This window comes from Oculatella sp. FACHB-28, from assembly GCF_014696015.1.
Classification (GTDB): domain Bacteria; phylum Cyanobacteriota; class Cyanobacteriia; order Elainellales; family Elainellaceae; genus JAAUTN01.
Genome location: NZ_JACJPJ010000065.1, coordinates 57,672 through 115,342, shown reverse-complemented (window position 1 = coordinate 115,342; position 57,671 = coordinate 57,672). Strand labels below are relative to the sequence as shown.

Sequence of the window (57,671 nt, the reverse complement as noted above, 5' to 3'; positions counted from 1 at the left end):
ATAATCCGATTGCGATCGCCCAAATTCAGCAGCAGGTTGAGGCGGTACGCGATCTGGGATTTGACGGCATTTCTTTCTTCTACTGGGAAAGCCTCTGGGGTTACATCACACCAGAACCACCTAGAGAGCGACGAAAGGGATTCCAGTCTCTCTTTTTGCCAACCGCTTAGGTCAGGGGCTACAAATCTTAAATTTCGCTCCTAATCTAGTTCTGATCGGCTATCAAACCTTTAAGGTTTTGCAAAACCTCAAAAAACCATCCCATCAACCTATTGGCAGAAGAAACAATTAGCGCTAAGAATAGCATTCATGTAGCAATTTCCGGCGGGCTGTGGCTCACACTCACAATTTACCTATCAGAAGTTGCTTCGTTCTCTTTCAACTTGAAACCGCTGATTGAACTGGCAATATCTACCAAATTTTTTCAGGCGATCGCTTTTAGGGTGTGGTTACCCCTACATCGAAGGAATTCACGTAGACAAGAAGTGGGTGGAAACTGGTACAAGTAATGCTGCGATCGCCGCCGCATTCGCTAAAATCTATATCCAAACATTCGACCCACTTTTAACAAGCGTAGAACTGTAAGTAGTGAGCGCTTATTTGCAAAGAATCCTGAATCTCTGTCCTCTATTCTTGTTTTATCGCAGACTATACTCTTCACCACCTGATTGAAATATTTCTCTAATGACTGCTGCTCCAATCCCACGACAGCCATCTCAACCTTCTGAACGCTCTGGCGGCACTGCTTCGCCAGACATTACGCCTGTTTTTGCGTTGAAAGAACTGGTGGCTCGCTTGCATCGGGAGCAAAACAAGATTCAGGATTTGCTCAGTTCTTTAGGATTTGCGCTACGTAGCTTCAACAATCTCAATCAGTTTTTAGAACTCACACCCCTGATTGCTAGCCGTGTCACCGATGCTGATGGGGGCGCTCTGGTGCTGTTCAAGCCCAATGGTCAAATGCGCTTGGAGCGGTTGCACTGTCAAGATACAAACCAGTGCCAGGATATTCGTAAGGCGTTAGAGGCAGCTACTCGTCAAATGACCGCTTCTGCACCTACGTCTGGAAAAACAGTTGCTCCGGCTCAAAGTCTAACGACTGCTTTAGATCATCAAGTCAGTCAATCTCTTGGCGCAAACGTGCAGCTTTTTGGTACGGCAATTCTGGTTAAGAATGCCGAACGAGGCAGGCTGTATGTGTTCAGTCGAGATCCAGAATATAGCTGGACGGAGACGCGCCAGAAGCTAGTCCGGCTGGTAGCTGACCAGACTGCCGTGGCGATCGAAAACGATGAACTGACTGTAGAACTACGGAAGAAAGAACGCCTGGATCGCGAGTTAGAAATTGGCGCAGAGATTCAGCTTCAGCTTCTGCCTCGGAGTTGTCCTAACATTGAGGGAATCGAGCTAGCAGCACGATGCCAAACGGCCAGTCGGGTCGGTGGTGACTACTACGACTTCATCCCAACGAACTACGACCAGATCCGTCCTCGCAAGACCGGGCGTAACGAAGCAGGACGATGGAGCCTGACAATTGGCGATGTCATGGGTAAGGGAGTTCCCGCAGGGTTGATCATGACTATGCTGCGGGGAATGTTGCGGGCTGAAGTGCTAAATGGTCACTCTCCTGCCCAGATTCTTCAGCACTTAAACCATGTGATGTATAGCGATTTAGAAAACTCAAATCGCTTCGTCACTCTGTTTTACTCGGAATACGATGTCACGACCCGAACGCTGTCTTACAGCAACGCGGCCCACAATCCGCCTTTGCTCTGGCAAGCCGCGACAGGCTCTATTAAGCGGTTAGACACGTTGGGAATGCTGATTGGGCTGGATATGGATACGCAATATCACGATGCTCAGGTGCAGCTTCATCCAGGGGACACCATTATTTACTACACGGATGGATTTACGGATGCAGCCAATCAGGGCGGCGATCGCTTTGATGAGGAGAATCTAACCCGTGTGTTTGACTGGGCTTGCCAAAATCACTATACGCCCCAGCAAATTCAAGATCATTTATTTGAGCAAGTGCAGCAGTTCGTGGGGGCAGACCACCGAACTGATGATGACATGACGCTGATCGTGATGCAGATTAAGCCCGATGGGGCGATCGCCAACTAGCCAAAGCAGTATCTTGAAGCTATATTTCTCCAGATTAAGCAGATTTAATTGAACTTGAGGCTTTACAACGGCTAAAAATCTGCGACGCTTATTGATGAGCAACTTTTGCTGCATCAATACAAGTTCTGTGTGAGGTTAGAGGGAGAATGTTACTAGTTCATTTAGCGCAGGATGCAACGACCTGGTTGGCTAGCGTGAGCGATTGGAGTGAGGTCTGGCAGGGCTACTGGCAGTCTCCAATTGACTGGAGCTTATTGGCTCAGCAGTTTGAAACGGACGTGTTTGCTGATTTTCGCAGTGCTTTCAACAACTTTATTGAATCTGGACAGGCTTGGGCGCTGGTCATTGGGCTAGTTCTGGGCTATCTTATCCGCAGTCTTACCTCTTACGGCTAAACAAAGCCTAAATGCCTATATTTAGAGCTAAATTCGGGAATAGGGTTTGATTGCTCACTGTCATCAAAAGTAGGACAGCTATTAACGGTAGGACAGCTAACTTGAGTAACGAATCTCAGCCACAGACCTGGAGTCAACGGTTTGAATCGGTGCTGCATCCGGCGATCGCCCGGTTTAATGCCAGCATCGAGTTTGATATTGCGCTGATCGAGTACGACATCACAGGCTCACAGGCTCATGCCACGATGCTGGCCCAGACTGGAATCATTTCCTCAGAAGAGGGAAGCCAGTTAGTTGCGGGTCTGGAGCAAATTCGGCAGGAATATCGCCAAGGGTTCTTTCACCCAGGCATTGACGCAGAAGATATTCACTTTGCCGTGGAGCGCAGGCTAACCGACATCCTGGGCGAGGTTGGCAAAAAGCTGCATACGGGGCGATCGCGCAATGACCAGGTTGGCACTGACACGCGACTTTATCTGCGCGACCAGATTCACCTCATTTGTCAACGGTTACGCCAGTTTCAGGGTGTGTTGCTAAACCTGGCAGAGCAACACATTGAAACCTTGATTCCTGGCTATACTCATCTCCAACGGGCCCAGCCTCTAAGTTTGGCACATCACTTGCTCGCCTATGTAGAGATGGCCGAGCGAGATTGTGAACGCTTGGGTGACGTATATAAGCGCACCAACATCTCGCCTCTGGGTAGCGGAGCGCTGGCAGGCACAACCTTTCCCATCGACCGCCATTACACTGCCGAACTGTTGGGCTTCGAGCGCGTCTATGCCAATAGTTTGGATGGGGTTAGCGATCGCGATTTTGCCGTCGAATTTCTCTGTGCCACTAGCCTGATCATGGTTCACCTCTCGCGCCTGTCAGAAGAGGTAATCTTATGGGCATCAGAAGAGTTTGGCTTTATCACCCTCAAAGATAGCTGCTCTACTGGCTCTAGCATCATGCCCCAAAAGAAAAACCCTGACGTGCCAGAATTGGTGCGAGGGAAGACAGGGCGAGTATTTGGACACCTTCAGGCAATGCTGGTGTTGATGAAAGGACTGCCGCTGGCTTACAACAAAGACTTGCAAGAAGACAAGGAAGCCTTGTTTGACGGCGTTAAGACCATACAGACTTGTCTGGAAGCTATGACAATTTTGTTTCAGGAAGGGCTAGAATTTCGGGTGCCTCGCCTGGCAGCAGCAGTTGCGGAAGACTTTTCTAATGCAACAGACGTGGCAGACTATTTGGCAACTAAAGGTGTACCTTTCCGAGAGGCCTATAATCTAGTTGGCAAGGTGGTCAAAACCAGTCTTGCTGCTGGAAAGCTGCTCAAAGACCTGACGATCGAGGAATGGCAGACGCTTCATCCGGCATTTGAGCCTGATATTTATGAGGCGATCGCCCCTCGTCAAGTTGTCGCTGCCCGCAACAGTTACGGCGGCACCGGCTTTGATCAGGTAAGGCAGGCAATTGCAGCAGCGCGATCGCGCTTAAGTGTCGAGTAACCAGATGCTCAGCCTATTGACAAGTCAGCGCTGTTGGTTCACCAACCAACAGCACTGAGTCTTATTGCTATCTCCAACTCTGGTTCTACCTAATTCCACGTAGAACGAAAGTTGGTGGCAGAGAAAATTTAAGCGATCGCCTCTATTTGCTTTTTCTTGATCTAAATTAAATTGAATTTACAACTTAGCTAAAGGGGGTTGCTTACAGTTCCCAGAGATTAACCCACCGCTCAACGTGTTCCTCGATACCAAAATTCTCTCAGTAAGTATCTTGCTTACGAAAGATTGTATAAGTAATCGTTAGGGTTAAAATCTGGTTAAGATTGGGTTAATAAAATACCCTCCCTTTAGTCGTGCATGAAGTTACATCCTTCAAGGTATGTCTCAGGCATTCTAGAAATGCGGTTTTAAGGCATACCCCTATAATGAAAAACCAATCGAAAAGCCTGAAAACTTTAATTTATGGGAGCAAATTGCAGCAATGGACGAACTTTCCAACTTTCTCTACCCCCACAGTCGCTACCACGGTGAAGTCAAGCCAGAAAACCTGGTCTTTAATGCCAACCTACAGGAATTTGCTCAGCGTGTAAGCCTCATTTCTAATCTTGAAACTGGCGGAAAACTCACCCCTATCGAGTCTTTTCAACAGATCGAGTTGCTCTGGAAAAAGCTTAAAGACTCCAAGAAACAGCTTGGTATCGGCAGGCAGAGAGACGAGCACGGCTAGAATGCTGAGGATGTCTTTACGCCGCAGGAGACATCCTCTTACAACCTTGTGATTTGTAATCCAATAAATAAAAATTTGAGCGTGAGAATTATGGTTCTCACGCTCAAATTTTTATGGTTTTTATCGCAATGCCTATGAGACGCTATCAGCCGGGATTAGACTGAGAGCTATTGTCTCGGCGCTTAATCGGTTTGGCGAGTGGTTCCCGACGTTGAGGGGGGGCTCCGACTGGCTTGTCTCCGCGTGAGGGACGCTGCCCTTCACGGCTACCTTCCCACCGCTTTTTGCCGTAGCCACCGGCCATCGGTCGTCCACCTTTGCGCCCCCCACCGCCTTTACTGTCCTGGCGTTTTTTGGGCGGGACTAAACCGATCATAGTGCCGTCTTGCACAACCAGCAGGTTCTCTTGCCGCTGTACCTGTAAATCCCAGAAATAGCCTACTGCTTTACCGGTTAGAACGCCCTCCAAGTTTAGCTTAAAGGCTCTGCCCTGACTGTCTCCGCGGCGGGGAGACTGCTGAATTTTGACGATTAGCCGCTGATCTTCCTGAGACTGAAACAGCACCTCACCACGAATGGAGAAGTAGCCATCTTCATGCCCCGGAGAATCGATCGCTGATGCATCCGCTTCAACTTGAGCGCTACCCGACAGAGCAGTTTCCTCAGTATTCGCAGGTTGCTCAGAACCTTCAACTTCAGAGCCTTCCACTTTATTCAATTTTTCAGGTTCCCAAACGCCCACAATCTGCACGTGTAGATTGGTATTTTTTTCTCGCGTCCGAGGATACACTACCCACAGATGAGGCTGCTCTAGGTCAACATGTTTTTTGACCAGGCTCATCACACGCCCTAACAGAACGGCATCAATTGCAGTCCCGTCCTCTGTATGCAAGAAGCCTCGGGTAAACTGCTCGTCCGAAGGTTCGTATCTTCCCCGCACCAGTCCGATCGCCCGATATTGCATCGGTTCGCTAGCAGGCGGAATCGGCTGCTGTCGCATGGATGCGATCTGGCTATCAACGTCTTCCGCATCATCGCCCTCAGAACTGATCTCAGATGCCTCGATCGGCAAGAGGTCTGGGGTTGGTGCTGACGCTGGTTTGGACACGGTTGAATCAGCCGCCGCAACTGAAGGTGCTGGCGCTGGCGCTGGCTTTGGAGGCATTAGCGGGGGAATTGCCTTGGGTTTTTCCTCTGATTCCAGATTTTCCTCTGACATTGCTTCTGAAGCATCTAAAACAGTAGGGGGAGCGCTTTCAAGGGTTGCGTTGGGCTGCTGATCCATATTATTCGTACTGGTTTCTGCTGAATTTGCAGGTTCAGGTGAAGGACTAGAAGCAGCCTGATTTTCAGGCTGCTCAGGGGAGGAAGCCGATTGAGATGAATTAGGGAACTGGTTCTGAGAAGGACTCACTAAAACCTCCTTGCGGTGGAAACCTGCCCGTCCACCATTAACCACTAAAGCAAGATACCAGTGCAGATTAAACACTAGGTTAGCATCCACACTAAACCTACCTTGCTAAAGAAATGAGGCTAGTGTTCGGTGACACCCAATTTGTTTATACGGGCGCGATCGCCATCGTCAGGGATTTTTATCGAGCAAGGTAGATGTAGTTAATCATGGCAGAATGACAGTAGAGTTTGGGAAAGTTGTGTGTTTGATAAACGCAATCGCTGGATCATCAATCTAATCATGGGTTTTGCAGTACTCTGCTTTGTCGGGCTAGCGATTTTGCCGCTCGTTGGGCTACTGCGAACCACCCCTACCACAGCTAATGCCCCAGCTAATGCCCCAACATCAGACTTGGAGGCGCAGGCACGGGGTTATGAACTGGTATTAGAGGATGAACCCGACAACCAAACCGCACTTCGCAATCTATTGAGGGTTCGGCGGGAGTTAGGTGATGTTGAGGGAACGATCGCCCCGCTGGAGAAACTTGCAGAACTCAACCCAACTCAACCCGAATATACGATTTTGCTGGCACAGGCAAAGCAGCAGGTTGGCGATCGCGAAGGAGCTGCCCAAGCCTATCGCAGCATTTTGACAACCCAACCCGGAAATATCTATGCCCTCCAGGGGCTTGCCGCTCTACTGATTGAACAAGAGCGCCCGGAGGCAGCAATTGGTTTGTTGCAGGACACCCTGCGGAATGCAAATCAGGCGAATCAAATTCAAGCCGGTAGCGTTGACTTGACCTCAGTGCGGCTATTGTTGGGGCAGGTCTATGCAGAGAGCGATCGCTACAATGAAGCGATCGCGGTCTACGAACAGGCAATTCAGAGCGATCGCCAGGACTTTCGCCCAGTATTAGCAAAAGCATTGGTGCTGCAAGCTCAAGGCAAAGATACCGAAGCCCAACCCCTGTTTACCACCGCTGCCTCTCTAGCTCCCGCCCAATACAAAGACCAGATTAACCAACTTGCGACTGGAGGAGTAGAAGAGCTTCCTCCACCCCTTACTGAAGATTCTCCGAGTCAGTCCTCACCCGCTCCCGCTCCCGCTCCCTCGCCCGAACAGACTCCAGCCTCCACACCTGAGTAATCTGCAATGGCTGTCTAGACTTAGGTTACAGCCAGATCTCTTCACTCATGCTTCATACGTAAGAGAGCTAAAACGGGTGAGACGTAAAGAGTAAGTAAATATACATTTTTGTCCCTAGCAATAGTGCGTATGCATTGGCTACCTTAAAACTCGACATCCGTGTGGAGTTACGTAATGCCAAGCTAAATTTTCTTTTTTTATACGAAACCCACAGTGATTTCACTGGTAACTCAGTGATTTTGAAAAGGGCAGAAAATTCTTCACTTTACGTCATACTCTGCTCAACAAAATTCGCTGTAAGTTCGGTGTAGGTCTTCTATTAACGGTTTCAGGGGCATCATCTCCCGTGTCACTTTTGCTGACTTAAAAGTTGGCATTTCAGCATTTTTCCACCTGAGTTAAGCAAGTTATCTCGTCTTCTCCTACAGTGCCTCAGTTGTAAAAGCACTAACCAGGAGCTAGGCGGAATATTGCTATGCAAAAGCTTACAGGTGAATTTAGTCTCCAAGAACTTGTATAACTTGCAAAGGTAGGTTCCCAGTACATGGCATCCGATATTCGATCTTCCATTGAAAAAGCAACTGCAAGCAGCTACAGCAATACAGAGCGCGCTAGCAGCCTCAGTTCCTCAACCACGACCAATCTGCATCGCTCCAGTGCTGCCAGAGCTAACACAGGTCCTCTAGCACGTGTTTCGGTGACTAATATTGAGAGAGCAACTGGCGCAACCAAAACGTTTTCTGTAACCTACGCTGACAGTAGCGGTATTAACCTTAGAAGTATTGGATCTAGGAACATTCTCGTTACTGCTGGAAATAAGTTTAGACAATTTGCTCGACTGGTGAGTCCAGCAAAATTTGTTGCAGGAAGCAAGAATACACGGGCGATCGCAACCTACAGCATTACTGCGCGGGACAGAGCTTGGAGCGCAAATGAGAATGGTCGATACTCAATTTCTCTACAGGGACGACAGGTTAAAGATACACTTGGAGCTTTTGCCGCCCCACGCAAGCTAAAGGACTTCCTGGTTGATGTTCCAACTGTATCTTTTGTTAGTGGAGCCATCACTGCCCCTGGAGAGTACACCCTACGCGTCAACTATAGAGATAGAAACAATATCAGCTTGCCTAGGATCGATTCAGCTGATCTTGCTGTCTCTGGCGGACCAACTCCGCTCAACGTGCAGTTTGTCAGCGCTGAGCAGGGGCGCACTGGCACCCTGGCGACTTACCGCATTAGCGCTCCAGACAGTCGCTTTGATCCAGATGACTATGGCACCTACAGCATCAGCCTACGCGCCAACCAGGTCAGCGACATCGCCCGTAATTTTGTCCAACCAGGATTAATACGCTCATTTACAGTGAATGAAGCGGCGCTACCGCCGATTGGACTTTTAGGTAGTGAGAGAACAATCGAAAGCGGCGCACAAAATCACTTGTTCACCGTAACGTATCAGGACAATGGTTCTGTTGATGCCACAACCCTTGGAATGGACGATGTCCGGGTAACTGGACCCAACGGCTACAACCAACTTGCAGAATACGTTGGATCTCAAACTGGTGCTAATGGACTCACAGCCACCTACCGCATTTCTGCTCCAGGTGGAAGCAGTTGGGGAGCAGATGAGACGGGCGCTTACCAAGTGTCACTGGTTGCAAATCAGATCGCGGATAACAATGGAAACACCAATGTAGCGGCTACCTTGGGGAGTATTCAGGTTAACCCTCAAAGCTTGAGGTTTGAAGCAGAAACCTTCACTTCAGACGGGTCCTACTTTGTTGAAAGAAGTGTTACCACTGCCTCGGGTGGAAGAGTGCTTCGAGTGAGACAGCAAAGCACTCCAGGTCAAGCTTCTCGACTATTCACAGGTCCATCTGGTACATACAACATTGTGGTTGGCTACTTTGATGAGAATGATGGAGTAGCTAAGCTTTCAGTCAAGATTAACAATACCTTGATCGACAGCTGGAATTTTGACCAGAACTTGGGTAGCACTACTGCGACTTCTCAGACGTTTGTAGAACGACAAATCGCCAGCGGTATTAGTGTTTCCCGCAACTCGACAATTAACCTTGAAGGAATTTTTGCGGGCGGAGAGGCCGCGCGGGTCGATTACATTGAATTTATTCGGGTTTAATTCGTCCAGGTAGTATGGTGCTGGTTGCTTGAGTCAGGCATAATACCGTTTCTCTGAGAAGTGGTAACAGATGGAAAAGGTCTCCTCACACTGGAAGTGCCCTTCCGTCTGTCGCTCTGTCTCGAAGTTGGTTTAGGCCAGAACGTAAAGGAGGATAGAGCTTAGCTCTATCCTCCTTTACGTTCTGTTTAGATGTAAAACTGGTGGCTCAATCATGGGTACGAAAATTGCTTCTATACCTATGATTTAGCCTTAACTCGCAAAGCTAAATATTTAGCCGCTGGTAAATGGTGTCTAGATGTTTTAGATGCTGTTGAGGGTCGAAGCAAGCTTCGATTTCTTCAGCCGATAGGTGGGCGGTGACGGTCGGGTTTTGTGTAATCAACGCATGAAAATCGCCGCTTGGGGTGTTCCAAGCAGTATGGGCACAAGATTGAACGACCGCATAAGCTTCTTCTCGGCTCAGTCCTTTATCGACCAGAGCAAGCAAAACCTTTTGACTGAAAACTACACCGCCGTACCGGTTCATGTTGCGCTGCATATTTTCCGGGTAGACCAGCAGATTTTTCACCAGATCGGTGATTTCTACCAGCATGTAGTGGGTCAAAATGCAGGCATCTGGCAAGATGACTCGCTCAACAGAGCTATGGGAAATGTCTCGCTCGTGCCACAGGGCTACATTCTCGATTGCAGCAACCGCGTGTCCTCGAACAATTCTCGCCATTCCAGTTAAGCGCTCAGAGCGGATGGGGTTACGCTTGTGAGGCATGGCTGAGGAGCCTTTTTGCCCTTTGGCAAAAAATTCTTCCACCTCCAGGACATCGGTACGTTGTAAGTTGCGGATTTCGACTGAAAATCGCTCTATCGAGGCGGTTACTAACGCCAGCGTTTGCACAAAGTCGGCATGGCGATCGCGCGAAACGACCTGGGTTGAAGCGGTGTCAGGTTCTAGCCCTAAATTTTGACAGGCGATCGCTTCAACCTGCGGGTCAATATTGGCATAGGTACCCACCGCTCCCGAAATTTTGCCCACTGCAATTTGGCTGTGCAGACGACAGAGGCGGTCGCGATGGCGTAGCACCTCTGCCAGCCAACCAGCCAGCTTAAACCCAAAGGTAATTGGCTCAGCGTGAATGCCGTGCGATCGCCCAATCATCACCGTATCCCGATGCTGCTGCGCCTGATAGCGAATCGCCTGAATCAATGCCTCCAGTTGACCCAGCAACACATCCAGGCTAGCGACTAATTGCAGCGCCAACGCGGTGTCCAGCACATCAGAACTGGTCAGCCCCAGGTGAATGTAGCGCCCAACGTCTCCGACATACTCATTCACGTTGGTCAGAAACGCGATCATGTCATGGCGAACTTCGGCTTCAATTTCTAACACCCGTTGGGGGTCAAAATCCGCCTTCGCCTTGATCGTTTCTACTGCCTCAGCCGGAATGTAGCCCAATTCTGCTTGGGCCTCACAGACCGCAATCTCGACCTGTAGCCAGGTTTTCAATTTATACGTTTCAGTCCACAAGTTGCCCATCTCAGGCAGGGTATAACGCTCAATCAAGGCTCGTGTCGCAGAATACAACCGTCCTATTGTACAACTCTAAGGATTGAATAGAAGTTTGCGGGCACCCGCAAGTTTTTGTCCAGTCTGGTGAAGCTGAAAAGTTGTTTGAGCCTTAATCTGTATCCAAAGACGTAAAAAAATAGGAACCAAATTTCGGTTTTCCTTCGTCACCAATAAAAAATAGACAGTTTGCTCCTTAAAAGACTAGTAAACGAGTTGAGTTAGGTTGAGGCATTCAGAAGCTAAAAGCGTGATTTGTTGACCGCCATCAGATACGAAATTGTGATAGGTGTGAGTGGAGTGTGAGTATTTTTAGAATGGCTTAAAGCCTGTCCTGCTAGGCATTTCAAGACACTGCTTTGGTTGTTTGATGTAGGTCTCACCCAAATTAGTGAGTCCAATCGTTAAACTGCCACAGCTAAAGAAATTTGGTGCGGAAACCTCTCAAAGCTCTCTGTATAGCCTCGATAGGAAGCTCAATTTGGACGTTGAGAGTTTGATTATGCCGCCCTCACACACCCCCCAGTCCAACTTAATCAGTCGGTTGCATTGCCCTACGGTTTCGATTGGTTTAATCCAGCCTGAACCCGCTCAACCCCTGCAACTTGGACGTGTTGAACTCGACTTTGAAGATTTATCAGCCTTTGAGCAAGTCCGAGACCAGTATTCAGGATTAGGGATCAAGTTTGCTGGAGCGATCGCCCTTCAGCCTTCTAACCCCGCCTTTCTGCCTCGTTCTGGCTCAGTCGTACTCATGCCTATGACCAACGGGCTGAGTTTTGATATTTATCTCTATCGCGCAACCCAAACCGTTGGCGCTTTTGTTACAGGTACCAAACAAGTTAGGCTCACGGCGTTTGACGCTGATGGTAAAGTGATTGCCCAAAGCGATACCGGCGTACGTCAATATGTACAGGAACAGCGACAAACCGTTGATCCCCTGCCTCAGCACAAGCTGGAATTAACGGCTGTAGGAATTGCCAGAGTCAAATTTGCCTCGGATACCCCTTTTACACTAGATGATTTCTTTTGCGGTTAGCGATCGCCACCCTTAAATCAGGTTCTAATAAATCTGCTCTAATGAATCTATAGCCCTTTGCCAAAATATCCATGATCTACTCCTGTGAATTAGCTGCGGGTCAGAGCCTTTACCTGGATGACCAGGGAATGCAAGTTGTCCTGACGCTAACTAGCAGCAGTCCGGGGCAGCAGCAACAATCTAGCAGCAGTTTTCAGGGCAGCTTGACGGCTCCGCCTCAAGTGTTTCGGACGGCTCAAGGCATTGTGGTCAAGTTGGTTATGAGCGATGGCGATCGCCTGATTCACCTCCAAGGGAGCCACGTTAGCCCGCTCAGCCATAGCCCTGATCTGAGTAACGCCGAACAAATCCAGGTACAGCAAACTGCTAGTCAGCCATCCGCACCAGCAATGAAGCCGATGCCGCCAATGGAATCCATGCAACCAATGCCACCCATGAACTTGAATATGGGTGATATGCAGATGAGCATGAATCCAATGCAAATGCGGATGAGAGACATGGAGCTGAAAATGGGTTCAGCTGCTGCATCCGCGTCTGCTCCTGAAACTGCTTCTCAGACTGCTCAAACTCAGCGCTTTTGCAGCCAATGCGGAGCCATAGTTGATAGAAGCGATCGCTTTTGTTCTAGCTGTGGATATCAACTTTCCGTCAAGGTTTGATGCTAAAAAATTAAATTTTAGATTTCTCCCCTGTTTCCCCCCAAAAGTACGGGTCACAGTATCAGATATCAGTGTCACAATGGATCAAAAGTAAACCTGACATTTACGGTCTCCATGGTTTTTAACCCTGACAACGCCAATTTTTTCAGTGGCAGTGCCGAAGAGAGCCAAGCGAATCAACTTCTGAAGTATCTCCAGCATCAGTCGCCTGAAGTTTTGGCAAGAGTTGCAAAGTCCGTCAGCCCTGAGATTAAGCAGATTATTTCTCAGAACGTCCAGGGACTAGTAGGAGTTTTGCCATCAGAAACATTCAACGTCCAAATTACTACTGACCGCGAAAACTTAGCCGGACTACTAGCATCTGCAATGATGACAGGCTATTTCCTGCGCCGCATGGAGCAGCGTATGGAGCTAGAAGACAGCATCAGCAGCTCGCTCTCGCTACATCGTGAATCTGGCAATGGGGAATCTTCCTCTGATTCTCTGTTCTAAGCGAAGCTAGCGAGATTGAAGCATATCTAAGATTTTGTTCTGGGAGCCTATCGGAGTCACGCACGCGGCTCTACGATAGCTTTTGTTCGCTTATGCGATGTGCAGTCTCCGTTGAAGATTCAACAACAAGGAAAGCGGGGAAATTTACTTTTCTCCCCGCTTTTTTGTTCTAGCCTGTACAGCTACAGCGATCCATAAATCTCAGCGTTCTACCCGTCCTAGCCAAGCTGGTCAGCCGGAAACGCACTTGGACGCACTTGAATGGTTTGAACTTGACCATTCCGATTGATTTCTAGCTCCAGAACTTCTCCAACGCTGCTAGTCTCAACCTGGTCTTGAACATCTACAGCCGTTTCTACAGACGTATCGTTCACCTTCAAAATCACGTCTCCTTGCTGTAAACCTGCCTGGGCGGCTGGAGTATCCTGCATCACCTCGATGATGAGTACCCCCTTTTCAAGATTGGCATCTAAAGCAAGCCCTTCTTCCTGGCTGATCCGTTCTTTCAGCTCTGGGGTCAAGTCCACCATTTGAATGCCCAGGTAGGGATGCTGAACTTCACCATTGGCGAAGAGCTGGTCTGCAATTCTTTGGGCTGTCTCGATCGGGATGGCGAACCCTAACCCTTGAGCATTGGCGCGAATGGCAGTGTTAACCCCAATTACTTCACCCTGGTCATTGAGCAAGGGACCACCAGAGTTACCAGGATTAATTGCTGCATCGGTCTGGATAAACCTGACTCGCTTGTCAACGCCAACCTGAGAGCTAGACCGCTCTGTAGCGCTGATGATGCCAGCAGTGACGGTATTGTCTAAGCCGAGAGGGTTGCCGATGGCGATCGCCCACTGCCCCGGCACCAGGTTCTGAGAGCTGCCAATTCTCACTGTCGGCAGCTCGGTTGCTTCAATTTTAATCACCGCGACATCAGTCACCGGGTCAACCCCAACGACTTCCCCGTCAAAGGTGCGTCCATCCTTCAGCGTGACAGTGACCGTGTCTGCCCCCTCTACTACGTGAGCGTTGGTCATCAACCGGCCGTCTGGGGTCAAAATGAAGCCTGATCCAGTGCCTTGCTCAGTCCGTTCTTGCGGCATGGATGGGGCTTCGTCTCCAAAAAAGCGGCGCAAGAGAGGATTTTGGAACGCATCGGGAACGCGGCTAGCGATCGTGCGAGAAGAATCGATTCGTACGACAGCAGGGCCAACTTGCTCAACCGCATCAGCAATAAAGTTAGGGTTATTTCGCTCAACAATGCGAACGGTCGGCTGGGAACTTTCTTGAGCTGGAGACTCCAGCGCCGCCGGAACTGCTTCTGGGCGATCGGAGCGATTTTCTGAATTGAGATAGTAGCCGCCCGCCCAGCCTGCACTTCCTCCGACAATCAGAAAAGCTGCGTAAATGCCCAATTGCTTTAGTGAGAAGCCCATACTCTTAGTTCCCGCTGTTGATTCCCGCGATGGCAGTATTTTGCTGACTCCAATCTAACCAAATTGAAACTCGCAATTCACACTACATAACCCCATAACCAAAAAGTTTTGTCAAAATTTTATGAGGAACTTCTGTCTGCTAAATGCAGTGAAGTGATTTAGACCTCTCAACCCGCACTCGTAAGAGATGCATTTTGAGCGAGGCAAATGCTTTGTCGTTTTCATTTGGGTTTCGAGTATGAATTTGTCGCGCTGCCTCACTTTTCCCGCACTGCTCTGGATTTTGACTCTGGTCGGGGCAGGACAGGCTACCTCATCTCTCGCCGCATCAAACCCTTATCAGCTCGAAGTAGGCGAACCCGCCGCCTCGTTCAGGCAATCCTTTGCCGTGGGCAAGCTTGATCGCTCAACGCTTGGCATTCCTTATCCTACCTCTGCCATTCAGAATTCTCTAGAACTTGAAGAGATTTATCAGACCCATCAGAATGCTGCTCGGTTAACTCACTCGTCAAGCAAACAAGCTGAGCCGCAAACTGCTTCTCCAACTAGCTCTGAGGCTGAAGGCGATACGCTCTGTCCTGAACCAGCTTTGTCTCGTGTGACCCGCCATCGCATCGCTGCGGGCGAAACTTTGACCAGCTTGTCGCAGCGCTATAACTTGATTCCAGCAACGCTAATGGGAATGAATCCTGTGCTGCGGGATGGGAATGCTCCTGTGGGGTCTGAGATTTTGGTTCCACCGTATAACGGTATCCGAGTGGAAGTGCCAGCAGGAAGCACCTGGCAAGATTTGGCAGAACTGTACGGCACGCGAGCCGATGTTTTGTTTGAGGTGAATGGCTGTCAGGAGGCTCCCCGTGTTGTCTTTGTGCCCGGTGTCAACTGGTCGCCCAACCAAACTGCAACGGGTACGCCCGCACGAGTGGATGGCGTGTTAAGGGAATATCCTTTGCCTGCAACTGCCTTTATTTCAACAGGTTATGGCTGGCAGCTCAACTCTGATAACGGCAATGTTGCCTTTCATGGTGGAGTAGACTTGACTGCTGACCGAGGAACACCCGTGCTAGCAGCAGGTGAAGGCACCGTTGCCTTTGCGTCAAACCAAGGTAATTACGGCAATCTAGTTGTGATTAACCATAGTCAGGGTTTACAAACTCGCTACGCCCAACTCGACAGTATCGACGTGGAAGTGGGTCAAACCGTTAGAGCAGGCGATCGCATTGGCACGGTTGGCAACACAGGAGTCGCGACCAACCCTCACCTGCATTTTGAAATTCGCTCCAATTCTGACTTAGGCTGGGTTGCTCAAGATCCCGGAGCTTATTTTCAAGATATGAGACTCGCAGAGCAATAAAATTGCCTTACGCACATTCGAGCTTGTCTAAATGCAGTTTCACAACCCGTTCCAGGCTTGTTGAGCAAGCAGACGTAACCAGAATGGAAGGATAAACCGCACTGCCCCAAATTGGATGCTCAATCGTTCGGCAACCCCCTCGATTTAGCACGGAGTAGCCCAACGTTGAGCGAATCACTGCCACATCATCCAACCGGAGCTGCCCTGAAACTGAAAACATGGGCAGCCCTGTTCGCGGATCAAACAAATCTGCAAAATACCCATCCTGCTGAAGCTGAGTGACGATTTTGTCGCCGAGTTCAGTAACCTTTTGCCGCAGTTGAAATTTATGAATTTCGGTTTCAACCGTTCGATCCACCAACGCCAGCTCACAAGGTTGAATAACAATTAATACTGACGAAACTGGGGCAGACCAACTTGGTAAAAGCTGGTCTAAATGAGTTTTAATAAATTTGCTGGGTGGATGAATTGAATACTGCAACGAGTAACGGGTTAAGTTGGAATTTCTCATTCTATAGCGATTCTGAATCTTAGTGAATTCAAGGTTTATTTTCAGGTAAACCCTTAATCAGTCACAAAAAGCGCACCCTGGAAGAGTGCGCTTTTCATTAAGTTGCTTTTCTGAATCCTAAGTTAGGGTCAGCTTTTTGGCTCGAACTTTAAAGCCGCTGAGTTCATGCAGTAACGCTGTCCTGTAGGTTGAGGTCCATCATCAAAGACGTGACCCAGGTGGGCATCACACTGAGCACAAAGAACTTCAGTTCGACGCATGAACAAAGCGCGATCGTCTTCGTAGCCGATATTGTCTTCCTTCGAAGGTGCCCAAAAACTTGGCCAACCCGTGCCAGAGTCATATTTTGCGTCTGAACTAAACAATTCAGCGTCACAGCAAACACAGCGATAAATTCCTGGCTTTTTGTTGTCGTGATATTCCCCTGTGAAGGCTCTTTCCGTCCCTTTTTTGCGGGTTACTTTAAACTGCTCAGGGGTTAACTGCTGCTGCCATTCCTGGTCAGTTTTTTGCACCTTATTCACCATGAATTATGCTCCTAGGTCGCTTAAAAATTGCTATGCAGTTCACTACTGATAGGAAAGTCCTCAAGTCTACATTCCTCAATACCTGAAATGCATTCTGCCTGAGCGAAGCCGTTGATCTGATTCTAAATCAACACCTCGGCTATAGCAGGTGAGGATTTCTCGCTTGAATTGGTGTAGTACTAATAATCTTTCTCTGAAAAGAGGCTACAGATGGAGGGGCGAAGCATCTGTCAGGCAGACTCTAAAGTGAGTCGGGAATTGCTGCCCAAATGCTTCGCCCTCAAGGAAACTCTAGTTCTTCTGGTTTCTATTACTGCGCGTTCAGTGCAGTTGTTAGCTGCTGACGGATTTGAGGGGGCAGCAACACTCGGTTAACGGCATGAACTACGCCATTACTAGCCTGAATATCTGCCCGAATCACACTACCGTCATTCACTACGATGCGTTCAGGAGTAACGCGGACAGCAATGCCACCGTTGAGGGTGGAGATTGCTCCAGTCTGAAGCTGGCTGGAAGTAAATTCACCCGGAACGACGTGATAAGCCAAAACTTGTCTCAGCAAGTTGCGGTTTTCGGGACGCAGCAGAAACTCAAGGGCACCATCGGGCAATGCTGCAAAGGCAGTATCAGTGGGCGCAAAGATAGTAACGGGGCCACCAGCATTTTGCAGTAGAGGCGCTACATCTGCGGCTGCTACAGCTTGTGCCAGGGTGTTAAAGGAATTGCCGCTGGGAGCTTGTTGGGTAGAAACGTGTTGCAGCAACTCGGTAAGGCTAGCATTGCTAGAAGTTGGAGGCGTTGCAGCGTCGGGAGTTGGTGCTGGCTGAGCAGCAGGCGGCTCTGTTGCAGGTGTGTTTGCGTCGGGGCTGGGGGTTGTGGTTGGTGGTGTTGTACTCGGTTCCGTTGTGCCAGGGGTGCCCGCTCCAGGGGTGGTCGTACCCGGTGCAGTAGGAGCAGGTGCGGGTTGGGTTTGTGCGAGTAGAGGAGCGCTGGCTGCGGCTGCGATTCCGGCAGCACCAAGCAGAATGGCGATCGCCCTCACGCTTCGAGAATAAAAAGTAACTTGCATCAGCTTAAAACTTTGTTACAACAACGCCTTTAGGCTAAAACAAACTGCCTTTTATGCGATCGCACAAAAGGCGTAGCCGAAAAACTAACTACAGACGGCTGACAAACTGATTGTGGGCCAATTTTGGTAGTCCCTCATCAAGAACCAGAATTTATAACGCTTCTCTAAGCAGATGGAAGAGCACCCCGCGCCACGGGGTGCTCTTCCATCTGTAGCCCTAATTTTTGAAATTGGTATTACTCTAGCGATCGCAGCAAATCTCGGATTTTAGTGCGCTGCTGTTGATTGAGAGATTCTGGAAAAGATAGTTCTATTGCAATTCGTAAAGGTGGGGTGTCATAGTCTGAGCTAATTTCTGAGTCAGCACCAGGTGGTTGAAATGCGACAACGGGTACAAGATTCAGAATTTCAACAGATTGCACTTGGGCTAACAGACTTTGGGGTGCAAAATCGTTAGTGTCGCTGCTGATCAGCAATCCAATCATCGGTTTGGTTTGCTCCATCGTTTCCAGATGTAGCAGGTCTCCTTCTAGCTCCAGCCGAATGTCTCGCGTACCCATTTCGGTGACTTTGGCAGTGTAGGATGTGCCTTCCCAGTCCTCCCAGAAAAGCTGAGCGTCAGCCCGGACTTGCTTGCGTACCTTCATCCCAACTTCGGGGCGAAACTCACGGTATACCCGCTGTATGCTGGTGGCAATGAATTTGAGCGACTGAATTGGGTTGTCTGCCTCATTTCGCTTCTGGGAATACCATTCTTTTACGTCTGAGTAGATGACGACTGAGAGGTCATCCAGTTGAGTTTGGCTGACGTTGACAAAGTCGAGGGCGAGTAGAGTTTGCAGTTTGTCAGTGGCGATCGCTCGAATAATATGGGCATCTAGCAGCACCCGCGCCCCATAATCCCCAATCAGCTCGATCCGAATTTCATCAGGGACGTTGGGCCAAACATCTAACAGCACTTGCGCTCCAGTTTCACTTACGTTTACCGTTTCGCCGACCCAACTTTGGTTATCGCCGTGAATCACGACGGCTAATCGGCGGGGTAGACGGTGAGCGCGGCGCAGTTGGGGTTGCTCAAAGGCAACCAGGCAGGCTGCCATCACCAGCAGCAGGTTAAATACACACCAGAGCGTGTTGATCAGCACAGCTTGCGTATCTTGCGGACTCAGCACCAGCCAAAACGGAACGGCGACCAGCGACGCAGCGGTAATTGCGCCTAGAATCACCAGGTAACGCACAGAATCCAGGTCAAAGCTGCGCTCCTCAACAGTTAGCCCTTTGTCGGTCACGTTGAATTTGCCCAGCTTGGGGTTGATTAGCGCCAGCAGGGTAACGATGCCTGCCTGAAAAGACATGGCAAACTCGTAAATCTCGTTCCAGAAGGAAAAGCGAACGTGTTTGTAGGGAATGTGGTTTGCCTGCATCGACAAAACGATGTGGGGCAAAGCATAGAACAGCGTTTCCAATCCCAAACCTTTAACAGAATTGATGCCGAAGAGGAGGAACAGGTTGGGGGCGATCGCGTACATCAAACGCGGAAAGCCAAAAAAGAAGTGTGATGTAGCGCTGAAATAGCACACCCGCTGCGCTAGCCGCAGATTTAACTTGCGGTTGACCATTGGATTCTCGATTCGCAAAATCTGCGCCATTCCCCGCGCCCAGCGCACCTGCTGACCGACGTAGGAGGAGAATTTTTCAGGTGCGAGTCCTGCCACCATGATCTTGTCGTAATAGACCGTTTCATAGCCCTGGGAGTGCAGCCGCAGGGAAGTGTGGCAGTCTTCGGTAACGGTTTCGGTAGCGATGCCGCCGATGCCGAGCACGTATTCCCGCCGAATCACGGCTGCTGAACCGCAAAAGAAAGCCGCATTCCAAAAATCGTTACCTTTTTGCAGCACTTTATAGAACAGTTCGTTGCCGACGGGTACTCGTCCCTCGGTCATCAGGTTGCGCTCAAATGGGTCAGGGTTGTAGAACCAGTGCGGCGTCTGCACCATCGCCACTTTGGGGTCAACGATGAAGAAGCCGACGGTTTCTTGCAAAAAGCTGCGAACCGGAATGTGGTCACAGTCCAAAATCAGTACCAGATCCCCATCGGTTCTCGGCAAGGCGGTGTTGATGTTTCCGGCTTTGGCGTGGTCGTTGTTATCGCGTGTGAGCAGGGTGCAGCCCAGTTCATCGCACATTTGGCGAAGCTGTTCGCGGCGATCGCGATACTTTTCTGCCCGACCGTCATCCAGAATGTAAACGTGCTTTTTGTCGTAAGGATAATCAGTTGCCAGTGCGCCTAAAGCCGTTTTGCGGACAATCTCAACTTCTTCGTTGTAAGTAGGGATGTATATATCAACCTTGAGCCAATCATCGTGGGGTAAGGTCGATAGATCGATGGGTTGGCGCTCACGAATTTTCAAAGTCTGAAAATAGGCCAGCATGAGAGTGGCGATCGCATACATTTCTGCCGCATACAGCAACAGACAAAATATGCCATTCACTACACCATCAAAGTTGAGCGTATAGCTGGTGCGGTAATAGAAATACCGCATCGTCGTCACCACGCTCAGCACAATTAGAAATAGGTGCAGATACTCGCTGCTGTGAGTGTCACTGCGCTGGTCTTCCATTCGCAGTACCGATCGCCCCACAAAAATTAGCAGCACTGCAATTAAGCCCTGCTGCCAAATGCTGGGACGCACCGTTATCAGCGGCAGACACATCATCAACAGTGACCCTAGCAGGATCACCAACTGCCGTCGGTTTAGCCACTTCAGCACGTGGTCAAACGTGTGCGGCAGGCGATCGACCAGCAGCGTTGCCAGCCATTCTGAGTTAGAAGGCACTCCTTCGCGAATCCACCGTCGCTGCGTTCGAGTCTTAGAAGGACTAACCATTTATTCCTGCCCCGTGAGCCGCTTTAAGTAGAGTTGAATCACCCCATACAGCACCAGTGACGCTGCCACGATGCCGGGAGCCAATACAAACCAGTTGCCGCGCAGCACCGCTGCAATTCGGCTAGAAAGGTTAGCCGATGCAAGCTGCCGTTGAGAAGACTGCTGCAAAAATTCCAGCGAGTAAGCGTTGGGGTCGTAGGGTGAAGGGTCAGGTTCGTTTGCCGCAATCAGCACTGTGTCACCCTCTAGCTGAAAGAACAGATTGTCCTGGCTGATCAGGTCGCGCACCTGCTGCAAGCCTTCATCAGTTTGGGCACTCAGCGCCAGCATGACCCGCTCTTGATTCCAGGGTGAAATGATTTGCTTGACCAATCCTTCCTGGTCGGGCAGGGTTTGAATCTGCTTTTGCCCCCAGTGACGGGAAAACAGATCTCGCAGGGCAAAGCCATCTCCTTGCTCAAACGCTTCGGGCAATGGAAACTGTGCTTCGGTGCCGATCGCAATAATGTGGCGGCTGTCTCGCTGCTCGACTGGCAACTTGCTAGCGCGGTAGACATCGAGCTTCACCGATTCGGCACGGCTGAGTCTGCCTAGACGCTCACTCACTTCTAGCAGCAGCAGTAGGTCGGACTGAGCTGGGTTTTCGGGCATGGCGATCGCCGTACTCGACAAATCCTGCGGCGCTGCAAACGGGTAACCTGCCCGCAACAGTTCCAGGTCAGGCAGCCGCACCACCTGTTCGCGATTCAGCTTAAATTCGGTGTCGGAGTGAATCGTACTCCAAAGCTGCTGGTCAGTCACACGGCTACAGGAACGGCGTTCTCGCGGATCGAGCCGAAAATTCACTTGGATTCGCGAATTTGGCTTAATTCGGTCTTCGGGTAGCGTTACTTTCAGCGTTTCGCGATCGCCACCACTCACTGAAGTGAGGCGTTTTCCAGTGATCACAACGTTGTCAAGTTCCACTTCCACCAGGGAGGTCAGCGGATTGATCTGCGGCCCGTAGCTATAGCGCAGCGTCATCGTGTTGCCCGGCGAAAACTGGTCATCGGGCAGTGCCCGAAAGTCCAATTCCAGGCTGGGGGAATGGGAACCCCGCACCGTTACATCACCATACGCCTGCTCGTCAAAGGTACGCAGGTCGCTCAGCTTAAAGGAATTTTCTAGTGGCAAATAGCCTTGCCATGCACGCGGATCAGGTGTTTCGACCTGATCGATTTGATCAACGATCACAAGATTACCCGTGCCGATCTGCCGATCTCCTGGCTGCACCAGGAATTGAACTGCCTTGGCGACTCCTTCAGCCCCGTTGCCCGTCACAACCAGCACGGGAGCTGCCCCATCAGGAGTCGTGGTCAGCATCAGTAAACCAACATCGCCCGGAAAAGGCTGCTGTTCTGCATCTAAAAATCGACCACTGCCCAAAGACAACGGCAAATCCAGAAATGACAGATCAGGCTGAATGGCAGGAGTTCCAATCACGATTAGCCGTTCACGTCCTGCCACTTGATCGATCGCTTCAACAATCCGCGTGTCTAGCGGACGAAATTCTGCTAGCCGCCCCAGAGAGGTGTGCAGGCGACTGGTGGCGGTCAACCAGGTTTCATCAATCTCGTTGGGCTGAAGGTAGGTGACCTGATTGGGTTCCAGGCTGAGGTCGTCAAATACCGGATAGGGATAGCGGTGAAAGTCGAGGGCGATCGCCTTCGGCTGGAAGTTAAACACCAGCTTGGAATCGGGCAGAATCTCCGTCCACAGCGACGGGTCAAATGGGTCTTGGGTACAAGTTGGTGAATTGTTTTGCAGCGCTGCCAGCACCACCTCGTTGTAATCCTTAATGGCTCCTGGCGGCACATCAAACACGACATTGCCAATCTCGCCCTGAGGTTTGTTCAGCGGCACGCTGCCAATGCTCGTACCGTTGACCAGCACCGTCAGATTTGAGCGAGTGGCATAGAGCGCTGCCGAGTGCCGAAACCGCAGCGAAATCTGCACGGATTTGGGTTCCCAGTTACGCGGACGGGTAAACCGCAGCCGCCGCTCATCGTAAATGCCCTCCATCCGTAACCGATTTCCCACGATGGGGCTGCGGTTAAACTCCAGTACATATTGTCCAGCCGCTTCAGGGGCAACGGTAGGCGGAGCAGCGGGAGGATCAGGCAGGGCAAATTCAGAGCGGGACAGATCCGGCTGGGGCGCTCCTGACTCCTCTGTAGGAATTGGAGCCTCAGTCTGAGCGGGTGCCGGGAGAATAGCCCACCCCAAAAGCAAGCCGCAACTGAGCAGCAGCATTCCAGCAAAAGCCCAGAGGGGGCGATCGCGTCGATGGGAAGAGGAGCGCGATCGCCGTCGAGAAGATTGACGGTTAGGGGTTGGTGAATGTAGGTCGTGTTTCATGAACTAGATGCTTGCATCAACTGTGCAGAAGGAGAGACAGGAGGTAGTAACCCAAACCAGGCAAGATTTTGCGTGTAATAGGCGGAACTGTTGTCCCAAAAGCCTTGCCGATATTGCGGCACTAACTTTTGCTGGTAGATTTGCTCAGCGATTTGCGGTTCCGTTAAAGCAAACGCTGGGTAAAGCGTGGCGTACTGGGCTGTCGCTTCGTAGTCGGCGATCGCCCTTCCCTGCATGTCAAATCGGGCAGGAATCTGCTGTCCGTCCTGCCAAAACCGTTCTAAGTACGCCAAATGTTGGCGCAGAAATTGCTCTGCCTGCGGTTCTTGGAACCAGGCTGCATCTAGCGCCACTCGCCACCACACCCGATAAGCATCAAAGCCGTACTGACTTTGCAGGTTAGAATCGCTGACTGGGGAAAGTTCTGCCGTTTGCGGATTGAGCGAAATCCAGTCACTCGGCAACCCAACCGCCGAAACATCAGACGACGCTTCTAAAAGCTGGTAGCTGCTGTCTACCAGGCTCATCCAGTCATGTTCTGGGTCAACCTGAGCAAACAGGCGAAAGGCATAAGGTGCAAAGTAAGAAGGGTTGAGAATCAGCGTATCTGGCTGACTCCAAAATGCCTCAGCGGGTCCGGGCAGCAAAACCCGATCGTCAGCCAACTCGGCAGTTGAATAGTTCCAAATGTCGGTTAGTTTGACTTTTGCTAACTCCAAATATTCTGGGCAACTCCAGCGACGAGCCGCAAAAATCAGGGCGGTAGCGGCATCAATATCGGCATCGCTGGCAAAGTTGGCATCGATCGTCGTCCATTGCCCAGTGGAATTGCGACCCCATTTCCAGGCCCAAAGCTGATCGAGGCGATCGCTCTCCCCCTTGCGAATCAAATTTTGCTCTGCCCAGTTCAGCGTTTTCACAAAGGTGCCAGGGTCGTTGATCAGCACCGCTCGCAGCATCGCGTAGGCTTGTCCCTCAGAGGTGGAGCGATCGCCATCTTCTCGGTCAATCACTCGCCCATCTTCCTGAATAAATCGCTGGCGGTAAGCAATCCAGCTTTCCTGCAGCAGCGGCAAATTTTCAGCCCGAAACGGTAACGATAGTGTATTTGGCGTACTTGCCTGAATGTCAGAAGGCTGTTGCCCTACTACATCCTGCAAACACACGGGTACTTCTGCCTGAGACGGCTTCCAGCAGCCTGCTGTCAGACTCAAGAGCAGCGCCATTAGACCGAGGAGCGATCGCCGCGCAGCTTTAGTGCGCCACCGTCCTGTTAGCCCCAACAACACTTGAGAGACAGTTGACAAAATTCGCAGCGCAGCTAGAAATGGGGATTGGAAGGAAAAATACAGCAACATTCTGCAAAACCTGTCAAGTTTAAGAAGGGCTGGAGGCTAAGGGCTGGGGGCTAGGGGTTAAGAATTTTCATCCTTTATCCCTCGTCCTTCCTAATACCGCTCCCACGCAGGCTGAAATCCTCGTCGTCGCATCAGATCTAACTGAATCTGCTCAATTCGGTCGTCCAGGTCAGCGTCGGGATTGCCTGCTACCAGACGCTCTTGCTGCAAGCGTCGAAGCTGTTGAAGTGCTGCCATTGGACGATCTTGGGCAACGCTGAGTTCCGCCAAGATGCGGCGCGTTTCCCAATCATTTGGCTTAAGAGTCAGCACTCTTGCATAAAGCATGGTTGCCTCCGTGTAACGCTGCTGTTGAAACCGAATTCCACCTAAAGCAGCTAGAGCATCGGTGTTTTCGGGTTGGCGATTTAGCACTTCACGGTAAGCCTGACTAGCCACATCTAAATTGCCTAAAACCTGAGCCAGTTCGCCCTGGAGGAAATAGCCGTTGATGTCATCGGGATTACGCGACAAAACCCGATCAACTTGTGCTTGAGCCCGTTCGGGATCGCGCAGTGCCAAGACCTGCACCAGCCGACGATTCACGCCGATGTCATCGGGGTTGACGGTTAGCAGCGTTTCATAAAGCCGTTCTCGCTGTGGACTGGGCGGTAAAGCTCCTACTAGGCTAAACAGCTCTGGCGGCGTATCGGTAGCGGGACGGGCTGCTAGCCAACGCTCTAGAACGGCTTCGGCTTCCGATTGGGAAATCTGCTCAATCTGGTAAGCCAGACTGGCTCGACCGAGTTGGGTTTGCAGGTCATTGGGATTTCTGGCTAGAAGCTGGTCGTAGAATGCTAGGGCTTCCTCTGGACGATTTTGCACCAACCGAATGCCCGCCAAACCGCGCAGGGAAGCAGTGAGAATTTGGTCTTCAGGATTGCGGGCAATCAGTGCCTCATAGCGGCTGGCACTGGCTTCCAGGTTTCCTTCGCGCCGCTCGATGTCTGCTAACAGCAATTCTGCTGCCAGATCTTGAGAACCAACGGAAGTCGCACCATAAGCAGTTAGGGCTTCCCTTGCCGCTGCATAGTTGCCTTGCTGAATCAAAATTTGGGCAACTCGGAAGTTTAAGAAGGGAACGTTCACATTGGACTGAAGCAAGTTCTGGTAAATCGGCAAGAGTTCTGGGTCGGGCGGGTCGAGGCGAATTAGAGACTGGGCGATCGCCCGTCTCTCAATCTCCCCATCACTCGCCTGTAAAACAGACTGAAGCTCTTGCTGAAGCTGAGCGCTAGAAATTTCTCCAAGCTGCCGCTCCAACACCGATCGCTTCACCCGCAGGCTCAGGTTATTGGGCTGTTGAGTGGCAAGCTGTTGATAGAGCCGTAGTGCCTCTGCCTGAGAGGTGGGTGACTCGCTCAAGACATCTGCCACCTCAGTTACCAGCCCCGGAGATGGATTGCTCGTTTGCTGAAGCACTCGACGGTAAAGGGCGATCGCCTCTTCATAAAGCTGAGCATTGCCCGACTCTCTACCAATCGTGCTGAGTGCCCGTGCTAGCGGCAAGGTTGCGCCTTCGGCGTCGCGTAACGGTTCCAGGGTTGCCAGAGCCGCTTCTGGGTTTTGGTTGGCTTGATGGGCGATCGCCAGTGCTGCCCGAATCTGAATTGCCGTTGCGTCCAGACGATCAAACTGTCGTAGCCGAGATTCCAACACTCGCACTGCCTCAGCCGGATTTCCCGTTTCCTGAAGCGTCGACGCATAGGCTGTAATAGCCGTATTCGGAATCGTTTCCCCGGTTGCCTGATAGCGCTGAAATAGCGCCAACCCCTGGCTATAGTTGCCGCTGTAGGTGTAAATTTGAGCCGCGCCCAAAATCGTCTCGGCTGAGGGATTGTTTGCTAGTGCGATCTGATAATCTGACAGCGATTCGCTGTAGCGTCCCTGGTAGCCCAACAGCAGCGCCCGCTGCGCTCTAGCGTTTTGGTTATTTGGGTCAAGGTTGAGTAGGGTGGTCAGCGCTTCGATGCCGCCTGTCTGCCACTCTGAACGATAGCTGCCTAGCAGCCCTACAGCTTCCAGGGCGCGGCGGTTTGTTGGGTCTTGAGTTAAAACCTGACGGTAGGTATTCCAAGCATTTTCATCCTGTCCGGCTCGCTGGTAGGCGATCGCCAATCCCAGTCTTGCGTCCAGTGAATCAGGATAGCGCTGCAAAGCTTGTCGAAAGGCGGCGATCGCATCATCGACCCAGCCTTGCTCTAGCAGCGTATAGCCCCGACTCACTGCCGCAGGCACCGTTTGCGCCTGCACTGCCAAAATTCCTAAACCAATCGGAGACAACAACATTCCCGCCGATGTCCCCAGTAGCATCAACCCTAGTAGCGTGTGTTGCAGCACCTGACTACCCCGTATGAGAAATTCCATGCGTCGCCTCATTAAAACTGCCTCCCTAGTCCTGTTACATCCAGGTCAGCTCGAACCCGGAATCCGAACACAGTCTCTGAGAATTCATTTCGCTGTTGAATCGTTGCCCCCGCTCGCAGGTTGGGCGAAAGTCGGAAGTCGTAAAATAATTCCAGGACATCAGGCGACTCGTCGTCGCGATCGCGCCGCAGTTCATCGTTTGACAGCCCCCGACCATAAGCTAATCCGAGGCGATCGTCTGGCATGAACAAGTCCAGCAGATTTATCCCAAAGCTGTAAGTATTGGCGCTTTCGTCTACATCCTGGTTGGTGTAGTGTCCATAGCGGGCAAACAGCCCCAGGTTGATATCGGGAATGAAATATTCGGCGTTGAGTCCAAAGGCTTCTTCGCGATCGCCCTCCTGCACGCCAAATGCGTCACCGCGATCGATGCCAAAAATCTCTTCAAAGCCGTCGCCACTGCCCGGATCTTCAGCCGAAATGTAAGTGCCGCGCAAAATCAAATTGCCTGCCCGAAAACCCACCTCTCCAGCAAACGCATCCAGGGCAAATTCGCTCAGGTCACGATTGGAGGAAAAAACAGTAGCTCTCACGTCTACGTTGTCGGTTGGGTTCCAGGTTGCCATTGCTCCAATTCGCGAAGACAGCCCTGCTGCACTCAATGCCGGATTCGTTTGAAAGACTGGATTGAAGAAGTGAGTCACCACATCTTTGGCAAAACTGTTGCGGTCAAAGTAGGAGGTTAAATCCATCAACCCTGCTGTAAACCGCAGCCCCGACGTTCCAGGTGGCAAAAATGTAGCGTATAGCTCGTTCAGTTCCAGCCCAAATCCGTTCGCGTTGCCAAATGCTTCACCGCCCGCCAGGTCTACCGTTGCGCCAAACAGCAAATTAGGACTGGAGGGATACAGCACCGTCGCGCGCGCCCGCGCCGAAGACTCATCGCCTTGCAGCACATATGCCCCCTGAAGCTGAATGTAAGGCGTACCCAGAACTAGCGCACTTCCAGACGTAGCGGCTTCATCCTCCGACTCAGCCTGTCCGACAAGAACCGGCTCAGGGGTTGATCCTTCAGCTACTTCAGCCACTTCAGATGAGGTTTGAACCAACTGCAACTCTGGCAGCGAAGCCAAATCAACCTCGCTCAACTCATAGCAGTCCGCAGTGTCACAATCCCACATCAGCGGTTGCCAGTCTGGTTCAGCTTCTGCCCCTGTCCAGGCGATCGTTTCCACTCCTGAATTCAGCGCAATCACAATCGGATCACGCACAGTTACACCAGGGGCGATCGCGTCAGATCCTAATAATTCCTCAGGTGTAAACTGATACTCGTCAGCTCGAACCAACTCCGGCTCATCCAGAGCTACATTCGTATCCGGCTCACTCCCAGAGTTAAAAAATTCTGCCTCTAGCGAAGCCAAAATTCTCGTCAGTTCACCTGTTTCATCAGAAGATGAAGAAACTGAAACCGTTTCACTATCTGATGTAAAGAATTCCGTCTGTAACGCGGTCAAAACTTGTGACCAATCATTCGCCGTGCTATCTATTACGGAGGGGATACGCAAAGAAGTTGCTGCCGTCTCAGATATCTCCTCGGCACTGGCTTCTCCAAACTCTATAGCTTCAGCAGGGTCTGGTTCCGTGTGTTCTGGTTCAGAATAATCTGATTCAGTTTCAGTTCTTTCAACGTTGCTCGTCTTCGCACCCGTCTCCGCATCATCCGTCTCCGCATCAATGAACTCAATGCTGAAGTGACGAATAGTTTCAGTGTGCAGCCTGCTCAGTTCAAGGGAAGTCGGGGATGCATCTACCGCTCCTGACTCCGCTTCTAACTGTGACTGAGCCAACGAAAGGCTTTGAGAACTTTCCCCTAGCGCTTCATCTTCTGCCCCGACGATTTGCTGCCCTTCGTCCAAAGGATCTGCCAGGGGTGCCGATGATACTGACTCAGCATGTAATGCTTCAGCGGACAGTACTTCAGCAGACAGTACTTCAGCAGATGATGCCTCAACCGATTCCGTTACCGCTTCGACTGCGTGCAAGTCAGTCTGGGGCTTTTCGGGCGGTTGGGTAGACGTAGCAGCAGTCACGCGAATAGAGGCTTCCTGCCAAGCGATCGCCTCCGAGTCGGTTTCAGCAACAGGTTCCAGTTCACGAGAAGGAACTGCGGAGCGATCGCCAACCGCTATATCAGCCTGCGCTGCGGCAGCTAGACTCGATTCCAGCAGCAACACGAAACTGCTGGCTAGAACAGCACTGCTCCAAAGTAAAGAATTGCGCCAGTCGGTTCGCCGTGGGGTGACTTGAGTTGAACTGGCATCAGTAGCGTTTACATTCATATTTCCTACCAGGGGGCATACGGCAACCCTAAAAATAGACATGCCGAATTAAATGGCAGGCAAAATCAAGCGCCTGTCGTGAGTGAATTAATGGCGATCGCTACAACAGAATCGACACATCAAGCTGCAAAACCAGGAAGCCAAAAGACACTGAGAACAAAGCTGAACCTGCTAGGAACAAGCCATCCTCTTAAAAAGCTCTGTCTTGTGACGCCAATTGGAAAATTTCGCCTCCTGCCCGTTTCCCATAACACTCCTGGATCTGGAGAAATTTCAGGTAAAAAAAGAATAAAGAGGACGAAGCAATCGCCTTGATGCGTGTAGTCGCTTCTAAAAGCTTCTTTCAGCCAAAATTTTGAAGGAGATGCACATCATTCACCTGTCGAATTACCGAACGAATAGAAATAGTCAGGTAAGATGCATAGTCGCCGCAAGGCTTTTATCTAATCACTTTTATAGCCCATGTTTTTGAAAAAAGAATAAAGGAAATCCCGAACTTATATAAAGATGACGCGAACTTCTTCAGCAAGAATATTATTCTTTCAATCAGGATTTTCTTTGTAGAAGATTAATTTAAGTTTGAGCTAAGGCTAATCATTTTGAGGCTAAAAATCATAACTTCTTTGAAAAAGATCCTGTTTTCACTCTCATCAACTGAATAATGGATTTTACTTCTGTTCAAAAGCGTTTTGTAAATTGCTCTAGTCTGATAAAGACTTGTCAGATAGTGCCTTGTAACTAGTTAAATCTGGGCTAATGGCGATCGCTAACATTGAGCTAAAATCCCAATTCACCGCTCATTCGAATATTTCTTGTGCTTGCTGTGGTAGTTCTAAATCATTTTCAGGATTAGCAACTCCTAAGAAAACACTCTTTTTAAGGCATATTTTTCATAATTCATTCGAGTTCCTAAATTGCCCTGCAATTAATTAACTAGATCTGTGTTAAAAACTAGAATTAATATGAAAATAAGAATATTGAGTGAAGCAACCTGCTTTTGAATTTACTTCAAGAATTTGTTAAAAAACAAGCCCATCTAGCACTAGGACTTACTAAGTAGAAACTTGAAAGACTGCTCAAGTTCCCTTCAAGCGTTTTTATTGAATTCTTGCTTCTTATGGTTGCTCAATCCTTCCGCTCTTTGATCCAACGGCTGATTCATCAGCTCAGACTCAACACCCGACTTAAACGGGTTGCTCAAAGTTGGCTGATTCTGGTGCTGGTGCTAATGCTGGCAACAAGTTGCACTCAAATCAAGCTGCCCGTTCAGCGAGGGGATATCAGCCTTGATATTCGAACGGTGGCGGCCCAACCCAATGGGGTCTATACGATCGCCGGAAACACTGACTTGCCCAAGGATACTGAGATCACGGTTGCGGCTGTGCGGTTGCTTGCTCCCAATGGGGCGATCGCTGCCGACCCTGACCCGGTTTACTCGCTCTTAGCCTACGAGTCCGTCAAAACGGAAGGTGACACTTGGCAAGCCGAGTTAAACCTGTGGGAAGTCGCCCCTGACGGTCGCTATCAGGAAACCTGGCAGCTAGAGCAGTCGCGCCTAAACATGACCTTTGAGCCAGACGGAGAAGTAATCTTTTTGGCAACGCTAGCTCCGCTGGAAACGCTAACCCAGCTAGAACAACGCTTAGCCCAGCGCAACTTGGAATTTGCCAGCAATATCGTCCGCACTACCGCAGAAGGGGAGCAGTATATTCAGGCAGTTAGGGTAGAGGCGATCGCCCTTCCCACAGGCGCAACCACCCCACCACCCACTCGTCCCGAAGACCTCAACGGTGGCTGGGGCAACCGCTACGTCCTGGTTTCCGAACCACCCACAGAAGTCGAGTACGAATTTCCCGAAGAACGCAAGACAAATGCACCGCCTCGGATTGGGGAATTTCTTCAGTAGACTTTCTGCGTGATGGAGTGATGCGTGGCTCCGCTGCGCATCACTCCATCACCTCTACTCCCTCATCCTCCAAAATTGTCCCCGTCAAATCTGCTTCGCTCAGGCTAACATCCGTTAAGTCTGCGTCCGTTAAGTTGGCCCTGGTCAAATTTGCGCCCCAGAGGTTTGCTTTAACTAGATTTGCGCCCGTCAGATCAGCCTCTTCTAAATTTGCGCCCCAGAGATCGGCTTCAGCTAGATTGGCATTGCTCAGGTTTGCGCCACTCAAGTCCACCCCACCCAGCTTAAAACCACTCAGGTTAACACCGCGTAAATCTGCGCCTGCTTTGAGGACACACATTCCTGCAGCAGCAGGGTCAAATTCTTCAGGAAATTGGGTTGTATCATCACACAGTGCGCCCTGCAAGTTTGCCTTCTGACATTCTGTCCGCAGGTCGGCTCCAAACAAAATCGCTTTTCGCAGGTCGGCTCTAGTCAGATCAGCTTGCTGCAAATTTGCGTTACTGAGGTTTGCCCCAGCTAGGGTTGCCTCGCTCAAGTCGGCCGCTGTTAGGTTTGTACCAACTAATTTAGCGCCGCTTAAATCACCGCCAAACAGATTTGCCTGACTCAAGTTAGCTTCCGTCAAGTTTGCCTGACTGAGATCTACGCCACTCAAGTCTCTGCCGCTCAGGTCGACGGTGGCTAAGGCAGCTTGGGGTGCAAGCAAATAAGCCCCAACAGCAGCAGGGTCAAACTCCGGCGGAAACTGAGTTACTTCATCGTAAAGTGCGCCATTGAGCGTCACGTCGTAGAGGATAGCACAGCTTAATTTTGCTTCCCTTAAATCTGCCTGACTCAGATCTGCGCCATTCAAATTCGCTTCGTCTAGAACCGCTTCTCGCAAGCTGGCTCTTTTAAAGCTGGTATTGCTTAGGTTTGCTTCACTCAAGTTTGCATTCCAAAAGTCGCTTCCCTGCAGGTTAGCGTTGCTTAAGCTAATGCAGCTCAAGGTCACGCTGTTAAATTCTCGTTGTCCTGCTGCATATCGCTGTAAAAGTTCGCCAGCCTTCATGGTGCGATCGCCCGCCTTATTTCAATTAACATCAGTTTGCTATAAGCTAGTGCAGCCTATGTCGTTACTTCATCGATGATGGCTTCAGCTTGCCAAATCCAGACTGCGTAGCCATTGTGAGTCTGCGTCACAATCGGCTTGTCGCCTCTATGCTCTAATTTTGCTGCAATTTCTAAAGCGCTCTCCTGAGCCATGCCAGACCTAAAAAGACTGAAGTACTTTCCCTGAACGAGTACAGCAAACAATCGTCTTTTCAGATGAGGAACTCTAATGCGGCAAGTTGAGTACTGGTCATAAGATGCCAACTCTGAAGCCGCAGTCAACCCTGAATCCCAATCAGCGTCCTGCAAAGCTTCGCTGTAGAAAGGCGAGTAGCCTGATTGAAGCGCATTTACAACTTCTTCCTCAGCAGGGGAATGCCCTCCATTACCCCCATTAAAAGAAGCGATATCAGTTGGGTCGGATTCCGTCTGAATTGCTGGTAATGCCTCTTCTGGAATAACCTCAACCCGATTAAGGTCAACCGGGTCAGGTTCCTGTTGGGTTTTAGCAAGAGGATCATGGCCATTTTGACCTGGCTTATCTTGACCGATATCCTGCTGAATGGCCTGTGCCCACAGCGACGCAGGCAGATCGGCAGTCGGATCAGCAGAAGAGGCGATCGCCTGCGTTACCTCAAGAGACTCAGTCGGCTGTTCAGACCGCACTAGTGGGAAAGCATCAAGGTTTTTTCCCAGGCTCTCCGCAGCAACGTACTGATCGAACGTTGAAGTTAACGACTCTGACTCTTCATCCAGATCGGCGTCAAAGCGATCTGCTGCATCGTGCGGCTCAGACAAGTCAGAATCGTCTTCCGGGTCGAGTAACTGGGAACCATCGGCTTGACCCGATTTTTCTTGTAGGCTTAACTTTAAGCTAGAAAGCTGGTTTTTGGTTTGAGTCAATTCTTGGGCAGAATGTCTCGCCCGCAGCAACTCAACCGTACCAATGCCCGCTCCAACGCTAAATAGAATGGCAATGCCCACATAGCGAATCGCCACATCTTTATTTTCAGCATCAAACATTGGTTCAATGCGCCCACCACTGAGCAGCGGGGGAATATCAATGGTGATCGGTTCTTTAAGTAGAACGAATGGTAGAGTTAGCGTGGAAAAGACTGCACTGGAAACCAGTACAGCAGGTAAAATAACCGTTCGTAGGGGAAAGCTGCTCATCTGCGACCGCTCCAAAGTATCGACTTGAGCCAGCCCAAAGGCTGAAGAGCGGTAGATAACCCTTAAATTTCAATCCATCTCGCAAGATAAAAGTTTGACCACATTATAGACTAATCAGTCAAGTAGATTGCGGTTAGCAATTGGCAGCAATAGCCTCCAATTCAAGGTTGAGATGGTTCAACAGCATTGGTCTGCTGCCACCAGCGGTTCAGCGGATAGTAAACAACCGGTGCCCACAGGCTGCTAAGAATCGCCGAACTTAGGGCAATTCGCTGATGGTAGAACCATATCTCTGCCAGTGCGCGATGGGCACTATGGGTCGATGCCCCAATTCCCTGAAAACTAAATTGAATGGCAGTAATAGTTTCAGCCAAAACCGCCATACCAAACACAATCAGCGCAACTGAAATAAAGTCTTCTTGAATGTAGCGCTGCTTTTGTATGCGGGCGGTCAACATTCCCACTACCGCAAGACTAATCGCGTGACTGGGATGAGGTGATGTCATGCCGTCTTGAATCAGCCCCAATACGAGTCCAGCGATCGCCCCCTGCCAAACTGTCCGCTGAATGCTCCAGGAAACTACCCAGATCAGCAGCCAATTTGGTCCAACCCCCAGCAGTTCCATACCAGGAAACCGCGTCGGCAGAATGAACAGGCAAAGCAGAACCGAGAAAGCAGTCACAACCCAATTCATCACTTGGGAAGTGTAAATGCCAGACTGAGCGAAGTTAGAGAGTATCGACTTAATCACTTTCTCAATGTGTAGAACCTTGACACTAAGGACTACCGGGAACTTCAGTTCGACTGTTAGGGTAGACCACGACCCACTCCAGAGCATGAATTGGAGCAGACAGCTCAATTACAGCTTCAGGAGCGGGACTTTTGCTCAGGTTGACCGACTCTACCCGACCAATTGGAAACCCAGGCGGAAAAAGCTGGCTAAACGAAGAAGTTGACACCACATCGCCCGGTTGGACATCTGGCACTTTATCAAAAAACTCCATCACAGCCCGATTTGCCGCCTGTCCACGCATATATCCCATATGACGCGAACGGCTGATTGTCACGCCCACCTGGCTCGTCGGATCGCTAACCAACAAGACACGGCTCGTGCTGGGCGTAATATGTGTAATCCGCCCGACCAAGCCACCAGGTCCAGCCACAATGCCGCCTACTTCAATGCCATCTCGACTGCCACGACCCAGCGTGACTTGCTGCCACCAGTGATCGGCACTGCGCCCAATCACAGGAGCAGTAATGCCTTCAGTTGGACGGCTTTGAACGTAACCCAGCATCTCCTGAAGCTGTTGGTTCTGACTCTCTAACTCAGCGAGGCGCTGCTGCAGTTCTTGCGTTTCAGCACTTTCTATACGGTCTGCCGAAGCTGGCATTGATTCAAAAGGACGAGAAACCTGTTGATAGATTTCAAAAACGGCTGCCCCCTGAGTTTGCCGCAATACCCAAGCGCTACCGAGAGCCAGACAGACTAGCCCCATTCTTAATCCGTGTCGATCCCACCAGCGACGCAGCGTATACATTCAGTCCAATCGTCTCTAAACTAGCGATGTCAATCTTTCCAGAGAACAAACTCCGACCTGACCAAGATTTCTAATACGAGAATTATCAGGTCACTCAGCGATGCAGCACCCGTCTTGCAAGCGAAACGCGATAGTTTAATGACTCGCTGAACCGGGGTGACGATTTTGAATGCTTTTCTACATATTGCGAGAGCGACCGCTAAAGACCCGCTCAAGCTGTTTGAAGTTTTCTAGCACCCTACCTGTTCCTAGTACAACGCAACTGAGAGGATCTGCAGCCACATGGACAACGATCCCAGTCTCGTGACTAATTAGAGTATCCAATCCTTTGAGCAGTGCCCCACCACCAGCTAGCATGATGCCTCGATCGATGATGTCAGCTGCGAGTTCTGGCGGCGTGCGCTCCAAGGTGCGTTTAACGGCCTCAATGATGACGGAGAGGGGTTCTGACATTGCCTCTCGGATTTCAGGACTCTTGACCATAACGGTACGAGGTAACCCTGAAAGTAGGTGCAAACCACGAACATCCATCAAAGATTCGTCATCATCATCGGTGGGATAAGCCGAACCAATAGAGATTTTGATCTCCTCGGAGGTTCTTTCCCCGATGACCAGGTTATGCACTTTCTTCATGTACTGAGAGATTGCTTCACTCAGCTCATCTCCAGCGACCCGAACTGATTCACTCAATACAGTTCCCTGTAAACTCAGAACTGCCACCTCGGTCGTGCCACCGCCGATGTCAATGATCATGTTTCCGGTCGGTTCAGCCACCGGCAGTCCCGCGCCGATCGCCGCTGCCACAGGTTCATCAATTAGATAAACATCGCGTGCGCCTGCTTGCGAAGCTGCCTCCATAACTGCTCGACGCTCTACCCCTGTGACTCCGCTTGGAATACCGATCACAATCCGGGGTGAAACCAACGTCCGCCCCTCATGCACCCGACGAATGAAGTGCTTGAGCATGAGTTCAGCGGTATCAAAATCTGCAATTACTCCGTCACGTAGCGGACGCAGGGCAACTACGTTTCCGGGAGTCCGACCGAGCATCTTCTTGGCGTCCTCCCCAACGGCTAGAGGCACTTTGTTCTCTTGATCCATTGCAACGACAGAAGGCTCTTGCAGTACAATGCCTTTGCCAGATACATAAACTAGCGTGTTAGCGGTACCGAGATCGATACCCATATCCCGCGAGAAGCGACTGAAGAACCCCACTAGCTTTCTAAGCCCCCAAAGTCAAAATCTTGATCACTGCCAAATTCCTACCGCTATCAAAGTGCGGTCGAAGTGGATTCTATTATGTTTTGTAGTTAGAGTCTAGTCAGATGTGCGACTGAATGTTTTAGTCTAACCTCAAGACTTGCTTCAGTCATCTGTATCCTCAAATTCTGTTCCTTGACAAAGAGTCCTTCTCTGAATAAATCAGAAGAGCAGACCCATTAAGTAAGTTGTCCTCATTCCTGGAATAAGCATCAGGATGAAATTAAGATTTCTGCTAACAGCTTTCCTGCCAGGTCATTCAAGCAGCGATCGCAGAGGCAAGGGAAATGTAGTGCGGTAGCTATAAAAGTTCGGTAGAATGTTTTCAGGTAGAACTTTTGTACTATATGGGCGATCGCCCATCAGCAGTGTAAACTCCTGCTAGTCCAGCAACATCATCGATACAAGTTTTATCGCATTCAATACAGAAAAAGTCAGAGGGCGCTATGGGTTTGAATATAGTGACGCTAGTGGGTCGGGTAGGCGGAGATCCTGACGTTAAATATTTTGAGTCGGGCAGCGTTGTTTGCAATTTAACCCTGGCCGTCAATCGCCGCACTCGCAACAGTGAACAACCTGACTGGTTTAGCCTGGAAATTTGGGGCAAAACAGCAGAGATTGCTGCCAACTATGTGCGTAAAGGTAGCTTGATTGGAGTGACTGGGGCACTTAAATTTGACTCTTGGAAAGACCGCAGCACAGGGGCCGATCGCTCAAAACCAGTTATTCGAGTCGAACGACTAGACTTACTTGGGTCCAAGCGAGACAACGAAGCTTCTATGTCAGACGGATACGGCGACGAAGAATTTTAGGCGTTGCTGAATGCGGGTATGATTCACGGATCTCAATTCCCTCTGTAGGGTTATGGCATTGCCATGACCCTACAAAACTTCATATATCAGAGATCAGGGATGCTCCTGCGACGCGGGATCATCCCTGATCCTTATAGTGGGAAGAGAATAGTAGGAAAAGAGTAAGCTCACAGAACCCAAGGCTAAATTCTGTCGGAACAGATTGGTGTTGGTCAATCAGCTCATTCCCAAACTGTCGGGCACTAGCCCCTTAATCTGTGCTCTGATGTACGACTTCTGTACAGATGAGTACGTTATGCTACCTACAACGAATTGGTCAATGCTTGCTTTAATGTTTTAAGGGTGATCCTATCTAGAAGAGCAAACCTTGGTTAAAGGTGCGTTAGCGTTCATATCAGCCTTAGCCGCTTTAGCATCCATGCCTTTATGTCTTTAGATACTCCGCCTCAGCAGGGCGATCGCTCCCCCAAGGCAGAGTTACAGCAGCTTCAGCTAGAACAGCAAAAGATGCTGCTGAGCGTCATCACCAAGATTCGAGCATCGCTGGATTTAAGTACGATTTTGCAAACAGCGGTTGCAGAGGTTTGGCGTTTTTTGGCTCTCGATCGAGTCAGCGTGCTGCAAATTCCTCGCTCCAATCCAACTAAGGATTGGAACGCAGGGCAGTTTGTAGCTGAAGAGGTCGCTGCTGGGTTTAGCTCAGTGTTAGTAGTAGATGCCTCAGTTCGCTCTTTGAGCCAATTTCTGTGGGCACAACACCATCCAAAACAGATTCCGCAGGGACAAATTCTAGCCATTGCTGATGTCAATGCGGCTAACCTGACAACAGCCGATTTGCAAACATTTAGCCACTTTCAAGTCAAGGCCAGTCTAAGCGTACCCCTTATGCAGGGCGATCGCCTGTGGGGGATCTTGTGTCTGCATCAGTGCATTACTTCCCGCCAGTGGCAAGCGGATGAAATTAAAGCGATTGAGCAAATTGTGGCTCATCTTATCACAGCAATTCAGCAAGCGGAGCTATTGCGACATCAGCGCAATCTCAACAGCAAATACCTCGATACTGAAGCCGGAATGCATACGCTGTTTACAGCGACTATTACCCGTTTGCAGGCAGAAGTTCGCGATCGCCAACAGGCAGAAGCAGCCCTCCGCCAAAGCGAAGCGACCTATCGGGCCCTGCTCAATGCAATTCCTGATTTAATGATTAGAATGACCCGAAAGGGTATTTATTTAGACTTCATTCCAGCCAAAAATTTCGTCACCTTTAAGACACAAATGGAATGGCGAAACAAAAGCATTTTTGAGACGTTACCTCCAGACCTGGCTCAGCTCCGAATGGCTAATGTAGAGAGAGCTTTGCAAACTTGCGAAACACAAATTTATGAGCATCAAATTTGTATTAACGGCAGAATTCAAGTTGAAGAAGTTCGGATTGTAGTCAGTGGTGAAGATGAAGTTTTAGTGATCGTGCGCGACATTAGCGATCGCAAACAAGCAGAGAATAAGCTAAAAGAATCGCAAGAATTTTTACAGCTAGTCATTAACAATATCCCTCAATGGATTTATTGGAAAGATCGCAACTCTGTTTATATGGGCTGCAATCGCAACCTTGCCCATGCCGTTGGGCTTGAAAAGCCTGATGATATTGTTGGAAAAACAGATTACGATTTTCCGATTCCTCAAGAACAAGCTGATCACTTTAGAGAATCTGATGCTTATCTAATTGAAACAGGAATAGCTGCTCTGCATGTAATTGAAACTATGTTCTTGGCAGATGGTAGCCAAATTTGGATTGATTCCAGCAAAATTCCGCTGTACGATGCTGCGGGCAATGTTGTGGGCATTCTTGGCTCTTACGACGACATCACAGAACGCCAGCAGGCAGAAGCAGCCCTGCGCCAGTCAGAGACTCAATTGAGACAGCAGGCGCTCGATTTAGAAAAGACTTTACAGGAACTCAAGCAAACACAGACCCAGCTAATTCAGAGCGAAAAAATGTCTTCGCTAGGTCAACTTGTCGCTGGAGTTGCTCACGAAATCAACAATCCTGTTAGCTTTATCTACGGCAACCTCGCTCATGCCAAAGAGTACACCCATAACTTGCTGGCGTTATTAAATCTATATCAGAAGCACTACCCCAATCCAGATTCAGAAATTCAAACTAAAGCAACAGCGATCGACTTAGATTTTTTAATCGAAGATTTGCCCAAGCTCCTAACTTCTATGAAAGTAGGTGCAGATCGAATTGAGAAAATCATCGCTTCTCTTCGCACCTTCTCCCATACTGACCAGCTAGAAACTAAGACAGTCGACATTCATGAAGGAATTGATAGCACCTTGATGATTCTACAAAATCGACTTAAAGCTCAACATAATCGCCAGGCAATTCAAGTAATCAGAAATTACGGCAACTTGCCGTTAGTAGAATGTTACGCCGGACAGATGAATCAGGTTTTTATGAACATTCTGAGCAATTCAATCGATGCTCTAGAAGAGTGTTTAGCTCAGCTTGAAGCTGAATCAGATAATTTTGCTCAAAATCAAAGAATTAAATCCTTCAAGCCTTTGATTCAGATTTCGACTCAAATGCTCAATGAAGACTGGATTCATATTCGACTTGCCGATAATGGACTGGGCATGGCAGAAGCCGTTCAAAATCGATTATTTGATCCATTCTTTACAACAAAACCCGTTGGCAAAGGGACTGGAATGGGACTTTCGATCAGCTATCAAATCGTCACAGACAGACATGGAGGAACACTAAAGTGCAACTCCTTCCCTGGGCGAGGAGCAGAGTTTGTCATCGAGATTCCGATTCAACAGCAAAGGAAATAGATTAACCTGTTAAGAATTCAACGCCGTTATTGAGTTTATTCAGGACAAGGATTCAATTAAAAAACATTTTTGAAGGGTCAGGTACGGTAGAGCCGATTGGCATTGCCGTTAAGAATGGCGATCGCCCCCTCTTCTGCTTCTTTTGCAGTTAAGTCTCCGTCTTGAATGGTTTGCTCTAGCACCTCACCCAACACCGTTCGCCCCCATTTTGCTCCCAGATAATACAGTTCTGGAATCAGGTGAGCATCAGAGGAATACATCACTTTGCTCATAGGACTCAGCTCAATCAACATTTGCACCGTCTGCCGCATTCCGGCAGTACTCAAAAACGGCACAGCCAAGCCAAAGTCAACATAAACGTGTGGATAGACCGCCGCCAGATAGCCTGCTTCGCGCATAAAGGGGTAGGCGGCGTGAAGCAAAACGATTGGAGCCTGACGAAAACCTAGATCTTCTAACAGCGGTCGCAAGTGCAGCGGATTGGCTAGCCGTAAGTCCAGGTCAGGATCACCAAAACCTGTATGAAACTGCACAGGAAGCTGATATTGGTTGGCGATCGTTAATCCCTGACAGAGCAAAAAGTCAATCAACGGCTTGTTCGTCAACCGAATAGGCTGATCCGGAAATGCTTCTTTAATTGCATAGAACTGATCTTCTGCCAGATCGTAAGGAATGGGCTGAATGTCCAAACCTGTCCGATAAGCTGCAATGCTTTTGAAGCCCACAACTCCTTGGGGTGGCGGGTCAAGCTCACTGCGAAACCACTCCAAAAATATGTCGAAGCGGCTAACCTGGCTAATCAACTGCTCCGCCAAATATTCCAACCGCAGCAGCCGATGCACCGGAACAAACTGCTGATGCCACTCCGCAGGCAAAATTGTGTCTGGCAAAAATCCGTCGTCCAGCAAAATTGATTCTAAATTAGCAGCCTCAAAGCATAGCTTCGTTAGTGGTTCTAACCCTAGCTCTGTGCGACGTGCCAAAATCGCCGCTTCATCCGGTTCACAGTTGAGCAGAGCGGCAATGTCTCTGAGGCTGCGTCGATAGCAGAGAGTGTGTTGGGCGTGCTGGGTAAGGATCTGGGCATCATAGCCTTCGGTAAAAGCTGCTGCGTAGGGCATTTGGGCAAAAGCTTCTGAACGCACCAGGTTGTGGGCGTGCTGATCAATGGCTGGGATGCTTCCTAAATCCATTAGTAGCGCTCTAGCAATAGTTTGACTTCTTCTTCAAGCGTAAATTGCTTCATAGCTTCCCACTCAGCAGTGCGAACTGCAAGAAATGCCTGTGCCAACGCAGGTTCTAGTGCCTGAAGCAAAACTTCGTCTTGCTGGAGATGGGCGATCGCCTCTCCTAAATTTTCGGGCAGTCGATCAATCCCTCGCTGCTGGCGCTCTGCTGCTGGCAAGGATCCCGGATCGACCGAGATAGGTTCTCCGGGATCAAGTCTGCGTCGGATGCCGTCCAATCCAGCGGCGATCGCCACCCCCAATGCCAGATAAGGATTAGCAGACGCATCTACCGTCTTTAGCTCAAAATGGGTCGGGCTGGGAGGCACAGGATTTCTGGGCACTCGCACCGCTGCTTCTCGATTGTCTACTCCCCAACAGCGAAAAGCCCCACTCCAGAAGTGGGGCTGCAGCCGACGGTAGGAATTGGGGCTGGGGGTCGTTAACGCCATCAGTGCGGGCAGATGATGCAAAATTCCGGCAACAAAAGCCTTAGCGATTGGGGAAAGTTCGCCCATTTCATTCACGTCGGGTAAAAGGTTTTGCCCGTCTCGCCAGAGGCTCAAGTGCAGATGACAGCCACTTCCAGCCTGATCCACAAAAATTTTAGGCAAAAAAGAAGCTCGCAACCCATGCCGCAATGCTACACCGCGCACCGTTTCACGAAAGGCAATCTGCCAGTCGGCTGCCTGAAGCGCATGGGTATAACGAATAGAGATTTCGTGCTGTCCAGGACCCGACTCCGGATAGTAGCGCTCTACGGGGATCTTTTGGGCGATCAGGGCATCAGCGATCGCATCAATCACGGTCTGATTCAAATCCATCCCTAGCGTTGACGCAAATACTGTATGGTCTACGGGAATGGGTTTAGCATCTCGCTCAGCATTTAAACCAGCGGACTGGAGCAAATAAAACTCATTCTCAAATGCCGCTATGATTTCTAGCCCTTCCACCGCCGCTGCCGCAATCATTCGCCGCAAAAATCCGCGCGGGCAAAGCACCCAGGGCACTCCCTTTGTGACCAAATCACCCATCACACGAGCGTGTCCAGGCGCATAGGGCAAAGGGTTGAACGTAGACCAATCAGGCGCTAGCCATGCTTCTCCCACGGGACCTAAGCCGCTGCCAGGAGCAACAGCATCGTACATCACGGGGATCGCCTGCTGTGCCATCGAAATCCCAATGCCGTGTTTTTGATGTTCTGCCAGAAATCTTGTGTGAAATGCCTTTCCCCGAATCACGTTGGCATTATCGCACCAGAGTAGTCGCACAAAGCGGACGTTCTGTAAGTCTAAATCTGGCAGTTGGTTTTCCATCGGCAGCCTAATCGCGATCGCGTCTATGCTTATCTCGTCCCCGGCGTTTTTCTTCGCGTTCTCTCGGTTCATCCGCTTCTTCAGTCCGATCAGCTTCAGTCTGCTCAATTTCAGTCTGATTGCTACTCTGTTCAGCTGCAGGTGACACTGAAGACGGAGGCTGTACTGAGGATGGAGGCTGCACTGAGGACGTTTGTGGTGCAGGTGTAGTTGGACTGACTACAGGAGCAGGAGACAAAACTCGTTGAACAATTAGCGGAATTGCAGTTGCACCTGCCAGCGAAATTGCACCAACGACCCCTCGTACAATTAGCCCTTTTAATTTTTGGCTGTCCTTAGGTTGGGAAGAACTTGAGTTTTCTACCATAAAAGCTTACCTGCTCTTCAGTGAATGTGGCGATCGCAAAAACTAGATCTTCGACGGATAACTCCCAAAGTTGTTGCTGAATCTGCTTCACCCATTACCAACGCTTTATAAAACTGCTACCCAAATAAAAAGAAGGGGAAGTTTACCTTCCCCTTCTTGCCTAACTTCGCTAATTACCGAAACTAGTTGCCGCCGGACTGCACAGCTTTGTTGGTAATGTTAGTCTGCTGGGGAACCCGTCGCCAGCAGCCATCATCGCCTTGCACGTAGTCTTGCTTTACGGTATTCCAAGCAACTCGTTGAGCCGCGTTTTGATCCATTCCGTTTGACTCGGCGCTGTTAAAAGCTGCCACAAAAATTTGTGCTGAGCCTTCTAATAGCTTGTCTTTTACGTCAGCTGGCAATTCATCTACTTGTTGATAAGGCATTTTTAATGCTCCTACTTTATCTTTTGCCTCATCTTAAGAGGCTAATATCATCTGCTCCTCTTTCGGCTGGTAGAGAATGAAATCTCCCTACAGTAGCTATTTTGCGTTCATTCAGGCATCTCAGGCTTCAGCCAATGAGCAAATTCAGTGGCAAAGCGATCGCTCAATATCGCCTCCCTAATTCGTTGAGTGAATCGAATTAGTTCAGTAATGTTGTGAATCGACAGCAAAGTGTATGCCAAGAGCTCCTGCGATCGCAGCAAATGACTCACATAAGCACGGGTAAATTGCTTGCAGGTGTAGCAGGGGCAGGTTTCATCAAGTGGGCTAAAATCCTCTCGGAAACGATTGTTTCTCAGGTTCCAGCGATCGCCCCCCACCAGGGCGTTGCCATGCCGCGCCAAGCGAGTTGGGATCACGCAGTCAAATAAGTCAATACCAGCAGCGATAGCCTGTGCCATTTCCCGATAGGTGCCAACTCCCATCAGATAGCGGGGTTTCTCCTCTGGCAGTAAAGGAGCTGTTGCCTGCACAATTTTCTCGATTAACTCTGGCGGCTCACCCACACTGACACCGCCAATCGCGTACCCCGGCAAGTTCAACTTTGCCAGGTCACGAGCCGCCTGCTGCCGCAAGTCAGGATAAACGCCCCCTTGAACAATTCCAAACAGCGCCTGATCTTGACGTTGATGAGCTGTGATGCAGCGTTCCAGCCAGCGGTAGGTACGGTCGGTTGCAGCAACAATCGCTTCCCGACTGGCAGGATAGGGGGGACATTCATCAAATGCCATGATCACATCTGCCCCTAGTGCATTTTGAATCTGGATTGAGCGCTCCGGAGTCAGGTGAATAATTTGCCCATCGCGGGGCGATCGAAACGTCACCCCTTCCTCAGAAAGCGATCGCATTTCGCTCAGGCTAAATACCTGAAAGCCACCCGAATCAGTCAAAATCGGACCACTCCAGCCCATAAACTGGTGCAATCCACCTGCCTGCTGCACAATAGCTTCACCGGGCTGAAGATGCAGATGATACGTGTTAGACAAAATCATCTGCGCTCCAGTTGCCTGCAGTTGGGCTGGAGTCAAAGTTTTAACATTAGCTAGCGTTCCTACCGGCATAAAGCGTGGAGTTTCTACCAAACCGTGAGGGGTTGAAAAAACTCCGGCCCTTGCTTGCGTATGCCGACAGCGACCCTGACACTGAAAAGAAAATCCCACGCCTAATTCATCAGAAGAAACTATAGCAATACTAAATGATTGCGGTTGTTGAGCACAGGTTTAGCCGCATCCAACAACCGCAATCATTATTGAGAACCAGTCAGGATTTTTGTATCTTAGAGAGAGAAATTTTCTTCATCATCAATTCGCACATCCCAATTGGCGGAAAGTACTTCGGCAACAACTGCTTCTAGGGCTGCAGCATTGAGACTCCGGGTACTCTGTTCTTGAAGCGGATTGGAGAGTGGAATCAGCCGCAAAACGCTGCCGTCTTGCATTAGGTCAAAGCAGGGTTGCTCGTCAGGGACACGCTTAAGCTCTAAATAATCAAAGCTCTGAACGTTGAGGTAGAGCGTATGGTTGGCTACAAGTGTTGACCGTTGAGGATCAGCAAACACTTCTAACACATACCCTTCGTCTTCCGCTAGCAGCTTGCCGTCTTGACTGTAGCTGTAATGAACCCGACTCAAGTCAGCCAGCAACCTTTGCATATCTTGCTTGTTGACGACGATGCCATTGTCAACAATGCAGGGGGCTGGCAATTTGGTGTTTCCAGAAAGTTGATCGTGACTCATAGAATGAAAAAGCCCTTGGTCTAGGAAGACCTCAGGTTTGCTAACAACTAAATGATGCAACTATTGAGGAGTTATCCCATTGAGGGGTTGTCTCCAGCACTGTCTAGATCAGAAGTAACAGCAGAATTCGCCTGGGCGAATCGCAGTTTGAACCATGAATCTGAAAAACAGCTAACTTATCATGCTGGGCTGGATACACTACTTCAGGACAAAGCGTTTCAGGAAAAAGCGTTTAACGAAGGATAAATTGGCTCTATTGCCCTAGCTTTGGTCGTTAGTAATGGGAATGACGAACAGAAGGAAGACTGACAAGCAACGAAACCAGGAGAGAAAAAGTAGTGCATGAGACAGTGTTATTCCAGGATTCTAGCCTACTTCTTAATGAAATTTGCGGAACTTATCTTTGTGACACTCGTCTAATTGGATTTTTGAGATTTTCCTGTCGTCAGTGACTAGATTATGGCTCCCGCCCTGTACTAAAACATTCGGCCATTAGGCTGAATCCAACACATTAGCAAATAATTGTGGGAGATGCACAGTCTTGGAGATAGATAGTTTTGTCCAATAAACAGCCTTCAACGCAGTTGAATAAGCAAAGTTGGCGATCGCTCTCCAGCAAAGCAGTAGGATCTTTATCTAGCTTGGTTGCTGCGATCGCCTTTTACACCTGCATCCCCATTCCGATAACCGCAAAATTAGAATTTCAAAACGTCGCCCGACTTGCACCTCTGGTTGGGCTAACCATTGGCGGAATATTAGGACTTCTTCATCAAGGCTTGCATCTGCTGGGAGTGCCCGACCTGACCCGTAATGCCGTCATCGTCATTGCCTGGGTCGCGGTCACAGGAGGGCTCCACCTGGATGGAGCAATGGATACGGCTGACGGGTTAGCTGTGTTAGATCGGCAGCGCCGACTTGAGGTAATGGCGGATAGTGCGACGGGTGCATTTGGCGCAATGGCGGCGATCGCCATTCTCTTGCTGAAAGTCACCGCTCTGAGCGATCTCACCGCCTGGCATGAGCTAGCTTTGCCCTTAGCAGCAGGTTGGGGGCGATGGGGGCAGCAAGTGGCGATCGCCCGTTACCCTTATCTAAAGCCAACGGGCAAAGGAGCCTTTCACAAAGCTGCGATTCGCTCACTCAAAGATGTGATGCCCGGGTTTTGCTTGCTGTTGGGATTGAGTTGCATCCCTGTCTTTTGGGATTCTGCTCTGTGGGCTGTGACACTTGGCTCAGTGGCAGCAGGAAGTGCGATCGCTCTGCTCACCGCAGCCTGGTTCAACCGTCAATTAGGAGGACACACAGGCGATACTTATGGAGCGGTCGTAGAGTGGACAGAAGCCCTGTGGCTAGTCGTGTTCACAACCCTGCAAAGCTGATCCAGGAAAGGAATTTGAACGGATCTAGATATAGTTAAGGTGAATAACGGGTTAAGCCCATAGCCTGAAATCCTAAGTTTTTTCCCCAGTCTTCCACTCTATAGATTCATGACTTCTGACTGCGATCGCTCAGCACCTAATTCATTGACAGCCTGCTCCCAGTCTCTCGGCTTGCCCCAAATCCAACGACATGTCTTTATATGTGCCGATCAAACTGTGCCTAAGTGCTGCGATAAGGCGGTCAGTCTAGTTGCTTGGAATTATCTCAAGCAGCGGTTGAAAGAATTAAAACTAGATGTGCCAACTAGCGATCGCCCAACCTGTATCTTTCGTACCAAAGCCAATTGTCTGCGCGTGTGTCAGCAAGGTCCAATTATGGTTGTCTACCCGGATGGAGTTTGGTATCACAGCGCCAACCCAGATGTGATTGAGCAGATTATTCAAGAGCATTTGATCGGCGATCGCATTGTGTCAGAGTACGCATTTCTAGTCCATCCTTTGCCTGAATCAGCCCAAGTTTCTGGCTCTGAACCGAGTAAGTGATAAAACTTAGAAAATTGCTGTTTTAAGTAGCACCTTCCCATAGGCTTAAAAAGCAAAAAATTATCTTATAAGGTAACTTATTTCTATATCCGGTAATTTATTTCTTTATATGGAAATAAATTGCCGGATATAGAAACCTGGAAATTAAAAAAATAAGAAAAATTGGGTGATGGGCTGTTGCAACCCGACAAAATGAAGGGCAGCATATTGAGGGAAGGGTCGAAATAAACCGAGCTCTTCTCAAGCAAGCTCAAAAGTCCTGTGAGAACACCAAATACTCTGTCTGTAAGTGTTACTCTTGACCTATGCGTGGCGAGTAGTAAAGCATGAAGGAAACCAGTGCCGGAGATCATAAACAGCTTTTGCTGATTGATGATGATCCGAATCTAATTTTGTTAGTCAAAGACTACCTGGAGTTTCGTGGGTATGAAGTGATTACGGCTGAGAATGGTCGTGAAGCACTAGAAGTGCTAGAGAATGCTACTCCGGACATGATCATCTGTGATGTGATGATGCCTGAGATGGACGGATATTCGCTGGTCGAGCATGTGCGAAAGGACGCACGGACAAGCTGGATTCCAGTGCTGTTTTTGTCAGCTAAGGGACAAAGCCAAGATCGGGTCAAGGGTCTAAACACCGGAGCCGATGTCTATATGGTGAAGCCGTTTGAGCCAGAAGAACTGGTGGCTCAGGTTGAGTCTTCTCTAAAGCAGGCTTCACGGCTGATTCAGCACCAAAACAAGGGAACAGATAGTGGACCTAAAATCCAAGTTCCATTTGATGTGGAGTTGACTCCAACCGAGCTAAGAGTGGTGCAATTTGTGGCGCGCGGTATGGCAAATCGTGAAATTGCTGAAGAGCTAAATGTGAGTCAGCGAACGATTGAGAGCCACGTCAGCAATATGCTAGGCAAAACCGGGTTACACAACCGAACGGAGCTGGCTCGTTGGGCGATCGAAAACAGCATGGCTTGAGCCAGGGCATAGCCCTAAAGTGAACTGATTCAAAAGACCGAGCAAGCAGCAGGACAACAAACCTGCTATTTTGTCAGGTCGGCTTGAATTTGATCGAAAACTCCACCCTCATCAAAGAATTTTTGCTGAACGGTATTCCACCCTCCCAGATCTGCGATTGTAAACAGATTGGTGACAGGAGGAAACTGGTCAGCAAATTCTGTATTGATGGCTTCATCTACAGGACGAAAGCCAAACCGCGCAAATTCTCGCTGCGCTGCTGGGGTAAAGAGAAACTGAACAAAGGCTTCAGCGACTTCACGGGTACCGTGCTGATCGACATTGGCATCAATGACTGCGACCGGATTATCAATCGAGATGTTAGTTTCAGGAACTAGATAAGAGATGTCCTGTCCGTTTAGTTTTGCCAGGATGATTTCGTTTTCGTAGTTAATCAGCACATCCCCCTGCCCTTGCTGAAAGAAAGCGTCGGTTGCTTCGCGGGCATCCCTAGGCAGGATAGGAATATTTTCAAAAACCTGTGTGGTGTAATTGAGGGCAGTCTGTTGATCGCCGCCCGCTTGTGTGATCGACCCCCACAATGCCAGGAAATTCCATCTAGCGCCTCCTGAGGTGCGTGGGTTGGCGGTGATAACGCTGACATCAACCTGGGCCAAATCCGCCCAGGTTGATATTGATTTGGGGTTACCGCTGCGGGTGACTAAGGCGGCTACAGACTGATGAGCGATCGCCCCATTCGGCACTCGATCTTGCCATCCCGGTTGGATCAACCCTGCTGCTTCAATTTTCTCAACGTCCAGTTCTAAAGCCAGGTCTACAATATCTGCTGGCAATCCTTCAATTACTGCTCGGGCCTGAGTTCCTGAGCCGCCGTAGCTCTGGTTAAACACTACCTTTTGCTGGTGCTTCTGTTCCCAATCTGCGGCAAACAAGGGCATGATTTCTCGATAAGCAGCCTCCGTAACCGCGTTGGATACCAGCGTGAGTTCGACAACGTTGCCATTTTCAACGACGGAACAGGCACTAAATCCAGTTGAAACGAAAGCTAAAAGTAGGCTCAGGACAAAGCCGGTCGAGAGGAAAGAGAGGAATCTTTGAGGCGATCGCCCCTTTAGCCTTGCAGCAAGTCGTCGTAGAGATGAGAAAAGCACAGTTAACCGACTGGAATAGTGTGTTTGCAGCTACAAGGTTGAATGGTACACCAAAAATTCCAACACTGGTGAAGGCATCCTCTTCAGACATCCTCTTCAGGCATTATCCAGGGAATGGAACATTGAATTTGGGTGAGAGGGGCAGCGATCGCAGCATCTTCTGAAACGGCTGCTGGTCGTGTAAAAACTTCTAGCCGACCGTTCATCTTCTCGATTAAAGACTGATTGACTAGCAAAGACAGCCCAAAGGAAGGTTTGATGGGCTTCTGTGAATTCGTGGCAGGGAGCTTCGTTGACGGGGACACTCCTTCAGGCTCAGGACTGGACTGCGATGGGTTAAGTAGCTCGCTCCATAAGTGGTCTGGCCGCTGATCTTGAATCTGAATGTGAACCTGTTGAAGCTCTGGAGCGACCTGAGTGGTCAGTCGAATGCTGCCCTCCATCACTTGAGAAACGGCTGGATCGACTAGATTGACTAGAACTTGCCTGAGCCAGCGCGGATCAGCCAGGACGTAAGTTTCTGGATCGGGAGGGTCAATTTCTAGCCGCAATCCGCGATCTTGAATTTGCAGGTGGGTGAGCGCATGAACTTCTTCGAGCACGTCTGCCAATTGCAGCGGCTGAATTTGCATTTCGTAGGTGCCGTGCTGCACTTTAGCAATGCTGATTAATTCATCCAACAGTGCCAACATCTTCGAGGCAGACGCTTGCGCTTGAGCGATCGTTTCTCGCTCCTCCTCTGGGCTGTCACATAGATCGGACAGGATCAGCTGATGCAGGCTAATGATGTTGTTGAGGGGCGATCGCAACTCATGGGAAGTGCGTGCCAAAAACCCTGCTTTGAACTGCCCCATCTCAACTGCCATGTGGTACGCCAGCTGAGTTTGCTGAAGTTGAGCAAGTAGTTCTTGCTCCGGCAGATTCTTTTGCTGAAAATTATCCTCCGGCAAATTTATCCCTCATGCTTCATGCTTCATCTTTCCCAGACTAACCCGTTGCCAACACCTTCTGCCACGCCAGTTTTGCGGCTCCTACGATCCCTGCTTTGTTGCCCAACTGAGCTGACAATAGCTGTAGCCCCGTGCGGGAACTGGGCAACACTCGACGCTCAACTTCCGCTAGCGTCGCCGGGAAAAAGTATTCAGCACTCGCGCTGATACCGCCACCGATGATTACCGCTTCGGGCGTGAGGACATAGATTAGGCTCGCTAGACCTGCTCCCAAATGGCAACCATAATCTTGCCAGAAGGCGATCGCTTCAGCATCTCCGGCTTTGGCTCTGCGACCTAGCTCATCAGGCTCTAGCCCCGTGCGGCGACGAATGGCTTGAATCGAAGCGTACTGTTCTAGAGAGCCACGATTGCCGCTATTGCATTCTGGCCCGTCCATGTTGAGCGTCACCAGTCCTAGCTCCCCAGCGGTGCCGTGATGCCCAGTAAACAATTTGCCATCTAGAATCACGGCTCCGCCAACACCCGTGCCTAACGTCAGCAAAATCAGATTGCGAAAATAGCGACCTGATCCCAGCCAAAATTCTCCTAATCCAGCGCAGTTGGCATCGTTGGCAAGGGTAGTCTGAATGCTGAGTTTCGACTCTAGCCAGTCTGCTAATGGAATATCGTGCCAACCCTCCAGGTTAATTGCAACTCTGGCAATTCGCCCTTCCGCATCGGTCGGGCCAGGAGTGCCAACGCCGATCGCCCCACTTTGCCCCAGCGGATCAATTTGGGCGATCGCATCTACCATTGCTGCCAGTACTAATTCTGGATAGGCGGGCTGTGGAGTCGGCACAGTCAAAGTTTGAAGGCAAGTGCCATCCGCCCCAAAGCGTCCCAGTTTAATCGCTGAACCACCTAAATCAACCCCAATAACGTGTTGACAGGAATGCTGGCAATCGGCGGCGTTCGGATTCCCCATATTTTGAGCTACTCAGTGCAGTGGATTGGTTAACTTGCGGCTTACCTGACTGCCAATTATACGGGGAGGCTAGGGGTTGTTAATACTTCGTTGAAAACGGAAATTAGGAATTTTGTGGAGACTTTGAGTTCTTAATTCTTTTGGCTCCAATTTTCTCGCCGTAGTAATGGATTGACCCATTCATTCAGTCCTTCGCCAATGAGGGAAAGTCCTACCACTAGAAGGGTCAATGCCAAACCGGGGAATAGGGCTGTCCACCAGATTCCGGTAGGTAGAGCCTCCAATGCCTGACGCAGGTCGGAACCCCAGTCGGGGGTGGGTTCAGGTAGTCCCAAACCAAGAAAACCAAGGCTGCCCAGTGTGAGAACAGCATCAGCGGCGTTCATCGTAAACAAGACAGGAACGCTTTGAATCACATTAAAGAACAGATAGCGGGATAAAACCGCCCAGGTTGAAGCTCCCATTGCCTGGGCTGCTTCAATGAAAACTTCGGTTTTAACGCTGACCGTGTGGTTGCGGACGACCCGGTAATACAGCGGAATGTAGGCAATGCTGATGGCGATCGCCGCATTCAACACCCCTCGCCCCACAATAAACGCTAGCGTTACTGAAAGTAGGAGTCCGGGCAAGGTGTAGATGGTATCCATAAGAAACACCAAGACCCGATCAAGCCTGCCGCCCAGATAGCCACTTAACATTCCCAGCGGAACCCCGATCGCCAGACTCAGCGCCGTTGCTAAAACCACCACCAGCACTGCCGATTGCGCCCCAAATAGCACCCGTGAGAAAACGTCGTACCCTTGACGACTAGTGCCAAACCAATATTCAGATGAGGGGGGCTGGTGTAACGGATTCGTCAAAGTCTCGGTTGGGTTTCGCAACCAGCCCCAAGATGCCATTGTTGGAGCAAAGAGCGCGACCAACAAAAACAGCAGGGTAATAACGATACCCACCCACATCATCTGGACAGAGAGACTGGGGTTTTGGGAGCCCTGGAGGAAGCGGGGAAAGCGGAGCCTGGTAGGGGTCATTGGGAAGTAGGGAAGGGGCTAGGGGTTGGGGCTAGGGAGAGATTAGGGTTGCTTGTGAGTGGTGCGTCGCCACTGTAGAACTGCTCCAAGGAACATGAGGGCGATCGCCATTGTTGCACCAGTTTTAGCGTTCGGGTTACTGAGTAAGCTTTGAAGAGAGTTTTGTTCTGGATTAGAGATTGACCAGAGCTTGATTGTACCGTCTTCACTGGCTGTTACTATGTACTGCCCGTCTAGTGAAAAGTCAATGTACTCCACACCCTGAGTATGTTCAGTAATCTGCTGTTGAAGGCTGAAATCAGAGACGCGGTAGAGTCTGAAGCCAAAGTTTTCGTTGGGGTCTTGACGTTCCGAGCCGCCGCCACCCGTAGCGAGATATTTCCCGTCGGGAGAGAAGGCAACGGCTTCTACCAAAGAGGTGCCATGCTCTAGCTCGGCGATCTGTTCGCCTGTGTCAAAGCGAAAGACTTTAGCGACATCTTCATTACCATTAGCAGTGGCGATTAACTCTCCATCAGGCGAAAGGCGAACAGACTTAACCGAGCCGCCATTGTTTGCGGCCCGGACAGTTCTAACTAGGCGACCGTCCGAGGCGCGCGAGATTTTAACGGTGCGATCGGCTGAACCCGATAGGACATACTCGCTGTTTTGAGTGAAGTCGATGGAGTTGATGTCCCGACGGTGCGAGATGCGATCGCCATAGCGCAAAGACCAATCGCCAGGGTCATACATCTTTACCTGACTGTTGTTGCCGTGACTGGGGGCAGCAAAAAACTGTCCATTTGGAGAAAAAGCAATTCCGTCTGCGCCATCTCCTTCCAGAGCAGTGAGAAGGCTACCATCACTGGCTCGATAAATTTTAATGCCGTCAGTATTGCCTGAAACCGCGATTTGCTCACCGTCGGGTGAAAAGAAAACTGCTTCAACTTCGCCCTGTTTGTCATCGAGCGAACCGTCCCAGTAAACCCCTTCCCAAACCAGGGAGCCATCCGCAACGCGCCACAGCCGAAATTTACCGTCTCCTCCACCTGAGACAATAAACTGACTATCTGGAGAAAATTCTGCGGTTTCTGAAGTTCCAGCTTCACCACGCGGATCGGCAGCAGCAGTCCACACTAGCGTCGGTGAGGGAATTTCTGCTTCTGCACCTGCGATCGCTTGATCTGTGACGGTTGATGCTGAGGCAGCAAGAACGCCTAGACCAATCCAAGGAAGCAGCCAGCCTAATTTTTTTCTAAACTGCATGGATGTTTTATCTTTTCGGAAGCTTATTCGTAGAGACGCAATTCCATCGCGTCTTTACTGAGGCATCTATGACCGAAACAATTTTTGGTTTCTGTCATCATGCCTGTCTAAGTCAGCCCCAAGATAACTCATCCAAAAAGTACTGGCATCTCAACGATTTGCCCTAGGATCAAGGCTGTCGCGCAAACCATCCCCCAGCAAGTTAAATGCCAGAACAATCAGAGTAATTGCTAAACCCGGAAACACAATCGTCCAAGGAGAGGAGAGGGAATAACCGCCTCGAAACGAATCTGACAGCATCGTGCCTAGCTCTGGTGTCGGTGGTTTTGCACCTAAACCCAGAAATCCTAAGCCAGCCGCCTCCAGAGTTGCCGTACCCAATGCCAGAGTTGCCTGCACGATAAGAGGAGCAAGACTGGCTGGCAAGATGTGGCTGATGATGATGCGATCGGAAGTTGCGCCAAAAGCTCTGACGGTTTGGATAAAGTCTTGTTCGCGTAGAGATAGCACCATGCTGCGGGTCAGGCGAATGAAAATCGGAATTTGGACTACGCCAACCGCAATCATGACACTAGGGAGGCTAGGGCCGGTGACGGTGACAACAGCGATCGCCAGCAAAGTGGGCGGAAAAGCCAGCAAAATGTCTGTAGCCCAACCAATCACCGTTTCCAGCCAGCCTCGAAAGTAGCCTGCGACCATTCCTAAAAAAGTGCCAATCAGCAGACCTGACCCCACCGAAATCAAGCTAATCGTTAGCGAGATGCGAATGCCGTACCAAATTGCGGTTAACATATCCCGCCCTAATCCATCTGTACCCAGCCAAAATTCCAAATCGGGTGGGCTGAGGCGAGAGGCATAGTTTCGTGCTGTCGCAGCATCATAAGGACGAATCAGCGGAGCCAGCACTGCCAGCAACAGCAACGCCACTGTGAGAAATAGCCCAATTCTGCCAGAACTGGATTTAAGGAACTGGCGATAAACGCGCTGTAAAGGTTTCGATGCAGCCTGTGTGGAGACTTCAGGGGAAAGGGTTTCCATGAGTAAAGGGGCTAGGGACTGGGGACTAGGGGCTAAGGGTTGGAGGCTAGGGGTTGGGGGTTGGAGACTAGGGTTATTATTTGTATTGGATTCTGGGGTCGAAGAAGGCGTAGGAGAGATCGACCAGGAGGTTGATCAGGACAAAGGTGATGGAAACGAAAACTACACCTCCTTGAACAACCGGATAGTCTCTGGCGAGAATGCCGCCGTAAATCCATTCGCCGATGCCGGGCCAGGAGAAAATGGTTTCGGTGAGGACGGCGCTGCTGAGCAGGGTGCCAAATTGCAGCCCAATGATAGTGATTACGGGTAAAAGGGCGTTCTTGAGCGCATGTTTGAGAATGACCCAGCGTTCTAAGAGGCCCTTTGCTCTGGCGGTGCGGATATAGTCTTGGGACAGGACTTCTAGCATGGCGCTGCGAGTGAGCCGAGCGACGATCGCCAAAGGAATGGTGCCAAGGGCGATCGCAGGCAAAATCAGGTGAGCCAAAATATCTCTCAGCGCCGTAAAGTTGAACCGCAATAGCGCGTCCAGCACATAAAAGCCCGTGATCGGCTGAAAGCCAAACCCTTCACTGATGCCAATTCGTCCGCTGGGCGGCAGCCAGCCTAGATTCACCGCAAATAGGTAAATCAACAGCAAGCCTAACCAGTAGACAGGCATGGAAACGCCGACCAGCGAAACCGTCATTGCCAGGTTGTCTACCCAACTGTTTTTACGAACTGCGGCAATAATTCCTGCTGGCACTCCAACCAAGATTGAGAACAGCACAGCAGAGGCCGTTAATTCAAAACTGGCTGCCCAACGTCGTCCAATTTCAGCGGCGATCGGAATTCCGGTGACGATGCTGTTGCCAAAATCAAGCCGCAGCACGCTTCCTAAAAAAGTGAAGTATTGAATGGGCAATGGTTCGTTTAACCCCATCTGCTCTCGAAAGGCAGCAATCTGGTCAGGCGTTGCCCTTTCTCCCATTAAAAACACGGCCGGATCACCGGGAATTGCATGGAGCAGGGTAAATACGAACAGGGTAATTCCCAGAAATACGGGCACTAGCCCAAGCAGTCGTCTAACGATGTATCGCGGCATGATTAGCTATTTGCTAGCAAAACTCCAAGCGTGAAACTCATTGCAAAAAGCGAGAGATAGGGAGCAGCAAATTTTGGTGTTGCTGAATGCGAGTATGATCCACGGGCATTGATCCCACCTGTAGGGGCGTTTCGCGAAACGCCCCTACAGGTGGGATCAATGCCCAAATTTTGAAGGGCGCAGCATTCGGCAGCTATGCTCTGCTCTGCAATAGAGCTTTTGCCTGAATGCCACGCCCCTACACTGCTTCATCACTCCTCCGTCCTGAAGGCGCTGTTCCCTAAAAGGTTTATTCCTTGCTAACCGTGTTGAAGGGTTCAGATCCTAAGGGGCTGGGGTTCCAACCCTGGATGTTGTTGCGCTGTGCCAGGAGGGGTTGTGAGTGAACGATGGGAATTCGCACAACTTCGTCGTAGAGAATTTTGTCTACTTCAGCGTATGCCTGTTCCCTTGCGCCCTGGTCGTCTTCAGCACGAGCCTGATTGAGTAGCTCAATTACGCGATCGCTTTTCCATTCACCGATATCAGTGGTGCCACCTGGTCCAAAGTGATAGTAGTAGAAGTTATCAGGGTCACCATAGTCGCCCGTCCAACCCAACATGAAGGATTGAAATCCGGGTGGCTTTTTGCTGTCTTCGATGTAGACAGCCCAGTCTTTGGTCTGTAACGAGACGTTAATGCCGATCGCACTCAGGTCAGCCGCAAATGCTTCAGCGATCGGTTTGGGCGTAGGAAAGTAAGGACGAGAAACAGGCATGTAGTACATTTCCAGGTCAAAGCCATCGGCGTAGCCCGCTTCACTCAACAGTTGCTTTGCCTGTTCTGGATCGTAGGGATAAACTTCCAAGTCGTTAGCGTTGAAGTTTTCCATAGAAGGGGGCAAGAAGTGCGGATCAGATACGCCGAGTTCGCCCCAAAAGGCACTAACGATTTCTGGACGGTTGATTGCTAAGGCGATCGCCTTCCTCACCCGCACATCTGCCAGCGGCTCAAAGCCAGTATTCAGTCCTAAATAGCCAACATTGAAGGATTCACGGAAAACTGCTTCTAAACTATCGTCGCCTTCAATTTCCTGAAGCTGGTCGGGCGCTAGCTCTACCGTAAAATCAATGCTTCCGGCTCTTAGCTCAGCCAATCGGGCCGAGGGGTCAGTGATAAAGCGGACGACAAGCTGCTCTTCAGCGGGTGCTCCATCCCAATAGTCAGGGTTGGCTGAAAGAATGACGCGATCGCCCGATCGCCATTCGTCCAAAACGTAAGGACCGGTTCCAACTGCGGTCGAGCCAGGAGTTCCATAATCAGGTCCAGCTTCCTCGATCGCGGTTGGGCTAGCAATGCCAAAATAACCAGAACCGATCGCCACCGGGAAAGCAGCAAACGGCTGATTCAAAACAAACTCGATGGTGTAGTCATCCACCACATTTAGAGACACCAGTGAAGAGGCTTCGTCTCCTTTAAAGCCGCCAAATAAACCGGGCCAGATTTCGTATCCTCTGCCCGCATCGCGATATCCGGTTGGACTAGCCGGGTCCCACCAACGCTCAACATTAACTCTGACTGCCTCCGCGTTAAAAGGAGTGCCATCATGAAACGTTACCCCTTCCCGTAGCGTAAATGTCCAGGTCAAACCATCCTCTGAAGCTGACCACTCTGTGGCTAAACCTGGGACGGGAGAAGTGGTTCCTGGCTCAAAGTGAACCAGGCGATCGTAAATCTGTTCGTGTACATAAATTGAATTGTTGTCCGTGATATTGCCAGGTTCGAGGTTGGCAGGTTGTCCTCCCAGCCCAAACACAAGTGCCTGCTGTTCTGAAGATGCGGCAGGGCTGCTTGCTTCTGGAGAATCAGTCGCGTCTGGAGAGCCACCACAGTTTGAAAGAACTATGGTTAGAGCAAACACCATGCTTAGGAGCACGGGTTGCCACCGCCTCCATCGTTTCCATCGTCTGATCATGCTGTCCTCGCTTAGTTAAAAGTTTTTTATTAAAGATTCCGTTTTTTTTGGCGGATCTAGCTGGAAATTCAATTTACACCGGACAATGCTAGAGGGATGAACTGGCAACAAACTGTATCAGTTGTCATAAATGAAGCAACTGTTCT

49 protein-coding genes (1 of these 49 only partly in view) are annotated in these 57,671 nt (G+C 50.1%); 19 read left to right on the top strand and 30 right to left on the bottom strand.

Annotation, left to right across the window (positions count from 1 at the left end):
• The 6 genes from H6F88_RS14060 to H6F88_RS14035 all read left to right on the top strand — a co-directional run.
• Positions 1-170, top strand: partial view of a glycoside hydrolase family 10 protein gene (locus H6F88_RS14060; protein WP_190643370.1) — the 3' portion only. It extends 1,087 nt beyond the left edge of the window; 170 of the gene's 1,257 nt are visible here — the last part of the coding sequence; its start codon lies beyond the left edge, outside the window; its stop codon occupies positions 168-170.
• 226 nt (positions 171-396) lie between these two features.
• Positions 397-585, top strand: coding sequence for a hypothetical protein (locus H6F88_RS14055; RefSeq protein WP_190643369.1), 189 nt, complete (start codon positions 397-399; stop codon positions 583-585).
• Positions 586-684: 99 nt separating this feature from the next.
• A complete protein-coding gene (locus H6F88_RS14050; protein WP_190643368.1) occupies positions 685-2,124 on the top strand; it encodes a PP2C family protein-serine/threonine phosphatase in 1,440 nt (479 codons plus the stop codon).
• A 146-nt stretch (positions 2,125-2,270) separates the two neighbouring features.
• Positions 2,271-2,519, top strand: a complete 249-nt coding sequence (locus H6F88_RS14045; RefSeq protein ID WP_199314183.1) for a hypothetical protein — start codon at positions 2,271-2,273, stop codon at positions 2,517-2,519.
• A 101-nt stretch (positions 2,520-2,620) separates the two neighbouring features.
• The gene (gene argH, locus H6F88_RS14040; protein WP_190643367.1) at positions 2,621-4,018 is read left to right on the top strand and encodes an argininosuccinate lyase; all 1,398 of its coding nucleotides are present in this window, start codon (positions 2,621-2,623) and stop codon (positions 4,016-4,018) included.
• Between the two features lie 481 nt (positions 4,019-4,499).
• Positions 4,500-4,745 carry a hypothetical protein gene (locus H6F88_RS14035; RefSeq protein ID WP_190643366.1) on the top strand — a complete coding sequence of 82 codons (246 nt, stop codon included), beginning with the start codon at positions 4,500-4,502 and terminating at the stop codon, positions 4,743-4,745.
• A 145-nt stretch (positions 4,746-4,890) separates the two neighbouring features.
• On the opposite strand, the gene H6F88_RS14030 is transcribed toward H6F88_RS14035, so the two are convergent.
• Positions 4,891-6,249 (bottom strand): hypothetical protein, encoded by a 1,359-nt coding sequence (locus H6F88_RS14030; RefSeq protein WP_199333603.1) that lies wholly within the window; start codon positions 6,247-6,249, stop codon positions 4,891-4,893.
• Between the two features lie 150 nt (positions 6,250-6,399).
• Here H6F88_RS14030 and H6F88_RS14025 point away from each other — a divergent pair, with 150 nt between their 5' ends.
• Both H6F88_RS14025 and H6F88_RS14020 read left to right on the top strand, forming a co-directional pair.
• On the top strand, positions 6,400-7,287 hold the full coding sequence (locus H6F88_RS14025) for a tetratricopeptide repeat protein (protein WP_190643365.1): 888 nt from the start codon (positions 6,400-6,402) through the stop codon (positions 7,285-7,287).
• A 544-nt stretch (positions 7,288-7,831) separates the two neighbouring features.
• The gene (locus H6F88_RS14020) at positions 7,832-9,424 is read left to right on the top strand and encodes a hypothetical protein (RefSeq protein WP_190643364.1); all 1,593 of its coding nucleotides are present in this window, start codon (positions 7,832-7,834) and stop codon (positions 9,422-9,424) included.
• Between the two features lie 265 nt (positions 9,425-9,689).
• Here H6F88_RS14020 and purB read toward each other — a convergent pair whose 3' ends face one another.
• Positions 9,690-10,985, bottom strand: a complete 1,296-nt coding sequence (gene purB, locus H6F88_RS14015; RefSeq protein WP_190643393.1) for an adenylosuccinate lyase — start codon at positions 10,983-10,985, stop codon at positions 9,690-9,692.
• A gap of 505 nt (positions 10,986-11,490) precedes the next feature.
• Here purB and H6F88_RS14010 point away from each other — a divergent pair.
• The 3 genes from H6F88_RS14010 to H6F88_RS14000 all read left to right on the top strand — a co-directional run bounded on the left by H6F88_RS14010 (position 11,491) and on the right by H6F88_RS14000 (position 13,178).
• Entirely contained in the window at positions 11,491-12,027 is a 537-nt protein-coding gene (locus H6F88_RS14010; protein WP_190643363.1) for a hypothetical protein, read from the top strand.
• Between the two features lie 71 nt (positions 12,028-12,098).
• Positions 12,099-12,686: a zinc ribbon domain-containing protein gene (locus H6F88_RS14005; protein WP_190643362.1), complete on the top strand. Its 588-nt coding sequence runs from the start codon at positions 12,099-12,101 to the stop codon at positions 12,684-12,686.
• 114 nt (positions 12,687-12,800) lie between these two features.
• Positions 12,801-13,178, top strand: a complete 378-nt coding sequence (locus H6F88_RS14000; protein ID WP_190643361.1) for a DUF760 domain-containing protein — start codon at positions 12,801-12,803, stop codon at positions 13,176-13,178.
• Positions 13,179-13,396: 218 nt separating this feature from the next.
• On the opposite strand, the gene H6F88_RS13995 is transcribed toward H6F88_RS14000, so the two are convergent.
• A complete protein-coding gene (locus H6F88_RS13995; protein ID WP_190643360.1) occupies positions 13,397-14,605 on the bottom strand; it encodes an HhoA/HhoB/HtrA family serine endopeptidase in 1,209 nt (402 codons plus the stop codon).
• Positions 14,606-14,843: 238 nt separating this feature from the next.
• Here H6F88_RS13995 and H6F88_RS13990 point away from each other — a divergent pair, with 238 nt between their 5' ends.
• A complete protein-coding gene (locus H6F88_RS13990; RefSeq protein ID WP_190643359.1) occupies positions 14,844-15,959 on the top strand; it encodes a M23 family metallopeptidase in 1,116 nt (371 codons plus the stop codon).
• A 7-nt stretch (positions 15,960-15,966) separates the two neighbouring features.
• Here H6F88_RS13990 and H6F88_RS13985 read toward each other — a convergent pair whose 3' ends face one another.
• The 8 genes from H6F88_RS13985 to H6F88_RS13950 form a co-directional block, all read right to left on the bottom strand.
• Complete coding sequence (locus tag H6F88_RS13985) at positions 15,967-16,470, bottom strand: methylmalonic aciduria and homocystinuria type D protein (RefSeq protein WP_190643358.1); 504 nt, start codon at positions 16,468-16,470, stop codon at positions 15,967-15,969.
• Positions 16,471-16,598: 128 nt separating this feature from the next.
• Positions 16,599-16,997, bottom strand: a complete 399-nt coding sequence (gene msrB / locus H6F88_RS13980; RefSeq protein ID WP_190643357.1) for a peptide-methionine (R)-S-oxide reductase MsrB — start codon at positions 16,995-16,997, stop codon at positions 16,599-16,601.
• A 310-nt stretch (positions 16,998-17,307) separates the two neighbouring features.
• Entirely contained in the window at positions 17,308-18,066 is a 759-nt protein-coding gene (locus H6F88_RS13975) for a fasciclin domain-containing protein (RefSeq protein WP_190643356.1), read from the bottom strand.
• Between the two features lie 236 nt (positions 18,067-18,302).
• Positions 18,303-20,954 carry a UDP-forming cellulose synthase catalytic subunit gene (gene bcsA, locus H6F88_RS13970; protein WP_190643355.1) on the bottom strand — a complete coding sequence of 884 codons (2,652 nt, stop codon included), beginning with the start codon at positions 20,952-20,954 and terminating at the stop codon, positions 18,303-18,305.
• Positions 20,955-23,351 (bottom strand): cellulose biosynthesis cyclic di-GMP-binding regulatory protein BcsB, encoded by a 2,397-nt coding sequence (locus H6F88_RS13965; RefSeq protein WP_242050544.1) that lies wholly within the window; start codon positions 23,349-23,351, stop codon positions 20,955-20,957.
• Positions 23,348-24,709, bottom strand: coding sequence for a glycosyl hydrolase family 8 (locus H6F88_RS13960; protein ID WP_242050543.1), 1,362 nt, complete (start codon positions 24,707-24,709; stop codon positions 23,348-23,350). Before H6F88_RS13960 ends, H6F88_RS13965 begins: the two co-directional genes overlap by 4 nt.
• Positions 24,710-24,799: 90 nt before the next feature.
• Positions 24,800-27,115 carry a tetratricopeptide repeat protein gene (locus tag H6F88_RS13955; protein WP_190643354.1) on the bottom strand — a complete coding sequence of 772 codons (2,316 nt, stop codon included), beginning with the start codon at positions 27,113-27,115 and terminating at the stop codon, positions 24,800-24,802.
• Between the two features lie 11 nt (positions 27,116-27,126).
• Complete coding sequence (locus H6F88_RS13950) at positions 27,127-29,454, bottom strand: carbohydrate porin (protein WP_190643353.1); 2,328 nt, start codon at positions 29,452-29,454, stop codon at positions 27,127-27,129.
• Positions 29,455-30,571: 1,117 nt separating this feature from the next.
• On the opposite strand from H6F88_RS13950, the gene H6F88_RS13945 reads away from it, so the two are divergent.
• The gene (locus tag H6F88_RS13945) at positions 30,572-31,360 is read left to right on the top strand and encodes a hypothetical protein (RefSeq protein WP_190643352.1); all 789 of its coding nucleotides are present in this window, start codon (positions 30,572-30,574) and stop codon (positions 31,358-31,360) included.
• 40 nt (positions 31,361-31,400) lie between these two features.
• On the opposite strand, the gene H6F88_RS13940 is transcribed toward H6F88_RS13945, so the two are convergent.
• The 5 genes from H6F88_RS13940 to H6F88_RS13920 all read right to left on the bottom strand — a co-directional run bounded on the left by H6F88_RS13940 (position 31,401) and on the right by H6F88_RS13920 (position 36,382).
• Entirely contained in the window at positions 31,401-32,414 is a 1,014-nt protein-coding gene (locus H6F88_RS13940) for a pentapeptide repeat-containing protein (RefSeq protein ID WP_190643351.1), read from the bottom strand.
• A 56-nt stretch (positions 32,415-32,470) separates the two neighbouring features.
• The gene (locus tag H6F88_RS13935) at positions 32,471-33,628 is read right to left on the bottom strand and encodes a hypothetical protein (protein WP_190643350.1); all 1,158 of its coding nucleotides are present in this window, start codon (positions 33,626-33,628) and stop codon (positions 32,471-32,473) included.
• A 161-nt stretch (positions 33,629-33,789) separates the two neighbouring features.
• The gene (gene mreD / locus H6F88_RS13930; protein WP_199318538.1) at positions 33,790-34,323 is read right to left on the bottom strand and encodes a rod shape-determining protein MreD; all 534 of its coding nucleotides are present in this window, start codon (positions 34,321-34,323) and stop codon (positions 33,790-33,792) included.
• Positions 34,324-34,405: 82 nt separating this feature from the next.
• Entirely contained in the window at positions 34,406-35,167 is a 762-nt protein-coding gene (mreC, locus tag H6F88_RS13925; protein WP_190643348.1) for a rod shape-determining protein MreC, read from the bottom strand.
• Between the two features lie 177 nt (positions 35,168-35,344).
• A complete protein-coding gene (locus H6F88_RS13920; RefSeq protein WP_190643347.1) occupies positions 35,345-36,382 on the bottom strand; it encodes a rod shape-determining protein MreB in 1,038 nt (345 codons plus the stop codon).
• Between the two features lie 491 nt (positions 36,383-36,873).
• Here H6F88_RS13920 and H6F88_RS13915 point away from each other — a divergent pair, with 491 nt between their 5' ends.
• Together H6F88_RS13915 and H6F88_RS13910 are read left to right on the top strand one after the other, a co-directional pair.
• Positions 36,874-37,239, top strand: a complete 366-nt coding sequence (locus tag H6F88_RS13915; protein WP_190643346.1) for a single-stranded DNA-binding protein — start codon at positions 36,874-36,876, stop codon at positions 37,237-37,239.
• Positions 37,240-37,665: 426 nt separating this feature from the next.
• Positions 37,666-40,074 (top strand): PAS domain S-box protein, encoded by a 2,409-nt coding sequence (locus H6F88_RS13910; protein ID WP_190643345.1) that lies wholly within the window; start codon positions 37,666-37,668, stop codon positions 40,072-40,074.
• Positions 40,075-40,151: 77 nt separating this feature from the next.
• Here the strand turns inward: H6F88_RS13910 and H6F88_RS13905 are convergent, their stop codons facing one another.
• From H6F88_RS13905 to H6F88_RS13880, 6 genes are all read right to left on the bottom strand, one after another.
• Positions 40,152-41,267: an amidohydrolase family protein gene (locus H6F88_RS13905; RefSeq protein ID WP_190643344.1), complete on the bottom strand. Its 1,116-nt coding sequence runs from the start codon at positions 41,265-41,267 to the stop codon at positions 40,152-40,154.
• Complete coding sequence (locus tag H6F88_RS13900; protein WP_190643343.1) at positions 41,267-42,616, bottom strand: glutamine synthetase family protein; 1,350 nt, start codon at positions 42,614-42,616, stop codon at positions 41,267-41,269. The genes H6F88_RS13905 and H6F88_RS13900 overlap by 1 nt, the downstream gene beginning before the upstream one ends.
• A gap of 7 nt (positions 42,617-42,623) precedes the next feature.
• The gene (locus tag H6F88_RS13895; RefSeq protein ID WP_190643342.1) at positions 42,624-42,983 is read right to left on the bottom strand and encodes a hypothetical protein; all 360 of its coding nucleotides are present in this window, start codon (positions 42,981-42,983) and stop codon (positions 42,624-42,626) included.
• 182 nt (positions 42,984-43,165) lie between these two features.
• On the bottom strand, positions 43,166-43,411 hold the full coding sequence (locus tag H6F88_RS13890; RefSeq protein WP_190643341.1) for a ChaB family protein: 246 nt from the start codon (positions 43,409-43,411) through the stop codon (positions 43,166-43,168).
• A gap of 107 nt (positions 43,412-43,518) precedes the next feature.
• Positions 43,519-44,631 (bottom strand): tRNA guanosine(34) transglycosylase Tgt, encoded by a 1,113-nt coding sequence (tgt, locus tag H6F88_RS13885; protein WP_190643340.1) that lies wholly within the window; start codon positions 44,629-44,631, stop codon positions 43,519-43,521.
• A 116-nt stretch (positions 44,632-44,747) separates the two neighbouring features.
• The gene (locus tag H6F88_RS13880) at positions 44,748-45,206 is read right to left on the bottom strand and encodes a hypothetical protein (protein WP_190643339.1); all 459 of its coding nucleotides are present in this window, start codon (positions 45,204-45,206) and stop codon (positions 44,748-44,750) included.
• A 51-nt stretch (positions 45,207-45,257) separates the two neighbouring features.
• Here H6F88_RS13880 and H6F88_RS13875 point away from each other — a divergent pair, with 51 nt between their 5' ends.
• The 4 genes from H6F88_RS13875 (at position 45,258) to H6F88_RS13860 (ending at position 48,102) form a co-directional block, all read left to right on the top strand.
• The gene (locus H6F88_RS13875; RefSeq protein WP_190643338.1) at positions 45,258-45,452 is read left to right on the top strand and encodes a hypothetical protein; all 195 of its coding nucleotides are present in this window, start codon (positions 45,258-45,260) and stop codon (positions 45,450-45,452) included.
• Between the two features lie 338 nt (positions 45,453-45,790).
• Complete coding sequence (gene cobS, locus H6F88_RS13870) at positions 45,791-46,585, top strand: adenosylcobinamide-GDP ribazoletransferase (RefSeq protein WP_199333606.1); 795 nt, start codon at positions 45,791-45,793, stop codon at positions 46,583-46,585.
• Positions 46,586-46,693: 108 nt separating this feature from the next.
• A complete protein-coding gene (locus tag H6F88_RS13865; RefSeq protein ID WP_190643337.1) occupies positions 46,694-47,128 on the top strand; it encodes a ferredoxin in 435 nt (144 codons plus the stop codon).
• 326 nt (positions 47,129-47,454) lie between these two features.
• On the top strand, positions 47,455-48,102 hold the full coding sequence (locus tag H6F88_RS13860; protein WP_190643336.1) for a response regulator transcription factor: 648 nt from the start codon (positions 47,455-47,457) through the stop codon (positions 48,100-48,102).
• Between the two features lie 65 nt (positions 48,103-48,167).
• On the opposite strand, the gene H6F88_RS13855 is transcribed toward H6F88_RS13860, so the two are convergent.
• The 8 genes from H6F88_RS13855 to H6F88_RS13820 all read right to left on the bottom strand — a co-directional run bounded on the left by H6F88_RS13855 (position 48,168) and on the right by H6F88_RS13820 (position 57,525).
• Entirely contained in the window at positions 48,168-49,253 is a 1,086-nt protein-coding gene (locus tag H6F88_RS13855; RefSeq protein WP_190643335.1) for a sulfate ABC transporter substrate-binding protein, read from the bottom strand.
• Between the two features lie 83 nt (positions 49,254-49,336).
• On the bottom strand, positions 49,337-50,203 hold the full coding sequence (locus H6F88_RS13850; protein ID WP_199333602.1) for a HAMP domain-containing sensor histidine kinase: 867 nt from the start codon (positions 50,201-50,203) through the stop codon (positions 49,337-49,339).
• A 37-nt stretch (positions 50,204-50,240) separates the two neighbouring features.
• Positions 50,241-51,170 carry an ROK family protein gene (locus H6F88_RS13845; protein WP_190643334.1) on the bottom strand — a complete coding sequence of 310 codons (930 nt, stop codon included), beginning with the start codon at positions 51,168-51,170 and terminating at the stop codon, positions 50,241-50,243.
• 131 nt (positions 51,171-51,301) lie between these two features.
• Entirely contained in the window at positions 51,302-52,201 is a 900-nt protein-coding gene (locus H6F88_RS13840; RefSeq protein WP_190643333.1) for an ABC transporter permease, read from the bottom strand.
• A gap of 42 nt (positions 52,202-52,243) precedes the next feature.
• Entirely contained in the window at positions 52,244-53,446 is a 1,203-nt protein-coding gene (locus H6F88_RS13835) for a WD40 repeat domain-containing protein (protein WP_190643332.1), read from the bottom strand.
• Between the two features lie 150 nt (positions 53,447-53,596).
• Positions 53,597-54,484, bottom strand: a complete 888-nt coding sequence (locus tag H6F88_RS13830) for an ABC transporter permease (protein ID WP_190643331.1) — start codon at positions 54,482-54,484, stop codon at positions 53,597-53,599.
• A gap of 76 nt (positions 54,485-54,560) precedes the next feature.
• Positions 54,561-55,571 carry an ABC transporter permease gene (locus tag H6F88_RS13825; protein WP_190643330.1) on the bottom strand — a complete coding sequence of 337 codons (1,011 nt, stop codon included), beginning with the start codon at positions 55,569-55,571 and terminating at the stop codon, positions 54,561-54,563.
• Positions 55,572-55,860: 289 nt separating this feature from the next.
• The gene (locus tag H6F88_RS13820) at positions 55,861-57,525 is read right to left on the bottom strand and encodes an ABC transporter substrate-binding protein (protein WP_190643329.1); all 1,665 of its coding nucleotides are present in this window, start codon (positions 57,523-57,525) and stop codon (positions 55,861-55,863) included.
• Positions 57,526-57,671 lie beyond the last annotated feature (146 nt).

What these genes read in the sequence shown, in the direction of transcription:
- H6F88_RS14050 (WP_190643368.1), top strand. Translation starts at nt 685, where the DNA reads ATGACTGCTGCTCCAATCCCACGACAGCCATCTCAACCTTCTGAACGC.
- H6F88_RS14045 (WP_199314183.1), top strand. Translation starts at nt 2,271, where the DNA reads ATGTTACTAGTTCATTTAGCGCAGGATGCAACGACCTGGTTGGCTAGC.
- H6F88_RS14035 (WP_190643366.1), top strand. Translation starts at nt 4,500, where the DNA reads ATGGACGAACTTTCCAACTTTCTCTACCCCCACAGTCGCTACCACGGT.
- H6F88_RS14020 (WP_190643364.1), top strand. Translation starts at nt 7,832, where the DNA reads ATGGCATCCGATATTCGATCTTCCATTGAAAAAGCAACTGCAAGCAGC.
- H6F88_RS14010 (WP_190643363.1), top strand. Translation starts at nt 11,491, where the DNA reads ATGCCGCCCTCACACACCCCCCAGTCCAACTTAATCAGTCGGTTGCAT.
- H6F88_RS14005 (WP_190643362.1), top strand. Translation starts at nt 12,099, where the DNA reads ATGATCTACTCCTGTGAATTAGCTGCGGGTCAGAGCCTTTACCTGGAT.
- H6F88_RS14000 (WP_190643361.1), top strand. Translation starts at nt 12,801, where the DNA reads ATGGTTTTTAACCCTGACAACGCCAATTTTTTCAGTGGCAGTGCCGAA.
- H6F88_RS13995 (WP_190643360.1), bottom strand. Translation starts at nt 14,605, where the DNA reads ATGGGCTTCTCACTAAAGCAATTGGGCATTTACGCAGCTTTTCTGATT.
- H6F88_RS13990 (WP_190643359.1), top strand. Translation starts at nt 14,844, where the DNA reads ATGAATTTGTCGCGCTGCCTCACTTTTCCCGCACTGCTCTGGATTTTG.
- H6F88_RS13985 (WP_190643358.1), bottom strand. Translation starts at nt 16,470, where the DNA reads ATGAGAAATTCCAACTTAACCCGTTACTCGTTGCAGTATTCAATTCAT.
- msrB (WP_190643357.1), bottom strand. Translation starts at nt 16,997, where the DNA reads ATGGTGAATAAGGTGCAAAAAACTGACCAGGAATGGCAGCAGCAGTTA.
- H6F88_RS13975 (WP_190643356.1), bottom strand. Translation starts at nt 18,066, where the DNA reads ATGCAAGTTACTTTTTATTCTCGAAGCGTGAGGGCGATCGCCATTCTG.
- bcsA (WP_190643355.1), bottom strand. Translation starts at nt 20,954, where the DNA reads ATGGTTAGTCCTTCTAAGACTCGAACGCAGCGACGGTGGATTCGCGAA.
- H6F88_RS13965 (WP_242050544.1), bottom strand. Translation starts at nt 23,351, where the DNA reads ATGAAACACGACCTACATTCACCAACCCCTAACCGTCAATCTTCTCGA.
- H6F88_RS13960 (WP_242050543.1), bottom strand. Translation starts at nt 24,709, where the DNA reads ATGTTGCTGTATTTTTCCTTCCAATCCCCATTTCTAGCTGCGCTGCGA.
- H6F88_RS13955 (WP_190643354.1), bottom strand. Translation starts at nt 27,115, where the DNA reads ATGGAATTTCTCATACGGGGTAGTCAGGTGCTGCAACACACGCTACTA.
- H6F88_RS13950 (WP_190643353.1), bottom strand. Translation starts at nt 29,454, where the DNA reads ATGAATGTAAACGCTACTGATGCCAGTTCAACTCAAGTCACCCCACGG.
- H6F88_RS13945 (WP_190643352.1), top strand. Translation starts at nt 30,572, where the DNA reads ATGGTTGCTCAATCCTTCCGCTCTTTGATCCAACGGCTGATTCATCAG.
- H6F88_RS13940 (WP_190643351.1), bottom strand. Translation starts at nt 32,414, where the DNA reads ATGAAGGCTGGCGAACTTTTACAGCGATATGCAGCAGGACAACGAGAA.
- H6F88_RS13935 (WP_190643350.1), bottom strand. Translation starts at nt 33,628, where the DNA reads ATGAGCAGCTTTCCCCTACGAACGGTTATTTTACCTGCTGTACTGGTT.
- mreD (WP_199318538.1), bottom strand. Translation starts at nt 34,323, where the DNA reads ATGAATTGGGTTGTGACTGCTTTCTCGGTTCTGCTTTGCCTGTTCATT.
- mreC (WP_190643348.1), bottom strand. Translation starts at nt 35,167, where the DNA reads ATGTATACGCTGCGTCGCTGGTGGGATCGACACGGATTAAGAATGGGG.
- H6F88_RS13915 (WP_190643346.1), top strand. Translation starts at nt 36,874, where the DNA reads ATGGGTTTGAATATAGTGACGCTAGTGGGTCGGGTAGGCGGAGATCCT.
- H6F88_RS13910 (WP_190643345.1), top strand. Translation starts at nt 37,666, where the DNA reads ATGTCTTTAGATACTCCGCCTCAGCAGGGCGATCGCTCCCCCAAGGCA.
- H6F88_RS13905 (WP_190643344.1), bottom strand. Translation starts at nt 41,267, where the DNA reads ATGGATTTAGGAAGCATCCCAGCCATTGATCAGCACGCCCACAACCTG.
- H6F88_RS13900 (WP_190643343.1), bottom strand. Translation starts at nt 42,616, where the DNA reads ATGGAAAACCAACTGCCAGATTTAGACTTACAGAACGTCCGCTTTGTG.
- H6F88_RS13895 (WP_190643342.1), bottom strand. Translation starts at nt 42,983, where the DNA reads ATGGTAGAAAACTCAAGTTCTTCCCAACCTAAGGACAGCCAAAAATTA.
- H6F88_RS13890 (WP_190643341.1), bottom strand. Translation starts at nt 43,411, where the DNA reads ATGCCTTATCAACAAGTAGATGAATTGCCAGCTGACGTAAAAGACAAG.
- H6F88_RS13880 (WP_190643339.1), bottom strand. Translation starts at nt 45,206, where the DNA reads ATGAGTCACGATCAACTTTCTGGAAACACCAAATTGCCAGCCCCCTGC.
- H6F88_RS13875 (WP_190643338.1), top strand. Translation starts at nt 45,258, where the DNA reads ATGATGCAACTATTGAGGAGTTATCCCATTGAGGGGTTGTCTCCAGCA.
- H6F88_RS13865 (WP_190643337.1), top strand. Translation starts at nt 46,694, where the DNA reads ATGACTTCTGACTGCGATCGCTCAGCACCTAATTCATTGACAGCCTGC.
- H6F88_RS13860 (WP_190643336.1), top strand. Translation starts at nt 47,455, where the DNA reads ATGAAGGAAACCAGTGCCGGAGATCATAAACAGCTTTTGCTGATTGAT.
- H6F88_RS13845 (WP_190643334.1), bottom strand. Translation starts at nt 51,170, where the DNA reads ATGGGGAATCCGAACGCCGCCGATTGCCAGCATTCCTGTCAACACGTT.
- H6F88_RS13840 (WP_190643333.1), bottom strand. Translation starts at nt 52,201, where the DNA reads ATGACCCCTACCAGGCTCCGCTTTCCCCGCTTCCTCCAGGGCTCCCAA.
- H6F88_RS13835 (WP_190643332.1), bottom strand. Translation starts at nt 53,446, where the DNA reads ATGCAGTTTAGAAAAAAATTAGGCTGGCTGCTTCCTTGGATTGGTCTA.
- H6F88_RS13830 (WP_190643331.1), bottom strand. Translation starts at nt 54,484, where the DNA reads ATGGAAACCCTTTCCCCTGAAGTCTCCACACAGGCTGCATCGAAACCT.
- H6F88_RS13825 (WP_190643330.1), bottom strand. Translation starts at nt 55,571, where the DNA reads ATGCCGCGATACATCGTTAGACGACTGCTTGGGCTAGTGCCCGTATTT.
- H6F88_RS13820 (WP_190643329.1), bottom strand. Translation starts at nt 57,525, where the DNA reads ATGATCAGACGATGGAAACGATGGAGGCGGTGGCAACCCGTGCTCCTA.